Raw genomic sequence first — 56644 nt, forward strand, 5'->3', positions numbered from 1 at the left:
ACCGCCAAGGGCGAGTGCGGCCTGGACCAGTACCAGGTGCGGCACTACCGGGCCTGGTACCGGCACATCACCCTCGCCATGGCGGCCCTGGCCTATCTGACCGCCGTCCGCGCGACACAAGCCGCAAAAGGGGCAGCGGATGCGACGAACACGACCTCATACCCCTCAGCGTCCCCGAAATCCGCCGCCTGATCGGGCACATCGCCCGCACACCCCACCACCACACCAACGAACACCGTCTGCACTGGTCACACTTCCGCAGACACAGCCAAGCCCGAGCCCGCCACTGCCACTACCAACGCCGAGACCACACACACCACATGCGGTTGCAGTACTAGGGGGTCTCTTCCTCTCCCGCACGGCCCGCACCGGCCACCGGGTCCATCGTCCTGCCGGAAATCTGGAGGCGTTCCTCCGCGGTGGTCGGCATGTCGACCCGGTCGCGGTAGTACCAGGCGCTCAGCGCGGCACGCAGCCGCTTCCGTCGCGGTGCCCGCTCTCCCGGATGCTCCAGCGGCTCGGGAACGTCCCTCACCAGCAGGCGGTAACGCTGCTCGGTGTCCAGCGGGCGGTGGCTCTCGCCGATCCCGCCGTAGACGTTCTGGCTGACCTGACCGGTCTCCTCGCCCTCCTCCAGCAACTGGCGGTCATGGGCCTGCAGGGCCAGGCAGAAGCGTTTGGTGATCAGGAAAGCGAGGACCGGACCGACGATCACCGCGATCCTGAAGATCCAGGTCAAGGCCTCGACCGACACCTCGAAGACCGCGGCCACCACGTCATTGCCGCCGGCCACCAGCAACACGGCGTAGAAGACGATCGCCGCCACCCCCAGGCCCGTACGGGTGGGACGATCGCGCGGCCGGTCACAGAGGTGGTGCTCCATCAGATCGCCCGTCACCCACTTCTCGAAGTACGGGTAGAGGTAGAGCACGAGGAAGAGCAGACCGGGCAGCACCACCGCCGGGAGGAAGACGTTCCACATGATGGTGTGCCCCGCCACGTTGGTCTCCCACGGGGGCATCAGCCGCAGCGCCCCTTCGAGGAAGCCCACGTACCAGTCAGGCTGGGCATCGGTGGACGTCTGGTCCGCCACGTAGGGGCCGTAGTCCCACACCGGGTTGATCTGGGCGACCGCCCCCAGCCAGGCCACCACCCCGAAGACCATCAGGAACAGGCCGCTGGACTTCGCGGTGAACTGCGGGAACATCGGCTGCCCCACGGCGTTCCGATTGGTCTTTCCGCGGGCCGACCACTGCGTGTGCTTCAGATAGACGACCATCACCAGATGGGCACCGAGCAGGGCGATCAGAATCCCGGGTACGAACAGCACGTGCACCGTGTACAGCCGGGGGATCAGGATGTGGCCGGGGAACGAGCCGCCCCACAGGAAATAGCTCAGATACGTCCCGACGACGGGAAGGGACAGCACGATGGTGTTCGCGGTGCGCAGCCCCGTCCCGGACAGCAGGTCGTCGGGGAGGGAATAGCCGCAGAACCCCTCCAGCAGGGCGAGGAGGAAGAGCGTCACCCCGATCATCCAGTTGAATTCGCGGGGGCGGCGGAAGGCGCCGGTGAAGAACACCCGCAGCATGTGGACGCCCAGCGCGGCCACGAACACCAGGGCCGCCCAGTGGTGCATCTGCCGGATCAGCAGCCCGCCCCGGACATCGAAACTGATGTTGAGGGTCGACGCATAGGCGTCCGTCATCACGAGCCCGTCCAACGGGCGAAAAGCACCGTGGTACGTGCGCTGGCTCATGCTGGGTTCGAAATACAGCGTCAGATAGCTTCCGGTCAGCACCAGCACCACGAGGCTGTACAGCGCGATTTCCCCCAGGAGGAAGGACCAGTGGTCCGGAAAGGCCTTGCGCAGCAGCTCCTTCGCCAGTTCGGAGACCGGGGCCCGGCGGTCCAGCGCGCTGTAGCCGGTGACGGCCGCCTCGCGGGCCTGCGCCGCCATCCGGGCCTTCCGCTTCTGGAACAGCATGCTCCACTCCCTCTCAGCCCCTGGGGGTCCCTCCCTGGGCCCGGCGCCGCACGGACGAGCACGCACCGCGGGTACCCGTACCGCGCGCAGCCAACCGAGCTCGCCCGACGGCCGGCACCGGCGCCCTCCGCGTACGGACTCAGTCGGCCGTCCGGTCGGGGGTCATGTGCGCCAGCGCCCCGCGCGAGGCGTCGCGCGCCTTCCGCAGCCGCCAGCAGCCGAAGGAGGCGAGCGCCGCGGCACCCGAGGCGTAGCCGACCGCCATCGTGGCGGCGGCCCGCTGCGGCGGCGGCCAGCGTCGTTCCACCGCGCGCAGCACGGCCTCATGGGCCGAGAGCAGGCCCAGCAGGGCGCAGACCCCGCCGGCGGTCAGGGCCAGCGAACCCAGGCCCGTCTCCCGGGCCGTTTCGGTCAGCTCGATCCTCGCCCGGTCGAGCTCCGCACGGACCAGAGTGGCCACCTCCTGGGATAACCGTCCCGCAGCCTCGGAGAACCTGCCCGCGGGGTCCGGCGGATCGGGAACCCCACCGTCTTGGTCCGGATGCTGCTCGGTCATCACACGAGCCCTTTCTCGACGCGTACCACGAGCGCACCGCTTAGCCGTAACACCTCCACGGCGCCGCCAAACGGGACGGGCACCCCTGCCACCCGCCTGGCGCGCCGCTTTCCCGCCGCCGGCCGCCGCCCCGACGCAGGTCGCCGACCGGGCTCGTCCCGCGGCGCGGGGAGAAGCCGGGGCCACCACGCCGAAGCCGAGGACCAGCGGAACGGTCAGGAACGGCGGGCGCGGCCGCGCCGGGTGAGGAAGTCCCGAATGCCGTCCAGCAGGCCGAGGCCCGGGCTGACCGCACGGGTGGCCAGAACGGAGTCCGGGGCGTTGGGCCGGGGGCGGGTCGGGGCGCTGTTCCGCGCCCGCCGGATCTTCTCGCCGAGCTCCTGCCGGGTGTCCGCGGGGCAGGTGGCCTGCAGCCGCGGGAAGAGCCGTTGCTCCTCGTCGAGGATGTGGCGGGTCACCCGGGTCGACAGGGCCAGGACCAAGGCCGTGAAGTCCTCGTCCTGCGGCTCCCGCTGCTCCAGGTCGTGCAGCAGCTCCTCGATGCGCTCGTGGTCGGACAGCTCCTTCTCGGCCCACCGCCGCCCGTTCGCCACATGGTCCCGTACGGCGGGGTAAAGGTGCTCCTTCTCCGCGACGGAGTGCCGGACCAGGGCCGCGGACACCTGCTCGACGAGGGCCTTGCGGGCGGCACTGCCCGGTTCCGCGGCGCGGATGCGGTCGAACAGCCGCTGCACCGCGCGGTGATCGGCGGTGAGTTCCGCTATGACGTCCGGGGCGGCCGCCACCGGTCAGCGTTCCTTCGCAGAGGTGTGGGGCGGCTTCACCGGGGGTGCGGCCAGGACGCCGGCGTGCCGCAGGGAGAGATCGGCCACCAGGTCCCACTTGGTGTCGATCAGCGCGGCGGCCGCCCGCTCCTCGGCGATGTGCTGCTCCAGCAGTCTCGCGGTCTGTTCGTCGCCGTTGCGCACCGCGAGGTGGTGCAGCATCTCGTAACCCGCCAGCACCAGGTGGATGAGGGTGTAGGCGTCGCGGGCGTGCTTTCCGGCGTGGTCGCGCCGGGCCCGTGCGAGCAGCGCATAACCGGTCCCGATGAGCCGCAGCGTCATGTCCTTCACGGTCGACGGCTGTTGGTGGTACGCGTGCAGCCGACTGCCGAGTGCGGTGATGTGCCGGCGGGTCGCCTCACGGTGCGCCTCCAGCGGTTTTCTCAGTTCCGGGGCGCGGGTCGAGGCGATGAGGGAGGTCAGGGCGGTCTCGATCAGCCGCTCCAGCGAGCGGGTCTCCTTGAGGTGCCGCAGGTACTGGTCCTCCGCCGTCTTCTCGCTCATGACCCACCACTCCTCGGACGGTCTCTCACATCATTTCCATCTTGATGTAACGCACCGCGTCGGGCGCGCTGAAGGCCATGGCGGTCAGCGCGGCGGCGGCCAGTACACCGACGGTGATGCGCACCGCGATCGCGGGAATGAAGATGCCGTTTTTCATGGCGCATTCTCCTGACGGAAGTCGGGGGGAAGTGACGGAATTTCCGGGGGAAGTGGTGCGGAAAGTGGTCCGGCGCACAGGCTGCCGAGGAGTTCCGCCAGCAGCGGCACCGCCTCCTCGACCGCCGCGGACACGGGCCCGGTGAGCCGGGGCGCGTTCCCGTGCGCATGCCCGGCGCGTGGTGGGCCTGCGTGTTCCTGCTCCGGCCGGCCTGCCGAGCGACGCCGTACCCACCACGACCGCCGACCCGTAGCCGGTCAGGAGGCGGTGCGCCAGATCGGCGCCGCGGAGCCCGAAGTCGACGAGGTGCACCTCCTCGGGCAGCGGGAGCGTGCGCAGGGCGGTGAGGAGCGCGGAGCCGAAGGCGCCGTCGGTGGCGAAGGAGTCCCCGGTGGCGGCGACGAGGACGCGCGGACGGCCCGGGGACGGCGCGCCGACCGGTTCGACCTCGTCCGGGGCGAAGAAGAAACGGTGCCCCAGACCAGTGGGGAAGTCCCGGCCGTCATCGTCCACCAGGGTGACGACGATATGCGAATGCCCCTCGGAGTCCTCTTCGACGGCGTCGACCTCGGCCAGGCGGCCGGCCAGGGCCAGGTCGAAGATGTCGCCGCGGCGGCCGGGGCGCAGCCGTACCCGGCTCCCCGGCCGCGGGGACCCCGGGTGTCCGACCGGGCGGGGCGCGGTCATGCGTCTTCCTTGATCGTCCGGCGGCTGCGGATCGTGCCGCGCAGGGCGAGCAGGTCCTCGGGGGACATCGCGGCGCAGCGATCGAGGATCTCCCGCGCCCGGGGATCGGTCGCGCGGGCCTCCCGCTGTTCCTCGGGCGTCAGGCTCAGCACGTTGAGGATGAGCAGGTGGTCGATCTCCCCGCCGTCGAAGAGGTCGCCGGGGCTCTCCGGCGCGACCGCGGGAAAGTCGGAGAGGGTGACGGGCGACGAGAGCACCGTGGGGGACCGGTGCGGGTCGCGGCCCGTCCCGGGCGCGTCGCCGATCAGTACCGGCCAGGTGCCCTCGTTGCGGCAGACGGCGGCCGCGTGGGCCAGGGCAGCGGGCGGATCGGCGAGGGAGACGAAGCCGCCGTCGTGTGCGGTGAGCACGGTGTGGGTGGAGACGAACGCATACGGGGCGAGCTTGTCGCGGCCCTCGCGCGGATCACCGGTGTGCGGGGGACAGGGGGTGGTGTTGGTGAAGGTGACCGCGAGACGGAGGGTGTCCCCGGGCCCGTCCCCCGTGCCCGGCTGTGCGTCGACCTCCACGGTGCCGTGCAGCCGTTTCCAGCGGCGTACGAGCATGCCGACGGCCCGGCCGTGCCCGTCGCGCAGGGTTTCCTCGTGCGCCCCGTCCGGCAGGTCGACGATGTCGAGGGTGCGCCCGTCCGAAGGGGACCAGACGGGCAGCACCCATTCGCGTTCCGCGGCCTCGTGCCAGGTGAGGTGGGTCTCGCCGGCGACGGTGAGGGTGTCGACCGGGCGGTTCTCCCCGCCGTCCCTGCGGTAGACCTGCCGCTCGACGACCTGCAGGAACCGCAGGCGGATCGTGACGGAGGTGCCGGGCGTGGTCTCCAGCAGCGTCTCGGTGTGCATCCGGGCGGGCTCGCCCAGGGCTTCCGCCTCCCCTTTCGGGTAGACGCCGCCGAACGTCCAGCGCTTGGTGTTCTTGAGCGCCGAGCGCCGGTAGGGCCACAGCAGGTAGCCCTCGTACAGACAGGTACGCGCGATCTTCTCGACCGAGGCTAGGGGGTCCATGTCGCTTCCGTGGTCGGTACGGGCCGGGGCAGGGCGGCGTCCAGGAGGGCGCTGACGGCCTGTTCGGCATCGGGCAGGCCGTGTGAGGTCTGGTAGGCGCTGAGCCGGTCGTGGGTTCGGTGGGACAGCCGCAGCCAGGACGTGGCGCCGTAGTAGCGGCTCATCAGGTCGTGCCAGAGCTGCGCGGGCAGCCGGCAGGCGGCCTCCTTGTCCCAGGGGATCTGGGCGGTCGCCAGCCGCCCGCCGGGGCCCGTGTGGAAGACGGTGCCGCGGAAGAGGAGGCCCAGGGGGACCTCGCCGTCCCGCACGGCGCGCAGGTAGGTGACGGCGGCGAGCCCGGCGTCACCGCCGCACGGGATCGGGAGGTCGATCTCGGTCCGGTCGTCGAAGGGCGGCACGACGGACGTGACTTGCGCCCAGGCCAACGGCTGCATGCTGGTGGCCCATTGGTCCGGCTGCCCGAACAGCCGGGCCAGGGCGAGCGCTTCCGCGGGCCCGTAGCTGCGTCGTGCGGCATCGATCCGGACGGCGGTGGACAGGGTCAGGGACCGGATCGGGCCGCCGCCGGTGCGGGCGACGGCGAGTTTCAGGACGAGGGTGGGCACCGCGGCGTGCGGCAGGGCGCCCACGCCGGTCACCGCGAACGACAGGTCGGGCAGCCCGTGGTGCGCCTCCGCCGCACTCGCGCCCCTCATGCCGCTCACCGCGCTGCTGCCGGTCATGCCGGGGACAGGTTGGGCATGCCGGGCAGGATGGGGTTCTTGCTCTTCGGGCGGATCCCGGTGGACCGGCGCGAGGTCGACCTGCCGTAGGGGAGGTGGCCGGGCTGGCGCTTGTAGTGGCCCTCGTGGTTGCCCCGGCGCACTCCGGGGACGTGGGCGGTGAAGTCCGGTCGTACCTGTCGCTTTCCGACGGTGATGTCAGCCATGGCTCTCCTTCGGGTGCTGTCAGTCGTCCGGATCGACGGGGGTGAGGTGGTCGAAGAACTGCTGCACGTGCTGCCACACCTCGTCCCCGCCGGCAAGTCCGCGCCAGTGGGTGCGCAGCAGGGCGGCGAGCCGGTAGCAGTCGTCCAGCGGCACGATCCAGTGCTCCTGGCGGCCACCGGTCCGGTTGACCAGCAGCGCTTCGGTACGCGGAACGAGGGTGGCGAGGGCCGGCGCACCGGCCTCGACACCGGCCCACACCGCGCGGTCCACCGGGGCGCGGGTGACGCCCATCGGGCCCGGGTAGCCGGCGGTGATCGCGTCGTCGGGCGGGCCGCCGTGCAGGAAGAACGCCAGCCCGACCGGTACCCGCAGGGCGGCCCACTGCCGTGCGTCGAGCCGCATGCCGTCCAGCCGCAGCCGGCGTTCGGACAGCAGCAGGTAGGGCTGCCGGCCGCCGCTGTGCCGGTCGGTGTCGAAGAGCAGCGCGCACGCCCGGCAGGCGCACAGCAGGGAGTCCGCCGTGGTGTCCAGCAGATGACGGTGTTCGGCCGGCACGGGCTCGGCGCACAGCTCGCACCGGTCGTCGTCCCGCGTTTCCGGCAGCGGGCGGCGGGCCAGCTCCCGGAGTGCCGAGGCGGTGGGGACCACGATGCTCATGAGTGCGCCCCGCCCGCCCGCGCACCGCCACGGGACAGCGCTTCCACGGGAATCAACGGGGGCTCGACGGTCGCCGCCGCCTCCTCGATCTCCACCCGCTCGATCTCCGGCGCGGCCCGGGCCACCGCCTCCTGCACCGCCGTACGGAGCGCCTCGCCCGAGGACCCGCAGCCCCGGGACCGTACCCGGATGCGGGCGAACTGCCCGTCCAGCGCGACGAGTTCGGCGTCACCGAGGCCGCGCAGGCCGTCGAGGGCCGTGCGGATGCGGGTGTCGGCCGGGTCGGGGTGCAGTCCGTGCACGAGCAGCAGATGGCCGATGAGTTCGTCGTCCGCTGCGGCCCGGGTGAGGTCTGTGCCGGCCAGCGCCATGACCCGGGCCAGACATTCCCCGTAGAGCGCGACGAGCGCCTGGGCGGCCTCGATCGCCCGGTCCCGCGCGGCGGGATCGGGCAGTGCCGAGAGCGAGGTCAGCAGCGTCTCGGTGCGGACCACGTGGTCCCGTGCCTGCCGGTCGTTCCAGGTCATGGCACTCCTCACGCCCGGTGGCCGAAGGTCGGGGAGTGGCTCTGCGTCAGGGTCCGGCCGTCGCCGAGGTACATGTGGACGCCGCACGGCAGACAGGGGTCGAAGCTGCGGACCGTCCGCATGATGTCGATGCCCTTGAAGTCCTCCCGCCCGTTCTCCTCGAAGATCTGCAGGCCCTGCACCGCGTCCTCGTACGGGCCGGGGGTGCCGTAGGAGTCGCGGGGGCTGGCGTTCCACGGGGTCGGCGGGTACGGGTGGTAGTTGGCGATCTTCTTGTCCCGGATGACCAGGTGGTGCGAGAGCACGCCCCGTACGGCCTCGTGGAACCCGACCCCGATGGCCTCCTTGGGCACTTTGAAGTCCTCGAAGACCTTGGTGCGGCCGGCCCGGACCTCGTCCAGTGCCCGCTCGACGAAGTACAGCGCCATCCCGGCGGCGTACGCCACGAAGTACATCCGGGCCCGGTCGCGCTCGATGGTGTTGGGGAACGGCGGGGGCGTCCACTCCAGCCTGACCTCCGGGCTGTTGGGCGTCTGCGGGAGGTCGATCTGCACGCTGTGGCCGGTCGAGCGCACATAGGGCGTACGGACCTTGCCGGCCAGCGCTGTGGCCCACAGGCGGGCGATCGGTCCGCCGCCGGTGTCGAGCGCCAGGTGGTCGCCGGTCCGTTTGTCGAACCAACGGGGGCTCATCACCCAGCTGTAGTTGCCGCCGTCGAGGTCCCGCTTCTGCGGTTTCGGAACGGTGGTCTGGTTCCACGGATGGCGCTGGTCGACGGGGTTGCCGAGCGGGTCCCTGTCGACGTACGTCTCCTCGCCCGTCCAGTCCTGGTAGTAGGAGCTGCCGAGCAGGATGCGCATGCCGAGGTTGATGTCGACGAGGTCGGTGGTGACCAGTTCGTTGTCGACGATGATGCCGGGGGTCACGAACATCGCGTTCCCCCAGGTGTTCATGGTCCGGTAGTCGTAGTCGACGACCTCGGGGTCCTGGAAGCAGCCCCAGCAGGCCAGCAGCGTTCGGCGGCGGCCCACCTCCTCGTAACCGGGCAGCGCCTCGTACCAGAAGTCGAAGACGTCGTCGTTCATGGCCACCGCGCGTTTGACGAAGTCCAGACAGCGGGTCAGCCGCACCAGGTAGTCGGTGAAGACCTGCGGGGTCGCGACGGTACCCACGCCGCCCGGGTACAGCGTCGAGGGATGGACGTGCCGGCCCTCCATCAGGCAGCACATCTCCCGCGTCAGCCGGCTCATCTGCAGCGCCTCTTTGTACGTCTGCCCCTCGAACGGGTTGAAGGCGCGCATGATGTCTGTCGGCGACGGTCTTGTGGCCGTGTACGTCGGCGTGCGGGGCCGGGGTGCGTTCGGCCCGCTCCAGGACCCCGGGATTGGTCTCCTTCACCATGCGTTCGCAGAAATCGACGAACACCATGTTGTCCTGGAAAATCGTGTGGTCGAACATGAACTCGGCGGCTTCGCCCAGGTTGATGATCCAGTCCGCGAGCGGCGGCGGCTTGACGCCGTAGGCCATCTGCTGGGCGTAGAGCGAGCAGGTGGCGTGGTTGTCGCCGCAGATGCCGCAGATCCGGCTGGTGATGAAATGCGCGTCGCGCGGGTCCTTGCCCTTCATGAACACGCTGTAGCCGCGGAAGAGCGAGGACGTGCTCCGGCATTCCACGACTTCCCGTGCGGCGAAGTCGATTTTGGTGTAGATGCCGAGGTTTCCGATGATGCGGGTGATCGGGTCGAAGGCGACTTCGGTGAGTTCGCGTCGTCGCTCCGCATCGGTCTTCTGGGCGCTCGCCACGGGGAATTCCTCTCGCGGATGGCGTGCTGGGCGCTGGGCGCTGGGCGCTGGGCGTACTGGGCGTACCGGGCGTTCTGCTGGTCCTGAGTGGGTGTGAGTGGGGGTGAGTAGGTGTGAGTGGACGTGAGCGGGTGGAGGGGGCGTGAGCAGGTGTGGTGGGCGTCGCGGACGTGAAGTGCGGGAAGGGCGGGAAGGGCGTGAAGTTACGTGCGTCCGGTCCAGTGCGGGTCGTAACCGCTGGTCAGCGCATCCTCGTTATGGCGCCACTTGGGCTCTTTGTTGGCGGTGATATTGGTGAGGGACCGCAGGGTGCGGATGAACGGCCCGTACACGCCCATCAGGGCGGAGGACACCGTGCCGCCGGGCACGGTGTCCTCCATGAACGGCATGAATTTGTCCGGGAATCCCGGCATCGTGCAGCCGATGCAGATGCCGCCCACGTTGGGGCAGCCGCCCACCCCGTCCATCCAGCCGCGTTTGGTGACGTTGCAGTTGACCACCGGACCCCAACAGCCGACCTTCACCTGGCACTTGGGTGAGTTGTAGTCCTTCGCGAAATCCCCCTGCTCGTAATACGAGCCGCGGTCGCACCCCTCGTGCACGGTCTTGCCGAACAGCCAGGTGGGCCTGAGCTGCTCGTCCAGCGGAATGGGCGGAGCGAGTCCGGCGGCCTGGTGCAGGACCCACATCAGGGTCTCCATGAAATTGTCCGGCTGAACGGGGCAGCCCGGAACGTTCACAATGGGCAGCCCACCGGCCGACCGGAAATCCCGTCCCAGATAGTCGGCCAGCCCCATACACCCGGTCGGGTTACCCGCCATCGCATGGATGCCGCCGTACGCCGCGCAGGTCCCGATGGCCACGACGGCCCAGGCCTTGGGAGCCAACCGGTCGATCCACTTGTTCAGCGTGATGGGCTCGCCCGTCTCCGGATCGTTGCCCATCGCCGACCAATAACAGTCACCGTTGATGTTCTCGTTGGGAATGGACCCTTCGACGACGAAGATGAACGGTCCGAGTTCGTCGCGGGCCGCTTGGTGAAAGGCCGCCATGAAATCGTCACCGGTCTCGTAGGCCAGCACCTTGTTGTGCAAATGGACCTTCGGCAGACCGGGAATAGCGCCCAGAACCACGTCCTCCAGGCTGGGCAGCGTCGCCGCGGTGACCGAAACCGTGTCCCCGTCGCAGCTCATGCCCTCGGAGGTCCACAAAATGTGCACCTCGTCCAGGCCCGGCGTCATCGGTTCAAAGCCCATGGTTCGTCCCTTCGGCTGCCACCGGGCCGACCGGCGGACCTCAGAACCTCAACACCACCAAATCTCACATAGCTCATGGATCGCCACAAATGGGGTGATGTGTAGGGGTGGGGGTGGGGGAGTGGGAGTGAGGTGGGACTGGAGTGGGGTGGGGCCGGAATGGGGCTGGAGGTATGGCCGGAGTGGGAGTGGAGGTGGGGACGGAGCGGGGCCGGAGTGGGAGTGGAGGTGCGGGTAATCCCGTGGCCGCTGAAAGTCCCGTTGCTCGTCAGTAGTCCTATGGCCGTCTGTAGTCCCGTAGTCGTCACCAGTCCGTGGCCGTCACGGTCCCATTGCCGCCAGCAGTCGATGGGCTGCCGGCGGCAACGGATGATGCAAGGGATGGCAATCCGGGACGTTAATCCAGAGGCGTAGAACGCAGTTCCGCGATGACGTCCGCGCCCGATGGTGCATTCTCCGGGTCGACCAGCCACTGCAGCATCAGACCGCTCAGCAGGGCGAGCGGTACCGAGCCGCCGAGCCCCTCCCGTGCCATGCGCTGGCCCTCCGCGAGGTGCGCCCGTACCTCCGGTGATCGCTCGGCCTGCACCGCGGCTTCCAACTGGGCGACCCACAGGGCCCGATGTGTGGTGAAGCTGTCGATCAGTGCCTGCCAGCGCTGCTCTGCCGTTCCTTCGGGTGTGCGACCCGCGAGTTCGTCGCCGAGCTCATCCACGGCCTGTACGAGCGCCTGGGTGAGCAGCGCGTCCCGGGACCCGAAGTGGTAGCCGATGGCGGCATGGCTGACCCCGGCCGCTGCCGCGATGTCCCGGACGGTGGTCCGCGCCCAGCCGCGTTCGATCAGGCACTGCTTGGCGCCGGCGAGGAGGTCCTCTCGATTTCCCATGCCGGCAGCCTATCCAAGGGTTGTCCGCTTGGTTCACCCGCTTGGTTCATCCAGCTGGTTGACCCAAGCGGTTTGCCCAAGCGGTTCGCCCGGATGGCTTGTCCAAATGGTTTGTCCATATGGTCAAATCCCGGCTATGGTCGTCCCATGACTCCCACGAAGGTTCTGATCTCCGGTGCGAGCGTGGCCGGACCCGCTCTCGCCTACTTCCTGCACCGCGACGGGTACGACGTCACCGTGGTTGAGCGCGCCCCGGACCTACGGGACAGCGGATATGCGGTCGACTTCCGCGGCGCCGCGTTCGACGTGCTCGACGAACTGGGCATCCTCGCCGAGGTCCGCCGCCACGAGACCGAGATGCGCGGCACGGCCCTGGTGGACGGGAGCGGTACCGAGACCGGGACGCTGCCGGCCGAAGCCTTCGCCGGCGAACTGGAAGTGCCCAAGCGGGAGTTGACCCGGATCCTGCACCGCATCACCACCCCCGGCGTGGAGTACGTCTTCGACGACTCGATCACCGCGCTCACCCAGCGCGACTCCGGCGTCGCCGTCGAGTTCGAGCGCGGCGCGCCTTGTACCTTCGACCTCGTCATAGGGGCGGACGGGGTGTACTCGAAGGTCCGGCGGCTCGCGTTCGGCCCGCACGCCGACGCGGTGCGCCACCTCGGCCTCTCCGGCGCCGGCTTCAGCACCGCGAACTACCTCGGGCTCGACCACAGCGGTGTGCTGCAGCACGCACCGGACACGGCGATCTACGCGTTCAGCGCAGGCGACCCGGACCGGCTGACGGTCAGCCTCTCGTTCGCCACCCCGACGCCCGCGCTGGACCGTTGCGGCCGGGACGAACAGGAGCAGGCTCTGCGCACCGCGTTCGCGGGACTCGGCTGGGAAGCTCCGCGCCTGCTGGACGCCATGGCCGAGGCCGACGACTTCTACTTCTCCTCGGCCTGTCAGGTCCATCTGGACCGCTGGTCACACGGCCGGGTCGCGCTGCTCGGCGACGCCGGATACTGCGCCGCGCCGACCAGCGGCATGGGCACCTCCCAGGCCCTGATCGGCGCCCGGGCACTGGCCCGCCACCTGGCCGACACGAACGGCGACCACACGTCCGCCTTCACCGCCTACGAGGCGGAGCTGCGGCCGTACGTCGCGGCAAACCAGGCAACGGGCGTGGAGGGAGCGGCGATGTTCGGGGGCGGGGGTACGGGCAGGGGGACGGGCAGGGGTGGGGGCGAGGAAGGGGGCGATGAGCTGTGAGCTGTGGTGGGTGGTAGGTGGTGGGTGGTCGTTTGATCGGTGGCTGCTGGCTGCTGGCGGTGGCCGGTTGATCGGTGGGTGGTGAAGGGGGAACCGCGAGCTGACCGTTCCGGGTCACTTCCCGGGGGCTTCCCCGCGGGGGACGGCGAAGCCAGTGAGGGTGGCGGTGCCCGGCGCGAGATCCGCCCAGGCACCCGGCAGACCCAGGAGCGCAACACCGGACGTCGGGAACTTCGCACGCACCCGCGCCAACGCCTCCTCGTCCCCGCCCGTGGCCTCGCTACCGCCCCGCTCTCCTCCCTCTCCCCTTCCTCCCTCTCCCTCTCCCTCTCCCACCAGCGACAGCACCAGGTCCTGAACGCCCGGCTGATGACCGATCAACAGCACCGTGCCCCGCTGCTCCGGAACCTCGCGCAACACATCGAGCAGTTCGGCGGTGCTCGCTCCGTACACCCGCGGCTCGAAGACCACCTCCGGTCGGGCACCGAGCTCCGCTGCTACCAGTTCCCAGGTCTCGCGGGTGCGGCGGGCCGTGGAGCACAGGACGAGGTCGGGTACGCACCCGTCCGCCAACAGCCGGCGCCCGACCGCCGGTGCGTCCCTGCGGCCCCGCTTGCCCAGCGGGCGCTCATGGTCGGGCACGTCCGGCGGCCAGGCGGACTTGGCATGACGCAGAACCACCAGTCGGGCAGTGAAGGTCGATGTCATGGCTTCATTGTCCTTCGGGGACCCGGTGGTCGCGGGTCTTGGCGGCGGACCTTGGGCCTGGATTCGCGCTCGGCTCGGATCTGCTCGTGCTGACGGGTGATCCGTAGACGTGCGCTGCCGGACGGTTGAGTACCTTGCCCCACCTCACACCACCCCGCCTAAGTGGTCGGCTCCGTAAATCTTTCGAGGGTTGATCGTGGAGCCTGCGTCGTGTGTGGTGCGGGGGCAGATGCTCGGGTCGGTGCGGTAGAAGGCGAAGCCCCAGGTGCTGACGGGTCCGCCGTAGCGCAGACGCATCTGTTCGCCGTCATTCCATTGAGGCGTTTGCCGGCGAACCCGGTCCTTGAGGCTTTCTTGTCAGTGAACCTGGTCGCTCTTGGGCCCGATGCCTTTGACGCCTTTGATGCCTTTGATCCTGGTCGGAGTTCCGTCCGGGGTGAACGAGTCGTGGAAGGTGAAGGCGTGCGGCGTGGAGCCGTGGTCGTGGAGGTGTTCCAGCCTGGAAACCCCGTCCTGCCAGGTGGGTATCACGCCGTCGGAGACCCACCAGAACACGTAATTCGGGTGTGCTGTCCTCTCGAACCAGTCGTAACGCCTGTTCAGCGCCTCGCGGTGCAGACCGGTGTAGATGGCGTCGAAGGCGGGGCGCAGGTCGGTCCAGAGTGAGAGGGTCGCGTCCATGGCGATGGTTTCCGCCGTACGGCCCTTGTCGTACCAGGTCGGTACGGCGAACTCGCCCCATGCACCCCAGTCCAAGTCGAAGTGTGAGCCCCGGCCGCGGTCTGCCGCTTCAGCACGAGCGAGGTACCCGGGGTGCTGGCTGATCTTCCGGTAGACGGCCTCGCCGCTGTCGTGGAGTTCGCGTGTGAGAGGTGCGGGATCGGCGAGAGGTGACTTCAGGACGCCGAATGTGTACAGCGCAAGATGGGGCATGTGTCTCTCCCTGGTTGGGGTGCCTGGTGTGGACCCGATTCGGTGGCTTACGCCTGAGGCGAGGGTTCGTGGGGCGTGACCAGCTCATCCCGCCGCGGGTGCCTCAGCCTGAAGGAACTCCTCTGCGACCGTGGGCGATCGCCGAAGACCAGGTGAAGGTAGCTGCCTTTGCGGGCCATGTCGAAGTTGCGTTTTTCCTGTCCAAGTGGCTTCTCGCACCGGTGATTTCGGGGGCTGGGGGCAGGTGACCGGGCCGGGGCAGGCTGGCGGGGTGCCAGTGATCCGCTTCGGCCGATCGGTTCGCCCGCCATGCCGTGCGCACCCCTGTCCGTTAGCCCGCGTGCCGCCGAACGCGTGCGGTGGAAGAAGATGGCCTACGGCCACAAGACCGAGCACCGGCTGCGGGTGCGTGCACAGGTGGTGCTGCACGCCGCGCGTGGACGCTCCCACGCATGCACCGCCCGGGAGACGGGGCTGCATGTGGACATCGTGCGCCGCTGTCGTGGCCGGTTCGCCCAGGCGGGCCTGCCCGGGCTCAAGATGAGTGGAGCAGTCTGGGGCGGGACATCGTCGGCGCAAGACGCGGCTTTCGGTGGCCTGGGTCGGTACCGCGGCCTCCGCCTCGGTCGTGCCGTTGCTTCTCTTCGTCTCGTCATGGTCTGAGGTAGGCATCGCAGACCACCCCTCGATCCTCGGCATGACGGCATGACGGCATGACGGCATGACGGCATGACGGCATGACGGCGAGATGGAGGGAGGGCGGGATGGCTGTGTCAGCACACGTGACGGGCTCACCGCAGGTCGGGCCTCCATCCAGAGGTTGAGGAGCAGGGGTGGAGGGCGGCCACCGCCGGACCAACCCTGGGGTCGACGCTTCTCCACCCTCCCAGCTCCTAACGTCGAGGCATGTGGTCGATAGCGGCTGTGCCGCACGGCCGTACACCTCGTCATCTGTGCTTCGTTCGGACCGTTGGGGGCCTCGTGAAAACCGTGGAGGGTGGGAAAACCGTGGAGGGCGCGGAGAGTAGGAAAACCGTGTGGGGCTCGGAGGGTAGGAAGACCGTGGACAGCGCGAAGGGCAGGGGAAGCCCGGTAGCCATGAATACGGGCGGCACCCGCCGATGGCGCGCGTTCCTCCTCCCACTGATGACCACCATCCTCCTGCCCTTCGCGGTGTACTACGTGCTCCGTGCGCAGGACATCGCCCAGTGGCAGGCGCTGCTGCTGAGCGGTGCCATCCCGGCGGCGCACGCAGTGGGCACCGCCGTAGTGCGCCGGCGCATCGAATTCTTCGATCTGCTGGTGGTCGCCCTACTGGTGGTGTCGGCGGTCACCTCGCTGATCAGCGGTAGTCCGCGGGTCCTCCTGCTGAAGGACGCGGCCATCCCCGCCGTCCTGGGCGTATGGATGCTCAGCTCGCTGTTCGCGGCCCGCCGATGACGTACCAGTTCGGGCGTCGACTGCGCGGGCCGACCGCGGAGGCGGCGGCGGAACGCACCTGGTGCGAGCGGCCGGACTTCCGAGCCGCGCTCCGCGGACTCACGGTGCTGTGGGGCACCGCGCAGCTGCTCGATGCCGCATTGAGCACCGTCGAGGCACTGGCGCTGCCCGTCGACCTGGTGCCAGTGATCGGCCGCTTTCAGTCCCTCGGCATCCTGGCCGCCACGGTGGCATTCACCATCCGCCACAGCCGCGCCTTCCACAGCCGCCACGGCATACCCCTCTTCGGCCTCTCACCGGCGCCCACCACGCCCACGGCATGACGGCCGCGCCATGCCACCCATGCGCCTTCCAGCCGTGATGTGACCGGCGCCGCGGTGGGTGAGCCTCCGGTGCGGCTCACCGTCCGACGGCACGGTCGGGCTCCGCCCCGACGCATCTGCTACCGCCGTCTGAACACGTGAACGCGCACCTGGTACACCGTTGGTGGCAGCAAGATGGTGCAGGTGAGCAGATCATCCGAGCAGGTACAGACCGCAGCCCCTCTCTGGCACGAACACCGCCACGCCCCCTTCCCGGCTGGCCTACGAGGCGCCGAGTTCGGAGGTACGGACATGGTGTTGCTCGACGCGGACACCGCTGGCTGCGTTCTTACGTGGCTCAATAACGGTGGCACTCTCGACCCAGAGCGCAGCCGCATCCTGCAGAGCTGCATTGAGGACCTAGACCGAGTCATCCCCGAGATCACCGATTCCGCAGGAATCCAGTACTACCAACGCTTGCGCCAGCTTGCCCTACTTGCCGCCGCGAGCCTCACCGACGCCAAATGAGAAGTTCGCCAAGCGGGGCCCTCGCTGCGCCGGGTCGGGCCAGGGAGGAGGGGACGGACGAGGAGGGAAGGTAGGCGAGGCGAGGCGATGAGATGCGATGGGAGGCGAGGCGCGGCGACGTGAGGTGAGGCGGAGGAGGGAGGCGGGGGGAGGAGGGAGGCGGGAGGGGGAGGGAGGAGGACCGGGAAGGGCCAAGCCTCTCCGGATGGGACGTAAGTGGCGGGGCATCGTGGTCGGTGCCCCCAACTGGTGGCGTGCCGTGCTCCGCGCGTTGCGACTTGCTCTGCCACGGTGGCTGCGTGAGACCGATGGCCCAATGAATGAGGGGATCGCACGGTGGCGGCTGTGTTGTCTGCGCTGTTCGCGCTGCTGGCGGCCCTCGGCAACGCGACGGGTACCGTGCTTCAGCGCGTGGCGGCACGGACCGTTCCGGCGGGTGATGCCTTCAGCCCCAGGTTGGTCCGGCACCTGGTGCGTAATCCGGCATGGCTCGGCGGGATCGCCGTGGTGGTCGGCGCGGCGGCGTGCCAGGCGCTGGCCCTGGCGCTGGGTTCGCTCGTCCTGGTCCAGCCGATCCTGGTGACCGAACTGCCACTGGCGCTCGTGATCGCTTGCGCGCTGTCCCGCCGACGGCTTCCGGCGGCCGGCTGGGCCGCTTCCCTGAGTGTCGCCGCCGGCCTCGGCCTCGCGCTGGCCGCTGCCGCGCCCTCCGGTGCGGGCACTGAAGTCTCGTCGGCCACATGGGTGGTGACGCTGCTGGCCACCGTGGGCGCCATCACGCTGTGTGCGGCGGCCGCGGCACCCCGCCCGCGGGGGAAGGCCCGCGCGGCCCTCTTCGGTGCCGCCTCCGCGATCGGTTACGCCCTCACGGCGACGTTGATGAAGTCCGCGACCGACACCTTCAACCTCCACGGCCCGGGCGCCTTCTTCGCCTCCTGGCAGACCTACGGCTTTGTGGCGGCGGGCGCATGCGCACTGTTCCTGCTGGCCAATGCCCTGGAATCCGGCCCGCTCGTGGTCTCCCAGCCCGTCCTCACCCTGGGAGAGGGGCTTGTCAGCCTGGCCCTGGGCATCGTGGTCTACGGGGATCGCGTACGCACCGGATGGTGGCTGATTCCGGAGGCGATCGGGGCCGTGCTGGTCACTTGGGGCGTGCTCGTCCTGCCAAGGGTCCGGATGGAGGACGAGAGCGAGGCTGGAGGCGAGAGGGAGGGAGAGGGAGAGGGAGGGGGAGGGTGAGGGTGAGGGAGAGGGGACAGGGGAGGGCCGGGGCACGGGAGCAAGGGCCGCCCGGGGGAGGGACCGTCAGTTGATGGTCGGTGCATGCTCGTACAGACCCCAGACCTCAGACCCCAGACCTCAGACCTCAGACTTCCTGAGTTACGCGCGCGCGTTGGACAGAGACGCCATCCGCTTACCGTTCGGCTGGCTTGATCAGTCGAACAGGGTTCCTGTTCGGGTGATCTCTCGGTGGTCGGGGCATAGCGGCAGGGCCTCTTGGTAGCTCGGGGTTGCGATCCCAACCGAGCAGTACCAGGAGGCCCTGTTGTCGCAGTCTGTCGCGCTTGTGTCCGTGGAGTCCAACGCGCCGTCCCTGTCGTGTGACTGTCTCGCGCACAGGTTCGGCAACGCGGCGGACGGACCGGACCGGGTGCGGTGTTACGGCTCCGACCTGACGGAGGCCGAGTGGCAGGTCATCCGGCCGCTGCTGCCGGTCCCAGCGTGGCTGCAGGGGCGGGGCGGACGGCCGGAGGGCTATTGCCACCGCGTGATGCTGGACGCGGTCCGCTATGTCGTCGACAACGGCGTCAAGTGGGTGAACCTGCCCTGTGACTTCCCACCGTACCGGCGGGTGCACGCGTTCACCCGCCGCTGGCAGGTGACGGGCCTGCTCGCCGAGTTCCACGACCGACTGCGCGACGAAGTGCGCCAGAAGGAGGGCCGTGCGGTGGACCCGACGGCCGCCATCGTGGACTCGCAGTCAGTGCGAGCGGCGGCGAACATCCCGCGCTCCACGTCCGGCTGGGACGGCGGCAAGAGGGTGGGCGGGCGCAAGCGGCACCTGGTCGTGGACTGCCTCGGCCTGGTCCTGGCTGTCGCGGTGACCGCGGCGAGCGTGCAGGACCGGGACGCTGCAGTGCCTGTGCTGGAACGGTTGCGCAGGCTGTACTTCTCCGTCCGTCTCGTCTGGGCGGACGGCGGCTATGCGGGCCGCCTGGTCGACTGGGCGGCCGAGAACCTCCACCTCACGCTCGACATCGTCAAACGCTCTGACGACACCACGGGGTTCGTGGTGCTGCCGCGCAGGTGGGTGGTGGAAAGAACACTGAGCTGGCTGATGCGATCGCGTCGCCTGGTGCGCGACTACGAGACGCTGCCCGCCATGCACGAGGCCATGGTGCTGTGGTCCATGACCATGCTCATGAGCGGCCGCCTGGCCGGCCGCCGCCCTGGCGCCTTCAGCCGGCCGGCGTCGCGAGCGGGGTGAACAGCCCTGGTCGTGTCTGGAGGGCCCACCCTCGTTCCACCAGGCGTTTCGCCTTCGACCGCAGTCCCTCGACCTTCGCCGGCACCGCCTGAAGGCCCAGGGCCGCAGCCAGCTGCTGGCACCGCATTCCCTCCCGGCCCGCAGCTGACTCCAGCACGGACATGATCCGCTGGTAGTCCGCAGGCAGGACCGACGCCGTCATCCCCTCGGCCCATCGCGGCACCACCGCCCCCGTGCTCCCTACCGGCTCCACGACCGCACACGGCGGCTCGGCCAGCACCTCGGCCACCGTCACACGGGCATCCGCAAGACGCTGAAGTGCGCGTTCCGCCTCGCCGAGGGCGGCCTGCACCCGCTCGGCCTCCTGCCGCAACTGCGCAACCTCTTCCCGGACCTTCTTCTCCCGGGCCTCCAACAAACCGAGCACCGACGGCACCAGCCACCTCCACAAGCGAGACGAACGGACGAACCACGCCCATCTCTCCCGCCACCAGCCGGAGTTCATGCCCACCCAGCCCGAACCAAACGATCACGTTCGGAAAGCGGATGGCGTCAGAGTCCACACGCCTAGACACATGTCACCCCCCTGGCCCGCCCGCGCCCACCGTGCGCACTGTTCAATGTCTGGTGGACGGCTTCCTGGTCTGAGCACACCAGCGTCGTAGCCAGACTGGCACCCCAGTAGGGTTGTGGCCATGGGTAGGGGGATCGGGCGGTCGCCCGAAGGGGATCTGGACAGCGGTGTCGAGGAAGCGACGCTACTCATCCTGGAGTGGCTGGGTGAGCAGGGAATTGGTGCCATGATCCGGGTCGATGCGGAGCGCCTGCGCGAGGGCCGGCCGGCGTGGACCTTTGCCGCCGGCGGTGGGCCGTTGCCGCCGATGAGAGCTGACGGCGCCTCGGCCGCCGAGTGCATGGGCAGGGCCCTGAGCCGGATGCGAGAGGCTGGGGTGACCGTCCCCTTCTGAGCACGTCGGCCGAGGAAGCCAATGGCGCGCCTACTTGTGCGGTCAGCACAGAGTTTGGTGCCTTGTTACCTCGTTGTCAGGCGGCAAGGGGTTGGTTGCTACCCGCGGTTTGTCCGTCAGCCCGTCAGCCCGTAAACCAGCTGGTCGAGACGGCTGATGGTGCCTACCGTCTTCCTCGCTCGCCACAGTGTCGTTCTGCTCGGCGCCCTTCACCCCCGTGGGTACGCCATCTCGCACAGACCACGCACACAGAGCCTGGTCCGTTCTCCAGGGGTGGGAAGAGGCGCCAGCGGCGTCAGGAGGATTGGCGACGGTCTTGGACCGGCTGATGGTTGGCGCTTGGCGCTTGGCGCTTGGCGGTTGACGGTTGGCGGGCTGACGGCAGGTGGACAGGTCGTGGCAGTAAGAGGCCGTGCGTGGAGGGAGAGCTCTTCGCCGTCAGCAGGTGCGCCCGACGTAGTGCGCGCCCTGGATTCTGGAGGCGGAGCCCAGCCAGGTACGGCCGGGGCCCACGCAGCGCTCGTAGTCGGGGGCCCAGGCGACCTTTACCTTGATCACGACGTTCGAACCGTCGGTGGTGCAGTGGCGGTAGAACGCATCACTGCCCGTCTTGTAGAAGCCACATGGTTCTTTGGCCAGGGCGAGGGCCTGACCGGTCGCGGCGGTGACCGTTCCGCAGAATGCGGCAGCAACGAGCATGAGAGCAGTAAAACGGCGCATGGAACACCTTTCCCCAGGGCCTCACTTGGTCCATCTCGTCCTTCTCACGACCCAAGTCGGCCCTTCTCAAGACACCAGTTGGTCCGCCGCCCCGTCGGTCGACGTGTGCGGCTCCGCATGACTCCCCCTCGCGGAATCCTCCATGCGCAGGACCGCACGTGTGGGTGACGGCAATATGGGCCAGATTGGGGCTCGGAGCGTTGGGGGAAGGTCGTAGCGAGCGGCACGAGTGACGGAGGCGGGTGGGGAAGGGGGTGGGGAAGAGGGGGTTTCTCCTGGGGTGCCAGGTGTGTGCCGCGTCGCGTGCGGCAGGATGTCTGATCGCGTCAGGGCAGCTACGTCGGTGGGAGGCTCTACCTCTGCGGAACGTCTACGCCTGCGGAACGTCTACGCCATCGGGGCGTCTACCTCCGTGGGGCGTCTACTTCCGTGGGGCGTCTACCTCCGCGGGGCGGGGCTAAATTCTACGGGTGCGTCTACATCTACGGGGGCGTCCACGTCGGCGAACGGTCCTCGGCGCATTCGAAGTCCTAGAGACAAGCAGGTAAAGACCGAATGATGGAGCATCACATGCGAGGCGTGGCAGTGGCCGGGCCGGAATTCCCGGGAACGGGGGTCGACCGGTGAACCGTGCTGTCACCCTGCATGACCTGATCTTTGCCGGTGCCGCGCTGATCGCCGGCATCGTCGCCGGACTGTTGTGCAAAGCGGTTCTGCGGTGGCTGGGCAAACACGCGAGCAGGACGCGATGGAGCGGCGACGATGTCATTGTCGATGCGCTGCGGTCCGTGGTCCCCTGGGCGGCGATATGTGGTGGCTTGGCGGCTGCGGCCGCTGCGCTGCCTCTGACGCCTTCGGTCGGACGGACCGTCAACCAAACGCTGACCGTGCTGCTCATCCTGGTCGTCACGCTGACCGCGGCCCGGATGATCACTCGTCTCGTGAAGTCCCTTGCCCAGTCGCGTTCCGGCGTGGCCGGATCAGCCACCATTTTCGCCAACATCACCCGCATCGTGGTGCTGGCAATGGGCGTTCTCGTCATTCTGCAGACCCTCGGCATTTCCATAGCTCCGCTGCTCACCGCGCTCGGTGTGGGTGGCCTCGCGGTCGCCCTGGCATTGCAGGACACGCTCGCCAACCTCTTTGCCGGCGTGCACGTATTGGCTTCGAAGACTGTGCAGCCCGGTGACTACATTCGGCTCAGCAGCGGGGAGGAGGGGTACGTCGTCGACATCAACTGGCGTAACACCGTGGTGCGTCAGCTCTCCAACAACCTCGTCATCATCCCCAATGCGCAGCTGGCCGGCACCAACATGACCAACTTCACCCGGCCGGAACAGCAGTTGTCGATCCTCGTCCAGGTGGGAGTCGGCTACGAGAGTGACCTGGAACACGTCGAACGGGTCACCCTGGAGGTCGTCAAGAGCGTCATGACCGACGTCAGCGGCGCCATCCCGGAACATGAACCGGCCGTCCGTTTCCACACCTTCGGAGATTCCCGGATCGGCTGCACGGTGATTCTGGGTGTTGGCGAATTCAGCGATCAGTATCGGATCAAGCACGAATTCATCAAGCGGCTACATCACCGGTACCGGGTCGAGGGCATCAGAATTCCCGCGCCGACACGGACGGTGGCGCTGCAGCACCCCGAGGGCGTCGCCATACCGCAGCAGCGAGGGACTGCGGATCCGGTGGCGTAGGGCATATGTACCTGCGCGGATCCGCTGAGGCTGGCCGGAATTCTGCGACTGAGTGATGAGAGCGTGAGTCGATGACAGCCAGGGCGCCGGCACGGTGACCGGTGCCCTGGCGGCCGCAAGTGTTCGACTTCGCACCGGCGGCCCCGGCTTGGACGCCATTCCTCTCGGGCCCGCCCCTCTCGGGCCCGCCCCTCTCGGGCCCGCCCCTTCCGGGTCCTGGCCCGGCTCCGTTCCAGATCTGATCGGGCTCCGTACCGGTCCCTGCCCCGGCCCCGGTCCCGGCCCCTGTCCATCGATCGGCTGCCCATGCCGACCTCGGGGGCCGGCGCCACGGAGCGCACCTACGCGGAGGGCCATTGGTGCGCGTCGCCTACGGGCTGGGGCCGAGCGCCCGCCTGACTGGCGATGAGAGTCCCGACGCCGACCAAAGCCGTGTGACGGTATCCGTCGTCATGGGATCCTTTACGCCGGTATCCGCCAAGTCTCCCGTCCTGGTGGCTGCACTCGCCGCCTTGTCGCTCACTGTGGGCGGCGGTAAGTGAGACAGCCACCGGCTGAAGAGGGAGTAACACCATGCACAGGGCTACGGCAATGGACGCGAGTACCGCGACGGACAGGCACACGGCGCCGGACAGGAACACACCACCGGACAGGAATGCCGCGCCGGACAGGAAGGCCGCGCCGCACAGGGACACGGCGGTGAACCGGGCGAAGGAGGGCACGGTGGCGGAGCACGCGGCGGTGCAGGGGGCGGCGGTGGAAGGTGCGGCGGAGCATACCGTTCTGGTCACCGGCGCGACGGGCAATGTAGGCCGTCAGGTCGTCCGCCAGTTGGTGCCGACCGGGGTGCGTGTACGGGCCCTGACCCGGAACCCGGACTCGGTCGGCCTGTCGGACGGCGGAGTTGAGGTGTGGGCCGGCGACCTGTCCGACCCCGGCGGCCTCGAAGAGGCCCTGAGGGGCGTCGACCAAGTCTTCCTGATGTGGCCCTTTCACACGGCCGACCCCGCGCCCGCTCTCGTGGATGCGTTGCGGCGTCACGTGGACCGCGTCGTCCTGCTCTCCTCGGGAGCCGTCCAGGACGGACTCGCCCCCGAGCGACAGCCGCACCCGGTGGGACGTTCCCACGCCGCGCTGGAGCACGTCATCGAAGGTTCAGGACTTGGCTGGACGCATCTGCGCCCCAGCACCTTCGCCAGCAACACCCTCTGGTGGGCCGGTCAGATCCGCGCGGGTGACGTGGTGCGCGGTGCCTTCGGAGCGGCGCCCATGGCCCTGCTGCACGAGGCCGACATCGCCGCTGTCGCCGTACGCGCCTTGACCGAGGACGGCCACGACAAGGCGACCTACACGCTGACCGGGCCCGAGGTCCTGACCCAGGTCGATCAGGTGCGCGTCATCGGTGAGGCCATCGGGCGGCCGCTCCGGTGGGAGGAACTGTCGTGGGAGGGTGCCAGAGAGCAGCTGCTCGCGGATGACAGCTTCCCCGACGTGTTCGTGGACACGCTGCTGGACGGGTACGCCGAGATGCTTGACGCCCCGTGTCCGGTCACGACCACCACGGTCGAGGACGTCACCGGAAGACCGGCACGGACGTTGCACCAGTGGGCTGTTGACCACGTCGCCGACTTCCGTTGACCCACCGTCCCCTGGCGGCGTTCTTCGCTCTCACTCGCAGGGGGAGTTGGGTGATGACGCGGCGCTGGCACGGGGTTGCCAGCGCTGTGACTGCCTAGGTTCGCCGGGTGGGTGGTCGTGGAGGTTGGGCGGGCGGTGACGTCCGTGCCAACTGTTGGAGGTGTGTGGCTGAGCCTGTGTGAGTGCGCAGGCTGACCGATCAGGAAGGGTAGGGGCAAGCCCAACCGGTTTCCGGCGAGTACCTACCGCCGCGCCCACGGTGTCACGGTGGCGCCTCCTTCCACGGCTGCTGCTCCGTCGGCGACGATCGGCTGTCGGGCGTCAACCGTCGCCGCAAGGGCACCGCCAACAGCGTGGCGGCGCGGAAGTCGATCCGCGCCGCCCGGCCCGACGACACACCGATCTACCTCGTCCTGGACAACAACCTCTCTGCCCACACCGGTGCGGACATCCGCCGCTGGGCGCAACGGCCGTCCGCCGCCAGTAGATGAAGAAGAACGAGGTCAGGGCGCAGAGCGGCAGACGGACCTGTACTCGTCCAAGAGGCGGAAGAACAGCCTCAGCGGGTCCTCTCCGTCGGCATGCCGCTCGATGGCATCAGCCCAGCCGCACGACATTGACCAGCCTCGACGAGCGCGCAACCACTCGGCGAACGGACCACCGGGCGACAGCGCGAAAGGCTCGTCGATCCCGTGAACGGACAGAGCCGTGGCATAGCCGATCAAGATGTTCTGCACGTCCCGCAGGCCCCCGGGCCCACCCACATGGACGGCCGCAGCCGGATCTGGTCCAAGACGTCTTGGACGTTCCGGCACTGATCGATCGGTCGCGGAACTTGTCCCCGATCAACTGACACGGACCGGAGTCTACGACCAGACCCGGTGGACCTCCCCGGTCACCGCACTAGAGCGCGCGGAGTGCGTTTCCCAGGTCCGGGCCGTAGGAGGCCCAGCACTGGATGTCCCCGGCGTCGGAGACCAGATCGCCGAGATACCAGGTGCCTTCGCCGTTGCCCTCGCCCTGGCCGTCGCCAGCACCGCCGTTGGCCCGGACCGCGCAGATGCCGTCGAGGTTGATCGCGTAATCGGCTTGGAGGGGCGTGCCGTTGTGGGTGACGGTTCCGACGGTGGTGAGGAGACGGGCTTGCGGGCAGCCGGTGAGGCGCTGGACGTCCGTCAACGTCCAGGGCGCGGGCAGGCGCACGCCGTGCGGTTCGTCGGGCCCGTCCTCCGGCTCGACGTCCGATGTGACGGCGGGGTTCGTTGAAGGGGCCATCAACTCAACTACCGCGTGGCCGAGGTGGGGGCGGACCCACTCTCCCTCGCGCTCCATGCCGAGGACGCCTCCGAGGAAGGCCATGTCCAAGGTTCCCGTTGGGGTCTCCCAGCGGAACGGGACCCGGGAGACGTGCGCGGGGAAGTCCTCCTCGGCGGTTGTGCCGGGCCCGAACGACCGCTTCGGGCGCGGCCCGTCGTCGGTGTACCGGTGGGCGAAGAACGCGGTGATCCACCCCGTGACCCGGTCGCCCCCCGAGGCCGACTCCCACTTGTAGAGGGAACGCCAGAAGTCCTGGTCGACACCCCATCCCGAGGCGGTCGCCCAGATCGCGTCCAGCACCGGCTGCAGCGCGGTGAACCACGGCCGCAGCCCTTCGAACCACTCCGCCAGTTCCTGTACCCGGGCCGCTAGCAGACGCCAGTCGCGGTCCGTACCCTCCAGCCGGATCCGCGGAATACCGCAGAGGGTCTGCCACCGGAAGCGGTAGTACGGGCTGACCACGTCCATCAGCGCCACCAGCATCGCCGTGGCTTCTGAGTCCGTGGTGGTGGAGAAGGTGGGCTGGAACAGGTCGGCGACCTCGTCACCGATCCGGGCGCGCAGTGGCTGTTGGACCAGGTTGATCGACCGCTCCCAGTCCAGGGGGGCGAGGTCGTCCCGTACGACGATGGTCTGACGGTGCCCGGGCGTCTCCGTGAAGATCCCCTCGTACGTCTCGGGGTTCAGCCGGACGTGTACGGCCACCTCGTGCACGACGGCGTACCAGAGGAGGTCGGGCGAGAGGCTCAGGGGGAGGTGAGCGGTGAAGCACGTGTGGAGGGCGCGGAGGAGGAGGCTGGAGGTGGGTTCGGGGGCGGTGAGGTCTGGGGTGGCGGTGTCTGGAGTGGGGATGGTTGGGGTGGCGGTGTCTGGGGTGGGGGTGTCTGGGGTGGGGATGTTTGGGGTGTCAGTGGACCGGCCTATGAGGCGGTCGGTGCTGCGGTGGTGAAAGCGTGCAGGTGGGTGGTCGCGGAGCACCGCCCGCAGGAAGCCCTCGTTGTCGATTTCGGCGAGTTCCGAGGCCAGCTCGGCGGCCTTTTGGTCTGCTTCGCTCTCTTCGTCCGCTTCATCCGCTTCGCTCAACGGCAGGTCGATCTCGAATGCCATCAGTCCCCCTTCCCATCCGCTCTCTGAACGGCGATCCGAATGGCCATCCACCCCCGGTGATCCAATCGGTGATCCGAACGGGATCCAAAGGGGAACCGAGCGGGATCCGAACGGTGATCTGAACACGGTGATCTGAACGGCGATCGTCCGTGATCCTAAAACGCCGACGGGCGAACACCGAACGCCCGGCAGGGCGCTGAACTCGGCATGTGTGCTCGGAGTCGACCAGCGCCCACTCCCCGTAGTGCCGGTCCCCGTAGTACTGGACTGGTCCCCGCAGTGCCGGGCCCCGTGTACCGGGTCCCGAAGTGCCGCGTCCGCGAGTCGACGTGCCGCACCGGATGCGACCCCGGTCCGTGGAGCAGAGCATGGCAGCAGGGAAGCCGGACCGGACGGAGCCGACCGGAGGTTTCGTATGAGTGCCCCCGACACGACACCCAGGCCTGACGACGTGCCGTCATCGAGCGATGCGCAACGTCCCGGCAGCAGACGCGATGTCAACCTCTTCCTGGGGTTCGCCCCCTGGATCGTTTTCGGCGTGGTGGCCAGCCCCAGCTCGTGGGGATTTGCCGCGCTCGCCGCGCTCATCACGGCGATCGGGACCAGCCTCCCCGACATCAGGCGCCGCAGCCTGAAGATCCTGGACATCGCCGGCCTGCTCTTCTTCGGCGTCCTCTGCATCCTGTCGCTGGTCCTCGACCGTCACGACCTGATCTGGCTGGAGACTTACGCCCAGACCCTGTCCGGCGCCGTCCTGGCCGCGGTGGCCTTTGCCTCGCTCGCCTTCATGCCGTTCACGGAGCAATACGCGCGGGAGTCCGTGCCCCGCGAGTACTGGGGGACCCCGCTGTTCCGGCATGTCAACCGGGTGCTGACGGCGGTGTGGGGTGCGGTGTTCCTGGCGACGGCTCTGCTCGGCGTCCTCGCGCTGCGCAGTACGTCGGGGGCAGACTGGCTCAACTGGGTCATTCCGATCGCCTTGCTTGTGGGTGCGGTCCGCTTCACGAGGTGGTATCCGGATCGGGCCCGGGCGCGAGCTCGGCAGTCGTCCGTCACATAGGCGTCTGCCACGTAGGGGCCCCCAATGCGTTCCGCCACGTAGGCGTCAGCGCGAGCCCCTCGTGGCTCCTCCCGTGGCTCTCCTCCTCCCGCGGCGCAGAGGCTCATCCATCGCCGAAACGTTCTCTCAAGGAGAGAGGCGGCGAGATTCACTCTCCCGTGTGCTGCGCCTCAATTCGAACACGTGATGCAATCTTCGTGTGACTCCTTCCTGCGCCTTCCCTGAAGATCTCGTGCAGGCTCAGCGTGCCTGGTACGCCGCGTACCGGGAGCTATCGCGCGAGAGAAACCCGTCCCAGACCACGGTGCTGCGTCGCAGGCTGCAGCAGCTGTCCGTGCGGATCGCCACGCACCCGTACTGGGCGAGCATCCCCGGTCGGGCCCCAGCTGCACGAATGGCCCTCAAGCAGCAAACCTGGGAGTGCGAGCCCGAGCCCGAGCCCGAGGAGGTCAGCTCGTGAGCGAGGGTCGGGTACGGGGGCGGCGTACGTGGGTGGGTAGTGCGGGTAGCAGGTAGGCAAGTTCTTCTTGACAATTCTCAAGTGTCAAGGCGTACTTGCCTTATGCCTCTTCCCGATCTGGATGACCTCATTGCGGAAGTAGACCGGACCTGCGATGCCGCGCACCGAGCTGGTGGGCAGGAACAGCCGGACTGGCTCGCACTGCTCACCGTGGCGGCGAATGTGGCCGGCCAACTCCAAGCACTGGCAGACGACTTGGTCGAGGACTATGTCGAGCACTGCCGGATGCACGGCAGCTCGTGGACGGACATCGGAACGGCGCTCGGCGTGACCAGGCAGGCGGTGCAGCAGCGCTTTCACGCGCCCCACAAGCGCTACGGTCCCGAGGCGATGACTGACGACCTCCGTCAGGCGATGGTGCATGTGAAGCAGGCCGCGGTGCATCACCGCAACAACTACATCGGGACCGAGCACCTGCTCTGGGGCCTCACCGCGGAGGACAACACGGCTACGCGTCTCCTGCGGACCGTCGACGCATCGCCCGAGGATCTGCACAAGGCCGTCGGGGCGCGACTGAGTATGGGGGCGTCGCAAGCGGCGGAGCGGATTGCCTGGACGCCCTACTCCCGTAAGGCCATGGCGATCGCGGAAGAGCGGGCCGAGGCTGCCGGTTCGGCGCGTATTGGCTGTGACCACCTGCTTCTGGGGCTCGCCCAGATCGATCGTGGGGTGGCCGCCGCGGTGCTCGGTGACGCGGGTGTGGATCTCGCGACTCTCGACGGGGCTATGCGTCTTTCTGGTTGACCTGGTTGACGTGGTTTACCTGGTTGACCTCGATGACTTGGCTGACCTGTTTGGTGACTTGGCCGACTGGGCTGATCCGGCCTCGGGGTGGCCTGGTTGACCAGAGGCCGAAGAAGCGGGTGATCCAGTAGCTGGAGCAGATGGAGTCGATGAAGTGCGCGGTTCCGGTCCGGCCGCATTGTTGGGGGCCCGCGCCCGGGTCGACCGGTGTGCCGTGGCCGATGCCCGGCACCCTGTTGACCTGGACGGCTACCGTGCCGTCCGTCGCCACATACTCCTGACTGCGGGTGGCGTTCGGGCCGATGGTGGAGGTGCGGTCCGGGGTCTGGCCGAGGCCGTGGACGGCCGTCCATTGGTCGCGCAGTTCGTCGGCGTTCCTCGGGGCGACGGTGGTGTCGTTGTCACCGTGCCAGATCGCCACGCGGGGCCAGGGGCCGGCATACGACGGGTAGGCGTCACGGACGCGTTGTGCCCAAGTGGCGGGCGTACGGTCGACGCCGGGGTTCATGCACGTGAACGGCCCGGTGTCCTTGGTGCAGTTGTAGGGGAGGCCGGCGATCACCGCTCCGGCCGCGAAGACGTCGGGGTAGGTGGCCAGCATCACCGACGTCATGGCGCCGCCCGCCGACAGTCCGGTGACGTAGGTGCGGGAGGGGTCCGTGCCGTAGGCGGTACGGGCGTACGCGACCATCTGCCGGATGGAGGCGGCTTCTCCCTGGCCGCGCTGGTTGTCGAGGGGCTGGAACCAGTTGAAGCACCGGCTGGGGTTGTTCGAGGAGGTCGTCTCGGCGAAGACCAGGAGGAAGCCGTACCGGTCCGCGAAGGTCGTCAGCCCCGAATTGTCGGCGTAGAGCTGGGCGCTCTGGGTGCAGCCGTGCAGGGCGACAACTACGGCTGGGTAGCTGGGTAGTTGGGGCGGCCGGTAGACGTACATGGAGAGGTTGCCGGGGTTGGTGCCGAAGTTGGGCACCTTTTCCAGGCTGATGGTCGGTCCTTCTTTCTCGGCGGCGCTGTGGCTGGTGCTGTGACTGTGGTTTTGGCTGGGGCTTTGGCTTTGGCTTTGGCTGGGGATGGGGCTGTGGTTGTGACGGTGACTGTGGTTGTGGGTGCTGTTGCTGCGTGTGGCCGTCGGGTGGGGGTGCTTGCTGCCTGCGGCCGGTGTGGCGGCGAGTAAGGCTCCGGCTGCAGCGGTGGCCAGGCAGGTGGCGGCCAGCCGGGGCGGGGGCGGGCGTCGGCCGCGGTGCCCTATCGGAGGGAACGGGTTCGAAGGAGCCTGCTGGTGGGGTGATGGCGGTGTGTGCGGTGGGGGAAGCGTCACCGTGACCTCCTGTGGCGACGACGGTGCGGGCCGGTGGCACGGAGCTCGGTGGGTGCGGGCGCGCCGCTGGGTTGCTGCTCACCGTACGAAAGGGCCACTACGGCGCGTCATGGTGCGAGTCGCCACAGTCCCCCGTTCCTCCGGTGCCGTGTGACGGTTGCGCCGGGATGGGGGCCGTGCTACCCGGGCGGAGGGGGAGGTGGAGGGGGAGGGGGAGGGGGTACGGGCCGAACCGCCGGATCCGGGTGAGGCGGTGATGCGTACCTGGCGGCGCGTACCCGGCGGCGTCGAGCGTGCGCGTCATGCGTGGGGGTCATGCGTGCGCGCGGGGGGAGAGGGATCAGTCAGCGCGGAGGAACGTGAGGATGGAGTCGGTCTGGTTGAGGAGGGCGTGGCCGGCCTCGGGCAGGACCTTCACGGTCGCGTGGGGGAGGCACTGACGTACACGCCGGGCGGTGTCCTCGGAGTCGAAGAAGGCGTCGCGGCTGCCGACCGTCACCAGCATGGGCATGGTCAGGCGGCGCAGCGCACTGTCGGGGAAGAGGGGGAGCCGCTCGGTGCGTGGCTTGAAGTGAGTGAAGGTCAGCATGACGTGGTCGAGGAGGTGCTGGACCTCGGGTGCTTCCAGGCCCGTGCCGGTCGCTACTGACCGGCGCACTCCCCGGCGTCCGAACGCGCGCAGGAGTACGGCCTTGAAGAGCCAGGCCGTCTTCTGCTTGCCCAGGCCGCCGGGGCAGAGCAGGGCCAGACGGGTCACCCGGTCCGGCCGGCGGGTGGCGTAGTCCAGCGCCACCCATCCCCCCAGAGAAATGGCGACGATCGCCGTGCGGGTGATGCCCAGATGTTCCAACACCTCGTCCAGCCACAGCGCATGGGCGTCGGAGGACAAGGGTGGGCGGGAGGTGGCGCTCAGGCCCGGTTCGCCTATGAGGTCGAGGGCGTACGTCCGGAAGTGCCGGGACCAGGAGGCGATGTCGTCCTGCCACATCGTGGTGTTCGCTCCCGAGCCGTGCAGCAGGAGTACGGGCGGCGCGTCCTTCGGACCGGAGACGAGGACGAAGGTCTCGCCTTCGCGGGTCGGTATCCGTATCTCCTCGGCGGGTACCGGCCAGGCTTGGAGCATCTCCCGATAGCGCTGCTGGATCTCCCTCGCGCCGGCTTCGGTCTTGTAGATCGAGCTCGCGTTAGCGCTAGCGCGAGCGTCCGTGCCGGTGCCGGTGCCGGTACTGGTGCGGGTGCTGGCGCTGGTGGTGTTGGGGCTCGGGTTTGTGCTCGTGTTCATGAGGTGAGCACTCCTTCCATGTAGTCGAACAGCCGGGCAGTGTCAGCCAGACCGCCCAGGACGATGACCTTCAGACGGGCCCTTTCCTCGTCGTAGGCCGTCTCGATCCGGAGTGGCGCATGGCCCGGGCCGCGGTTGGTGGCCAGGCTCATCAGCAAGCTGGTCAGTCGGCCGGCCGTCTCGAAGCTGATCGCGTCGATCTCGACGATGCTTGAGACCTCGGTGTGCTGTTGCTGTCGTTGGCGTTGTTGCTGCGGTCGCCGCCCGTCCGCTTCGCCCAGGGGCGCAGGTGCGGGACGGCCGGTGAAGGCTTCCAGGTCTTCGTGGGCGATGCGGTACTGCTTGCCGATGCGGACTGCGTGGAGACGTCCGTCCCGCACGTAGTTCCGGATGGTGCGGACATGCAGGCCCAAGTGCTCCGCCACTTGTTCCACGGAGTAGAAACGATCAGGCATGAACGTACCTTAACTTCCCCTATCTGTAAGCGCAATGAGGAAGTTTGAGGAATGTGAGGAAGGGTGGGGAGGGGATGGGGGAGGGGCGCGGAGAGGAGCGGAGGGCAGAGGAGGGAGGGGAGTTGGAGGGGAGAGAAACGGAGGGAAAGGGAGGGAAAGGGAGGGAAAGGGAGGGAAGCGGAGGGGGAGCGCTAGGGGCTGGTCCCAGTGGCTGTGAGCCATCTCGGTGGCCGTGCGGGGAAGTCGGGTGGCTGTGCAGCCGGTTGGGGGCGAGGTGGCGCCACGATGGGGCGATGGAGGAGAGAAACTCTCGGGATGCCACGCCGGGCAGGGCGCTGCGCACACCGCGGGCGGCCGGGGCGGCGGGAGTGCTGGCGGCGCTGCTGCTGGCGGCCGTACTCACGATCGTCCGCATCAGCCTGCCCGCCGCGATTCCGGCCCACCCGAAGGACTGGCCGTCCCGATGCTCCCACCGTCAGATCCTGGAGACCGCCCTGGGCCTGTTGCCGTTCGCCGGAATCTTCTTCCTGTGGTTCATGGGCGCCGTACGGGACTACATCGGGCGCACGGAGGGGGGGCGTGGGCCATACGGTGAACGCCGTGCCCGGAAACGGCGACGGGCGGGCGGAGAACAGGTTCTTCGCGACCCTCTTCTTGTGCAGCGGGCTGATGTTCACCGCGTTGGTGCTCGTGGCGGGGGCCGCCGCCGGCGGCCTGCTCGCCATCACCGGCAACGTCCCGGCGGGCGCGCAGAACCTTTGGACCTACGGGCGGACGACGCTCACCCTGCTGGCGAGCTACGCCATGCGGATGGCCGCGGTGTTCGCGCTGTCCACCACGACCATCGGACTCGGTCTGCGGGTCTTCCCGCGGTGGCTGGCGTGGCTCGGCTATGCGGTCGCGCTCGTGCTGCTGTTCGTCGTGGGTGCCGTTCCCTGGACCGAACTGACCTTTCCCGTCTGGATGCTGGCCACCAGCACGTACGTCCTGGTGGTCTCCTCCCGTGCCCGGAGGTGAGGGGGTCGGCCAGGAGTGGGCAGGGGAGGCCGGGGAGGTGGGGAGTGGGCCGCCGGTGCGGGGAGGAGGGGGTGGCCGGTGCGGAGGCGGTCGTCAGGTCGACGGCGTCGCTGAGTACGAGGACGCCGCCCGGGGCGAGCAGTGAGCTCAGCTTATGGATCATGCGTCGCCACGGGCGGAGATGCATCAGTACGAAGCGGGCGTGGACGAGGTGGAAGCGGCCGGGGTCGAAGTCGAGTGCGGTGACATCGGTGGCCTGGGCCACGAGCCCCGGAGGGGGATCGGCGGTGAGGAAGCGGGTGTCACGGTCGACGGCCAGTACGGAGGTGACATCCGCCGACTCCAGGAGCCACCGGGCGACGGTGCCGGTCCCGGCGCCTACGTCGAGGCAGTGCCAGCCGGGGCCGGGGCCCAGCGCCGTCAGCCGTGCGGTGCTCACCGCGTCGTAGGCGAGCGCTCCCAGGTCGATGCGATCGGCCTCGCCGGCGTCCTCCGGGCGGAAGGTGTCCTCACCGCAGTGGCCGGCAACAGCTCCGTAGTGCCCGGCAATAGGCCTGGCCGGCCCATCCGATGGCCGGGCCCCTTGCCGTTCCCCTTTAGTGCGGGCCCCTCCCGTACGGGCCCCTTCAGTAGGGGCCCCTCGGTATGCGCCCTCTCCGCACGCGTCCTTTCCGTTCGCGCCCTTTCCGTACGCACCTCTCCAGTATGGCGGCGGGGGTCAGGGCTTTCCTGCTGTGGTGACCGGGCGGAGCTCGTCGGTACGGCCCGTTTCCGACCGGCCGCCGTGCGTGGGTGCCCTGCCGCCCTGCCCAGGTGCCCGGCCGCCTTCTGCGCGTGCCTCACCCTCCTTCCCCGTACGCGTCCGGTGATCGGGTTCGCGTGGGGCGCTGCCGTTCTCTTCGCCGGCGTGCTGACCGGTTCTGGCCGGGGAACTGCCGTGACGTCGTAGGAACAGGTGGAGGAGGGCCAGCAGGACGGCGGTGGCCAGCGCGCTGTGCCAGAGCAGGGCGTCCAGGCGGTGCGCCGAGAGGTACGCGCCTGCGGCGACGGCCGCCAGGGCGCACACCGCGCGGTCGACGAGGCTCTCGACGGACAGCAGGGTGGCGCGGGGCGCGCCCGCGGGGACCGCGTCGTTGACCAGCTTGCGCTGGAGGGGAGACGCCAGACCGGTGACGGCGGCGAACACGCACAGCAGCGCGACGGCCGTCCAGGGACCGCCGAGCGTACTGCCCGCCAGAGCCGCCGCCATCGCGAGGCTGAGCAGCGACACCCACGCCACCGGGGAGAGCCGCGAGCTGAGCCATTGCGGACGGGCCGAGGCCACCGCCTCGGCGACGGTCATGGCGGCCAGTACGGTGCCGTGCGAGCTTTCGCCGATGCCGTGGTCGAGCAGGACCGGCTGGAAGAGATTGACCTGGCAGATGCGGGAGAGCGTGAACAGGGCCACCCCCTGCACCATGACCAGGGCGAGCCAGGGCGTGCCGCGGACGGCGCGGAGGGCGGCGGCCGCCTCATGGCGCGTGGTGCGCTTCCGGCCCGCGGCGGGGGCGGCCGCGGCCTGGCGGGGCAGCAGTACGGCGCAGACGAGGGAGCCGCCGGCGCTGGCCGCGCTCAGGACGTACGGCGCGGAGTGCGCCAGGGCCATCAGCGGTCCGAGCAGCGGCCAGCACAGCACCTTCGCGGCGAGGCCGAGCGCCCGGGCCTGGCCCTCGGCCTTCAGGTAGTGGGCGCCCGCGCCCTCGGCCCGCAGGCCCTCGTAGAGATAGGCACTGGCCGCACCGGAGGTCAGGGAGCGGCCGGCGGCGATGAGCAGGAAGTGGACGAGGAAGCCGGTGTAGCTGGGGGCCCAGACCGGGGCGAGATTGGCCGCGGTCATGACGACCGCGCCGGCCCGCAGGCAGTTGCGGGTACCGATGCGGTCGGCGACCAGTCCGGTGGGGATCTCGAAGAGGCAGAACGCGGTGTAGTAGATGCTCTGGATGCCGAAGATCTGGCCGTCGGTGAGTCCCGCCTGCCGTTGGTAGGCGTAGAACACCGGCATCCACCAGAGCAGGTTGAACAGGAGCTGGAAGCCGTTGTTCAGGCGGATGATGCGGCGGGCCCGGGGCGGCAGGGGCGGCGGCGCGGCGTCCGTCGTGGTCTTCGCGCGCTCGCCGGCACGACTGCGGTCCCGGGGGCCGGGGAGGTGGCGGCTCACCTTGCGTAGGGGCGGATCTGGACCAGGTGGAAGGAGCCCTGATCGGTCATCAGCCATTCGATGTCCAGCGGCCGGTCCACGTCCGCGCCGCCGTCAACGTCCCTGTGCACGTTTCCGTGCACGTTTCCGTCCACGCCGCCGTCCACGCCGCCGTCAACGTCCCTGTGCACGTTTACGTCCGCGTTTACGTCAACGTCCCCGTCCCCGTCCCCGTCCGAGCCCGGGGCTGCGGAGTCGGTGCCGCTGAAGTGGGACTGCAGCAGCCGGCCGGTCAGGGCGAGGTGCGCCAGTCGTTCCCGGGTGGCGGCCGGCAGGTCCTCGGTGGACGAGCCCAGCGCGACGGTACGGCCGCCGCCTTCGACCGTGTTGTACAGGTACTGCAGCGGCAGCGCGGTGCCGTCGACGACGTTCTCCGGGGAACCGGCCGAGCAGTTGAGGTAGACGTTGCGGAAGTCCGCGCGCCGGGTCGGGTTGCAGGTCACCAGCACGCCGCCGAGGTCCGCGGGCTGATAGCGCTGAATGATCACGCCCATGTAGGTGTCGTCGGGAGAGATGCCCGCCTGGTGGCGCAGCCGGACGCTGCGCGGCGACAGCAGGGAGGCCCACACCCGGCGTACCGCGGCGAGGAGTTCGTCCGCGCCGTACACCGCCGTGACCGAGTCGTACACCCCCGCCGCCGAGAACCCGGGCAGGTCCTCGGCGTTGGAGGACGAGCGGACCACGAGCCGGCCGGTGCCGGACGGATCGGAGGGCAGAGCCTGGGGGACGGACGTGATGGCGCGGGCCACGTCGTCGGGCATCGGGGCGGTGTGCTGGATGAGGTCCTGCAGCCGCCGACAGAGCGGGTCGATCCCGTCGTTCCCCTCGATCCCGTCGTTCCCCTCGATCCCGTCGTTCCCTTCGATCGCGTCGATGCCGTCGCTCCCATGGATCCGCTCGATCGCGCCGATCACGTCGACCGTTGTGCGTTCCAGGGCGGCCTTCAGCTCGCTGATGCCCTGCTGTATGGCGGGGGAGGACATGAGGAAGCGGTGCTGCAGGGCGAACGGGAGGGCGATGCCGTCCGGAGCGGTGACCGTGGCGCGGACGAAGTCCCGTGCGGCAGCGCGGAGTTCCGCGCTGAGCGCGGCGTCTCGCGTGCCCTGCGGAAGGCGGGAAGGGTGGGAAAGGCCCAGGCGGGCGGTGAGGTGGGCGTAGAGGTTCGCCCGGGGTGGCCTGGGGCGGCCGTAGTAGGCGGTCAGGTCGACGGTGTGGTCGGACGGCTCACCGGCCTGACCGGAGTGACCTGCCTGACCAGCGTGCATGCCTTCACCATTGGCCAGGACGTGATGCAGCTCCCCGAGGTTGGCCGCCTTGGTGCCGTAGCGGTTCTGGTCGGTGCGGCGAAGCCGGTGCAGGGGCAGCGCCGGTATGTCGGCGTGCAGAAGCGGGGGTTCCAGGCGGATCCGGTGCGCCGGACGCCGGTCCGACGCGTTCGGCGCCGGTGTCCGGGCGGGCGCAGCGGACGCCGGGGAGAGCGCCGGTGCCGGCGCCTGGGGGAGGCGTTCGAGGGTGATGTCGTCGTCCTGCACCTCGTAGCGGACCCATGCGTCCGCGAGCCCCTCCGCCGCGATGAGCTGGTCCAGGTCGCGGATGACGGCGTTGGGGATGCCCCAGCCGGAGGCGAGGACGTTGGTGTGCGAGAGCGGGGTGGTGGGCGCGGTGTTGATGAAGCCGGCGACCCGCGGTACGTCGTCGGGCAGGCACGGCATGGCGACGATGTCGGACCCGCCGAGCGCGCCGGCACCGGCCGCGTACTGCGCGTACTCCTGGGCGGTACGGAAGTGGCGCAGCCGGCCGACGGCCTCGCCGGAGTTGAGCGGGGTGCGGGTGCGGCTGCCGAACAGCTGGTGACTGAGGATCCGCGGCACCCGGACGTCACTGATCGCGCCGAGGGCGTGCTCCTGCCCGTGGTTCGCCGGCTTCAGCAGCAGCGGCAGCCGGCTGTCGAGCCGGTGGCGGACGAACGTGTAGAACTCCTCCAGCATCGGGCCCGTCATGGTGTCCGCCTCGGTCGTCTCCAGCACGAGGAAGGAGCGCCCTCGGCGGGCGTCGGGCACCCGGGTGCCCGTCGTCGCACGCGTCGCACCCGCCGGCCCCGCACCCGTGTCGCTGTGGAGGGAGAGCACGCCCAGCAGGAACCTGCGCTCCGGGTCGGCGTAGACCGAGGCGTTGAACGCGTCCAGGCAGGAGTCGAGTTCCGCCAGCTCCATGCCCAGGATGCGGGTGGCGATGTAGTCGACGTGGAAGGGGTGGACGGCGGCGTCCAGCAGGTGCCAGGTGCCCTCGGCGCGGTCGACCACGACCTTGACGTAGGGGTGGCCGGCCAGGGTGCCGCAGAGGGTGCGGAAGAGCGGGAGGGCCAGGTGCGCGCCGACGGTCGTGCGGTCGACGGCTGCCGTGTGGTCGTGGGCGGTGGTGGCGGGGGCGGCAGTGAGGGTGGTGATGGTCATGAGCGTGCCTCCGCGGTCTTCGTCGTGAACGGCCTCTCGTGCTGGTCCTCGTGCGGCTCCTCCTGGGGGAGCACGGTCGGCAACGCGTCCACCAGGGTCCGGAAGTCGCGGAGCACGGTTTCGGGGTCGGTGGCGGACAACAGGCACAGTGCCGCCATCGTGTTGGCGCCGGCGGCGGGGTCGTACACCGGGACGGGGGCCCCGTCCGGGAGCGAGTTCTCGGCCACTACGGACAGTTGGCTGCCGGCGCTGAGCGGTACCGCGTCCCGCACGGTCGGGAAGTCCCACCGCCGCCGGTCCGGCCAGGCCGCACCGGCGCCGTCCACGGCCAGCACGACGAAGGAGCCGGCCGCGCCGCGCGCCTCCTGCGGGGTGAGCGCCCGGGCGGGCCAGGACACCGGGCGGCCCAGCAGGTGGTCGACGAGCATGCCGATGAGGTCCAGGCCGAAGACCTCCTCGATCTGCGGAACGGTCATCGCCCCGCCGAACCGGGCGGCGGTCTCGATGACCCACATCCGGCCGTCCGCACCGAGCTTGATCTCGGTGTGCGTACCGCAGTTCTCCAGCCCCAGCGCGTCGACTGCCTCGCGTGCGAGGGCCACGACGCGCTGCTGGGCGTCGGCCGGCAGCGCGGCCGGGGTGATGCCGGCGCGTTCGGTGAACGGTTCCACCGTCGGCATCCGGCCACTGAGGCAGACCGGTCGGAACACGCCGTCGACGACGACGCCCTCGACGCTGACGTAGTCGCCCCAGCCCGGCTGGTCGAACCAGCCGTCCGCGGTGCCCGGCACGATCTCCTCGACCAGGAAGTCGGCCCCGGCGTCGGCCACGTGCAGCTCGGCGTAGCCCAGTTCGGCGGATTCCGCCATCACCTCACGGGCCCGCTGCCAGGCGGCCGGTACCTCGTCGGCGGAACGGATGATCCGGTGGGCGGTGGAGCCGGCGCTCCAGGCGGCCTTCAGCAGTACGGGGAGGCGGAGGGCGGCGGCCGCGTCCTGCAGCTCCCGCTCGTCGGCCACCGGGCGGAACCGCGGCTGGGAGATGCCCCGCCGGCTCCAGGTCCGGCGCATCAGCCGCTTGTCACGGGCGAGCGCACAGGAGGCGCCGGCGCCGGCCAGGCCGAGCTTCTCGCAGGCCTCGGCGACCGCGACGACCGCGTACTCGGAGAGGGTGACGACGGCGTCCGCGCCCACGGCCTGGGCACGGGAGACGATCAGGGACACCAGGTCGCCGCGCTCGGGCCCGGTGGCGGTCCGCACGGACGCGCACCGGCGCTCGGCGGCGGCGGCGGTGGGCGGCAGCGTGCTGAGCGCCAGCAGGTGCACTGCCGACCGAGCGGCGACCCGTGACAGGGCATACCCCAAGGGCGGACCGCCCTTGGCATACACGAACAGCACCGTGCTCACTGAAATCCGACTCCTTCACAGGCGGGGGAGGGGCCGTGTAACGGCCGTTGACGACGCGGCGGCTGACGCTCGGACGCGGTACCTCCAGAGAACCAGCCGGAGGGTGCCGGATCCGCCGCCACGGGCGCCGAACGCTTAGGCAAATGCCAGAGTTGTGGAGTTCGCCGGGCGGCTGTGAAGGTCCTGTGATGCCGTATGGGGTCCTGCACCGTACGGCCGTCCGCCCCTCAGATCGGCCGAGACCGGCCCGCCCCGCACCCAGCAGATCGGCCGAGAAGCGGGCATACGGCGTGACGGCGGGGGATACGCATGCTCGGGGGGCCAGCGTCTCGGCGTACGGGGCACGTCGGCGCGCGAAGCCGGCCCGGCGTGAGCCGGTCCGGCACGTGAGGTGGCCCACCCGCGCCCCGCCCAGCTCTTCGTCGCTTCGTCACAGAGAGGCCGTCGTGGACGAGACCGGTCTGAAGTCGCTGCTCCAACACCTCCCGGTGTCCTGGTGGGAGGCCGACCGCGAGCTACGGGTGATCGACAGCGGAGGAGGGGCCTTCGACGACGCCCGCACCGCCCAGCGCTTCCTCGACACCGTCACCGACCCGTCGCAGGCCACCGGCCACGGACGGGCAGCCGACCGCGCGCGGGCCGGCAACCACTGGCGGGCACGGTTCGACGGCCGGCTCTTCGACGTGAACTGGCCCCTCGGCCCACTCCGGCAGGACCGCCTCCGCGGCATCGCCGTCGAGATTTCCGGCGCGGACCGGGACCCGGCCCCGCCCTCCGCCGCCCCCGCACCCCTTCCCTCCCCTCCGGCCGCCCTCCGCCGCTACGACGCCTTCGCCGACCTCGCCCCCGCCGCGGCCTTCATCCGTGACCCCGACGGGCGCTACCTGTGGGCCAACCACGCCTACGCGCACCTCTACGGCACCACCCCCGAGCAGGTCATCGGCAAGGACGTACGTGAGGTCGACGCCCCGGCCGACGCCGACCGGGTGCTCGCCCTGGACCAGGAGGTGCTGGCCCGCGGCAAACCGGTGCGGCACACCCTCACCTACCACCGTGCGGACGGCACCACCGGCCACGCGGCCGGCCACCGCTTCCCCGTACGCGAGGGAACCCAGACCTGTGTGGCCGGTATCTACATCGACATCAGCGACCACACCCGAGCCCTCCACCAGCGCCAGCAGGCCGAGGAGAACCTGTACGCGCTGCGCGACCACAGCGGACTGCCGTGCGCCCTGATCTCCGCCGGCGGACGGATCCTCCAGGCCAGCGCGGCGGCCGCCGAACTCCTGCAGACCCGGCTCTCCGACCTCGTGGGCCGCCGGGCCCACACGCTGCTCGCACCGGCCCCGGAGTTACCCGCACTCCGGCGGAGTTGGCACGCCCTGATAGCCCGCCGCAGCCGGCGCATCCAGACCTCCACCGTCCTCCTCGACGACCGCGGCCGCCAGCGCCGTGCCCAACTGCACCTCACCACCGTGGGCCGGGGGCCGTCCCGCGCCGCCAGCGTCTGGGCAGTGATCACCCACCAGAGCCTCGCCCACGAACCCCATCCGCCGCTGACGGCGAGTCAGGTGCGTATCCTCTCCCTCCTCGCCGCAGGCCGCAGCAACGCCGAGATCGCCACCTCCCTCCGGCTCTCCCGCCAGACCGTCGACTACCACCTCAGCCGCCTGCGCGACCTGCTCGACGCCCCGACCCGGTGCGCCCTGGTCGCCCGCGCCTACGTCCTCGGCATCCTCGCCCCCCAGTCCTGGCCACCCCGCTCGGCAACGGCCGGCCATCCACAGAGCGCCACGTGAGGGACGGCGGCGCGACCTCACGGCAGACAACCGCGCTGCCGTGACCCACACCATGGTCGTGATCCTCACCACTGGGGTGGTCCTCGATGCTGCGCTCCCGCCACGGGACCGGCATCCTGATCCAACTCCCAAGGCACACCGTGGCACTTGACCAGGACAGGATGGGCCCCATGGCAACCGATGACCACCCGACCGGCTTCGACCGCGACACCTTCACCCACGACGGAGTCACCCGCGAGATCCTGCGGCGCGGTACCGGTCCGGCGGTGATCGTGATGGCGGAAATACCGGGGATCACGCCCAAGGTGCTGCACTTCGCAGAACGGGTGGCCGCGATCGGCTGCACCGCCGTGCTCCCGGTGCTCTTCGGCACGCCCGGCCGGCCTGCCGACTTCGCGGCCGGCCGTCGGCTCAAGTCCGTTACGTACGTGGCCTCGTCCATGGGAAAGGTCTGTGTGAGCCGCGAATTCACCACGCTGGCCACCGGGAAGTCCTCCCCCGTGGTGACCTGGCTACGGGCGCTGGCCGCCCATGAGCACCAGCGCTGCGGCGGTCCCGGCGTCGGGGCCGTCGGCATGTGCCTCACCGGCGGCTTCGCCCTGGCCATGGCCGTCGACGACCGCCTCGTGGCCCCCGTGCTGTCCCAGCCCTCCCTGCCCTTGCCCCTCACCAGGAGCCGGTCCGCCGGGATCGACATCTCCCGCGAAGACCTCGCCGCCGTCCGCACCCGCTGCGAACGCGACGGCCTTCAGGTCATGGGGCTGCGCTTCCGCACGGACCGGCTGGTGCCGGGGGACCGGTTCGCCTTCCTGCGCCGGGAACTCGGCGAGGCGTTCGTCGCCGTGGAACTCGACGACGACGCCGCGAACCCCGATGCCGTGCTGCGGCCGCACTCCGTGCTCACCGAGCACCTCATCGACGAACCGGGCCAGCCGACCCGCGCAGCCCTGGACGGCGTACTCGACCTGTTCCGCAACCGCTTGCTGGAGGGGAGGGGCACCACCCCCACCGCCGCGACGGAGACGCCGGCCACTTAGGGAGGCTGGCCCCGTGGGGGGCCGCCGTGCCGGCCCGGTGCAATCCGGGCCGGCAGTGGACGAGTTGCCTACGGGCGGGCGTACGGCCGGGTCATGATCTCCATGTTGTGGCCGTCGGGGTCGGTGAAATACGCGCCGCGGCCGCCGAAGAGGCGGTTGATCCGGCCGGGTTCGGTGTGGTGGGGGTCGGCGAAGTAGGTGACACCGACCGTTTCCAGACGGGCGATCATGGCGTCGAACTGCGCGTCCGGTACGAGGAAGGCGTAGTGCTGCGACTGGATCGGTTCGTCGCGCTTCTCGTAGTAGTCGAGGGTGACGCCGTTGCCGAGATCGACGGGAAGGAAGGGGCCGAACGGTGCGCCGACCTTGACGCCCAGGATCGCGGCGAGGAACTCGGCCGACAGGTGGCGGTCACTGGCGTAGACGGCGGTGTGGTTGAGCTGGGCGATGGTCGTCGGCAGCTCGGACGTGGCGGAATGCGGCTGCTGGTCGTACGGCATGGATGAATGTCTCCAGGTCTTGGGAAGTGCTGGTTCTGGGCGCCGCGTGGGGGCGCCGGGAGCGAGGTAAGACGAGGAGAAAGGGGGGCGGGGCTCGTGCCCGCCTCGGGCTCACGCCGAGGCCGGGAGCCTCACTGATGAATGGCCCATGGCCGACCCGGCAGTCACCCGGCAGACATTAATGATCATCGGCCGCCGATGCAACGTCGTTTCCCGCAAAGGTCATGCACTTCCTTCGCAAAGTAGGACATTTGATCCCTCGGTCGGTCATGGGGTCGATGGCGGGATCCCGTTCAGGCGGGACCGCTTGAATGATCAAAAAGACGAGGGGTTAGCATATGAGCACCGCCTAGCTCGAAAGATAAACCTGTGACTGTCAACGACGACTCGTTCACCAACTGGAAGAACCGCGAGGAGATCGCGGAGTCGATGATCCCGATCATCGGGAAGCTGCAGAGGGAGCGGGACGTCACGGTCCTGCTTCACAGCCGCTCCTTGGTGAACAAGTCGGTGGTCAGCATCCTCAAGACGCACCGGTTCGCCCGGCAGATCGCCGGTGAGGAGCTCTCGGTCACCGAGACGATGCCGTTCCTGCAGGCCCTCACCACGCTCGACCTCGGTCCGTCCCAGATCGACCTCGGCATGCTCGCCGCGATGTACAAGACCGACGACCGCGGTCTCTCGGTGGCGGAGTTCACCGCCGAGGCCGTCGCCGGTGCCACGGGTGCCGACAAGATCGAGCGCAGCGCACCGCGCGACGTCGTCCTCTACGGCTTCGGCCGCATCGGCCGTCTCGTCGCCCGCCTGCTCATCGAGAAGGCCGGCTCGGGCAACGGCCTGCGGCTGCGTGCCATCGTCGTGCGTGGGGGAGGTGAGCAGGACCTCGTCAAGCGGGCCTCGCTGCTGCGCCGTGACTCCATCCACGGCCAGTTCCAGGGCACGATCACCGTCGACGAGGCGAACAGCACGATCATCGCCAACGGCAACGCGATCAAGGTGATCTACGCCAACGACCCCTCGGAGGTCGACTACACGGCGTACGGCATCAAGGACGCCATCCTCATCGACAACACCGGCAAGTGGCGGGACCGCGAGGGCCTGTCGAAGCACCTGCGCCCCGGTGTCGAGAAGGTCGTCCTGACCGCCCCGGGCAAGGGTGACGTCCCGAACATCGTGCACGGCGTCAACCACGACATGATCAAGCCGGACGAGCAGATCCTGTCCTGCGCGTCCTGCACCACCAACGCCATCGTCCCGCCGCTGAAGGCGATGGACGACGAGTACGGCGTGCTGCGCGGTCACGTGGAGACCGTCCACTCGTTCACCAACGACCAGAACCTGCTGGACAACTACCACAAGGCCGACCGCCGCGGCCGCTCCGCGCCGCTCAACATGGTCATCACCGAGACCGGCGCGGCCTCCGCCGTCGCCAAGGCGCTGCCCGACCTCAAGGCGCCGATCACCGGTAGCTCGATCCGCGTGCCGGTGCCGGACGTCTCGATCGCGATCCTGAGCCTGCGGCTCGGCCGCGAGACCAGCCGCGAGGAGGTCCTCGACTACCTCCGCAACGTATCGCTGGCCTCGCCGCTCAAGCGCCAGATCGACTTCACCAGCGCCCCCGACGCGGTGTCGAGCGACTTCATCGGATCGCGCCACGCCTCGATCGTGGACGCCGGCGCCACCAAGGTCGACGGCGACAACGCGATCCTCTACCTCTGGTACGACAACGAGTTCGGCTACTCGTGCCAGGTCATCCGCGTCGTCCAGCACGTCTCCGGGGTGGAGTACCCGACCTACCCGGTGCCGCCGGCGGTCTGACCCCCGCGGACCGGATCTCTCCGGTCGCCCTGATCCGGCCTGTCTTCCGGTCTCCCGGAAGGCAGGCCGGCGGTGTTTCCGCGGAGCGGTGGACCGGCATGGGCGATCATGGCAGCGGTACAACGGAGAAGCGGCACAACGGACTTCGAGGGGTGGACGGGCGTGACGGAATCGGGGCGGGGCGCGACGGCGCGTGGCGAGAGCGGGGGCGGGGCAGCGGAGGCCGCAGGACAACGGCGGATTCTCCTCCTCCTGACGGTGGCGTGCCTGGCCTATGCGGTCGACCTGGTCAGCAAGCTGGCCGTGGTGGCGAAGCTGGAGCACCAGGCACCGGTGAACGTGATCGGTACCTGGCTGCAGCTGGACGTGACACGCAACTCCGGTGCGGCGTTCGGTATGGGCGGCGCGAGCACCATCGTCTTCACGGTGATCGCGGTGGCCGTTTCCCTGGCGATCGTTCGCCTGGCGCGCCGGCTCTACAGCGTCCCGTGGGCGATCGCCCTGGGCCTCCTGCTGGGCGGGTCCCTGGGCAACCTGACGGACCGTCTCTTCCGCGCGCCCGGCCGGTTCCGCGGCGCGGTGGTCGACTTCATCTCCGTCCGCGGCTTCAGCGTGATGAACCTCGCCGACTGGGCGATCGTCTGCGGGGGCGTCCTGATCGTGTTCTTCTCGTTCCGAGGGTGGGAGCTGAACAACGTCCGCGAAGGGGCGCATGACGAGGACGCGGCCGCACCCGCCCGGCCCTGACCGCACCCTCGGTGACGGGGGCGGCGCACGGGGTCACCACCTGGGCCGCCGGGCCCGCCTCTGCGCACACTGGAGGTATGGGCCGGTCGACCGTGCGCGAGGAGACGGCGGAGCGTGACGACCTGCTGGCGGCAGCCGTCGTCAAGGCCGTTCAGGGGCCGGGTGCCTACGCCGGGAGCGTCTTCCTGCGCTCCCGCGACCGGCGCTCCCTCGTGCTCGCCGCGACCTGCGGGGTGCCGCCGTCCCTGCTGGGCGGCTGGAGCCTGATTCCGGTGAGCAGCCCGATACCGGTCGCCGTGGCGTACGGCTCCGGGCGCACCATCCATCTGACCGACGCCGACGAGACCATGCGCCGCTTCCCCCAGCTCGCGGTGGCCCTGCCGTACGCCTTCGGCTCCTGCTCCGTACCGGTCGGGGCGGGCGGGGAGACCTTCGGGGCACTCGCGGTCGTCTGGGCCGCGCCGCCCGGCAGCGGCGGGCTGACCAAGACCCAGCGCCGCCACCTGCGGGCCCTCGCCAACCGCCTCGGGGCCTCCCTGGCAGCCTTCCGCGCCCGTACCGGCGACCCCCTGGAGTGCGATCCGGACACGGCCCCGGTCGAGTCCCCCGCCCCGTCCGCCCCCGCGGTCCGGGCCGGCCTGTTCGACTGGGACCTGGCCACCGGTGCCCTGACCGCGGACGACGAGTTCTGCGCGATCTTCGGCCTCGACCCGGAAACCTTCGACGACCGGGTGGGCACCCTGGCCGCCCGTCTCCACCCCGGCGACCGTGCCGCGTTCCGTGCCGCCTTCCGCGCGGCGTCCGACGAGGGGCGGATCACGTCCCGGCCGCTGCGCGTACGCGAGGCCGCGGGCGCCGGGCCGGGCGGCGGCACGGACGGCGGCGGTGAGGGGCACGGCAGCGGCGAGGGATACCACAGCGTGGCGCTCTGGGGCCGGGTGCCCGATCTGCCGGACGACCGGGCGCGCGCCCACCTCGTCGGTGTGGTCATCGACGCACGGGCCGGCCGCGCGGCGGCCGCGGCGGTCGAGCGCCTCCGGGACGGACTGTTCTCCCTGACCCCCGACGGCCGGGTCAGCTACGCCAACCGCAGCCTGGAGCAACTGCTGGACGTCAAGGGCGAGGAGGTGATCGGGCAGTGCCTGTGGGACGCCCTGCCGTGGCTGTCCGATCCGGCGATCGAGTACCAGCACCGGTCCGCGATGATCTCGCAGACGCCGACGTCCTTCCTCGTCCGCCGCCCGCCCGACCAGTGGCTCGCCTTCTCCCTCCATCCCGACCCGAACGGCGTCACCGGCCGGGTCGTCCCCACCGGCCGCCCGGCCGCCTCCCCCGAGCCCGCCGCGCCACCCGCCGCAACCGCACCACCCCGGCCCGCCCCGCCGGCCGGAGCGTCATCGACTCCGCCGGCCCACGCGACGGCTGTGTCGGCGGCCGCCGCACCGGCCCGCCTGGGCGTCATGTACCACGTCCTGCAACTGGGCAGCGCACTGACCGAGGCGGTCACCACCCACCAGGTCTGCGAAGTCGTCGCCGAGCAGCTCCTCCCGGCGTTCGGCGGTCAGCAGCTCGCCCTCTACTCGGTCCGTGACGGCACGATGCACCTGATCTTCCACACCGGCCACCACGAACACTTCCTCGACTGGCTGGAGGGCATGCCGCTGCACGCGCCGCTGCCCGGCACCGAAACCCTGACCTCCGGCATCCCGCTCTTCATCGAGTCACAGCAGAGCCTCTCCCAGGGCTACCCCGGCATCCCGATCGGCGGCGTGAACTCCTGGGCGTACCTCCCGCTGATCGCCTCCGGCCGCCCCGTCGGCACCTGCGTCCTCGGCTTCGACGAGGTCCATCGCTTCACGCCCAAGGACCGCAGCGTCCTGACCGCGCTCGCCGGACTGATCGCCCAGGCACTGGAACGCGCACGGCTCTACGACTCCGAGTTCGCCCTCGCCCGCGGCCTCCAACAGGCCCTGCTGCCCCACCGGCTGCCCGTACTCCCCGACCTGCGGACGACGGCCCGCTACCTCCCCTGCACCAGCGGCATGGACATCGGCGGTGACTGGTACGACGTCATCCCGACCACCCGGGGCGTGTCCCTGGTCATCGGCGACGTCGAGGGACACAGCATCGCCGCAGCCGCCACCATGGCCCAACTCCGCAGCGCGGTACGGGCGTTCGTCGCGGTGGGGCACGCCCCCGGCGACGTCCTGGCGGGCGCCAACCGCACCCTGATCGACCTCGGCACCGGCCTCCTCGCCAGCTGCTGCTACCTCCACCTCGACCCCGCCCGGCACCGTGCCCTGGCGGTCCGCGCCGGCCACCCGCCGCCCCTGCTCCGCCACCCCGACGGACACACCGAAGTACTGGACCTGGAAACCGGTCCCCTCCTCGGCGTGGACCACGCCAGCGACTACCCCGAGACCTCCCTGGACCTCCCACCCGGCTCCGCGCTCGCCCTCTACACCGACGGCCTGGTCGAAGAACGCGGCATCCCCATCGACGTGGGCATCGACCACCTCCGCAGCTCCATGGCGCACGCCCCGGCCGACTCCCTCGACGAACTCGCCGACCGCCTCCTCCACCACGCCCAGCGCTCCTCCTACCGCGCCGACGACATCGCCCTCCTGCTGGCCGAATACCGACCGGCAGCCACCGCCCGATAGCCCCGAGGGCGCGCTAGGCTGGTCGGGCAGCTGGTTCGCCCTGTCCGCCAGGCAGGCGCGTCGCAAGAGGGAACCCGGTGGGAATCCGGGACTGCCCCGCAGCGGTGAGCGGGAACGACCGCCGTCATACGCACTGGGCCCGGACGGGTCTGGGAAGCGACGGCCAGTAGGTGTCCTCACGTCGTGAGGACGCGCCCGCGAGTCCGAAGACCTGCCACCTGCCCGCGTGCGGGACCGCCCGTGCGCGGACATCCCGGTGACCTTCGAGGGCGGGTCGGCGTACAGACCGAACGGACGGCCGCGGGCCGTGCCCTCCGGTCCGTCACCCCTTCGCGCGCTCGTCCCGTCCCCGGGACCTCAGGGACTCATCTCGCGAAGGAGATCTCCGTGACCAGCAGGACCCCAGCCGCAGCAGCACGGGCTACCGTGTACGGCTACCCCCGTCAGGGACAGAACCGGGAACTGAAGAAGGCCGTCGAGGGCTACTGGAAGGGCCGCGTCGGCGCGGACGCCCTGCGCGCCACCGCCGCCGAACTGCGCCGCACCCACTGGCGGCAACTGGCGGACGCCGGCATCGACGAGGTCCCGACCGGCGACTTCTCGTACTACGACCACGTGCTGGACACCACCGTCATGGTCGGCGCGATCCCCGACCGCCACCGCGCCGCCGTCGAGACGGACGCCCTGGACGGCTACTTCGCCATGGCCCGCGGCACGCAGGACGTCGCACCGCTGGAGATGACCAAGTGGTTCGACACCAACTACCACTATCTGGTGCCGGAGTTGGGCCCCGGCACGGTCTTCGCCGCCGACTCCGCCCAGCAGGTCGCCGAGGTGCGCGAGGCCCTCGCGCTCGGCCACCGCCCCCGCCCGGTGCTGGTCGGTCCGGTCACCTATCTGCTCCTGGCCAAGCCCGCGCCCGGCGTGGCCGCGGACTTCGACCCCCTGACGCTGCTCGACCGGCTGCTGCCCGTGTACGCCGAGGTGCTCGCGGACCTGCGGGCCGCCGGTGCGGAGTGGGTGCAGCTGGACGAGCCCGCGCTCGTGCAGGACCGCGCCCCCGCCGAGCTCAGTGCCGCCGCCCGCGCCTACCGCGCTCTCGGCAGTCTCACCGACCGGCCCCGACTGCTCGTCGCCTCCTACTTCGACCGGCTCGGCGACGCGCTGCTCGTACTGGCCAGGACCCCGGTGGACGGGCTCGCGCTGGACTTCACCGAGGCCGCGGCCGCGAACCTCGACGATCTCGCCGCCGTCGGCGGACTGCCCGGCAAGCGGCTGGTCGCCGGCGTGGTCAACGGCCGGAACGTCTGGATCAACGACCTCGGGAAGTCGCTGTCCACCCTCGGCACCCTCCTCGGACTCGCCGGCCACGTCGACGTCGCCGCGTCCTGCTCCCTCCTGCACGTCCCCCTCGACACCGCCGCCGAACACGACATCGACCCGCAGATCCTGCGCTGGCTCGCCTTCGCCCGGCAGAAGACCACCGAGGTCGTCACCCTGGCCCGTGGTCTGCGCCGCGGTACGCAGGCCATCGCCGCCGAACTCGCCGCCAACCGGGCCGACCTGGCATCCCGTGCCGCTTCGCCGATCACCCGCGTTGCTGCCGTACGTGCCCGGGCCGCGGCCGTCACCGACCGGGACACCCGTCGCTCACAGCCGTACCACCGGCGGGCCGCCGCGCAGCGGGCCCACCTCTCGCTGCCGCTGCTCCCGACGACCACCATCGGATCCTTCCCACAGACCGGGGAACTGCGCACCGCGCGCGCCGACCTGCGGGCCGGCCGCATCGACGCCGCCGCCTACGAGGAGCGCATCCGGGCCGAGATCCAGGAAGTGATCTCCTTCCAGGAGGAGACCGGGATCGACGTCCTGGTGCACGGCGAGCCCGAACGCAACGACATGGTCCAGTACTTCGCCGAGCAGCTCACCGGCTACCTCGCCACCCAGCACGGCTGGGTCCAGTCGTACGGCACCCGTTACGTCCGCCCGCCGATCCTCGCGGGTGACATCGCCCGGCCCGAGCCCATGACCGTGCGCTGGACCCGGTACGCCCAGTCGCTCACCGGCCGTCCCGTCAAGGGCATGCTCACCGGCCCGGTCACGATGCTCGCCTGGTCCTTCGTCCGCGACGACCAGCCGCTCGCCGACACCGCCCGCCAGGTGGCACTCGCCCTGCGCGACGAGGTCAACGACCTTGAGGCGGCCGGCACCTCGGTCATCCAGGTCGACGAGCCCGCACTGCGCGAGACCCTGCCGCTGCGCCCCGGCCCTCGCGCCGCGTACCTGGCCTGGGCCACCGAGGCGTTCCGGCTCACCACCGGCGGCGTACGCCCGGACACCCAGATCCACACCCACATGTGCTACGCCGAGTTCGGCGACATCCTCGCCGCCATCGAGGACCTCGACGCCGACGTCATCAGCCTGGAGGCCGCCCGCTCCCATATGCAGATCGCCGGCGAACTCGCCGGGACCGGCTACTCCCGTGAGGCCGGACCGGGCGTCTACGACATCCACTCTCCCCGCGTCCCCGGCGTCGACGAGGTGGAGGCCCTGCTGCGCAAGGGACTTGCGGCCCTCCCGCCGGAGCGGCTGTGGGTCAATCCGGACTGTGGCCTGAAGACCCGCGGCTGGGCCGAAGTACGTGCTTCCCTGGAGAACCTCGTCACCACGGCCCGCAACATCCGCGCCATGCTGGTCGCAGACTCCTCCTGAGCATCCGATGAGCGAGCCCCACGTCCGGCCTCCCCGGCGGGAGTGCCGGACGTGGGGCTCTTCCCTAGGAGCGCTTGGGGAATCCGGCCCGCAGTCGGGATCCGTTGCTGAGGAACGCGGCTGCGGCCAGGGGGAGGGCGGAGGCGGCCTGGGCCAGGGCGAACCAGAGCGGACAGATGCCGGGGATCATGTCGACGCCGACGATCACGACCGGCATGAGGACCGAGAGGATGCGTACGCGGAGATAGGCCCACCGTGTTCCCCGTGCGGCGAGGACGGTCATCCAGTAGATCACTGCGGCGCTCGCGAGCACTCCGCCCGAGCGGCCCCACATGAACGAGGTCACCGGGTGGCCGGTGAGCGCGAGGACGGCGACCGTGAGGAGGACGGCGGCGCTGAGCGCACCGTAGGCCGCGACGAGGTTCCGCGCCGTGCGGAAGGTCCGCCGGGTGCGGGGGTGGTTGAGGTGGGCCGCAGCGGCCGTGGGCCGGCCGGTGGTTCCCGGGCCGTGGGCGCTGCTGTCGTTCGTGGGGCGAGCGTTCGTGCTTCGGGTCGTCGTCATGGTGTCGACGCTAGGGAGCGCACGGACGGCGCGGTATGAGCCTGGACGTACGGGTGAGTGGGGCCAGACCCACTACCGGGCCGAACTGGCAGGGACCAGGCTTTTCTCAGCGCACAGTGGAAGCACTGATGACGAAGCGAGAAGGACGAGTGGGAATGGTCATGCGAAAACTGGGGTCGTGGTCGGCGAGTGCCGGGGTGGGCTTCGTCCGGGCGTGTGTGGTGGCGGTCGTCAGCATGCTGGTCCCGGCCGCGTGGGCCGCCGCCGTGGCACTGGGGATCTGGTGGGGGGCGGGGAACCCGTGGTCGTGGGTGGCGCCGTTCGTGCTGGTGTGCGTGGGCACGCTCACCCTGACCCGCCCGGTCTGCCGGATGTTCCGCTTCCTCGTCGGGCGGTGGACGGGCGCCGTCATTCCCGCCGGGTACCGGCAGGCGGGGGCGGTGACGCAACTGTCCACCGGGTTCTGGTGGAACGGTTTCTCCTACGAGCGCACCAGCCGCGATGCCCTCCTGGACCAGCGGTGGCGGCTTAGGTGGAGCGACCCGGCAAACCGGCGCGACCTGCGGTTCACGGGGATCGTGCCGTTCACCGCGGGCCTGGTCGCTGCGCTTCCGCCGGCCGGGGTGGCCGCCGCGGTCCTCGGGTTGGGCCAATCGACGTTCCCCGCGCGCCTGGCCGGAGTGCTCGCTCTGGTCGCGGCCGTCGCCGGCGCCCCGTACGCCTGGCGGCCCGTCGTGCCGGTGGCCGTCCGCTTCCTGGGTCCGTCGCCCGCGATGGCGCTGGCGGACCGGGTGGACGTGCTGACGGCCCAGCGCGCGGACACGACCATCGCCCAGGCCGCCGAGATCCGCCGGATCGAGCGGGACCTGCACGACGGGGCGCAGGCCCGCCTGGTCTCGCTCGGGCTCTCCCTGGCGACCGCGGAGAAGCTCATGGAGACCGACCCTGACCGGGCCAGGAAACTGATGCGGGAGGCACGGGCCGGCGCCGCCACGTCACTGACCGAGCTGCGCGAACTGGTCCGCGGCATCAACCCGCCGGTGCTCAACGAGCGGGGGCTCATCGATGCTGTGCGCGCCCTCGCCCTGGACAGCCCGCTGGAGGCGGAGGTCAGCGCCGACCTCCAGCTCCGCCTGGACCCGCCGATCGAGTCCGCCGTGTACTTCGGCATCGCCGAACTGCTGACCAACGCGGTCAAGCACGCCCGTGCGACCCGGGCACGGATCTCCCTCGCCCTGGACGGCACCGGTCTCGTCGTCGAGGTGGCGGACGACGGCCGCGGCGGAGCCGGCGAGCGCGCCGGCGGTGGGATCGCGGGGCTGCGCCGCCGTCTCGCGGTCTTCGACGGCACCCTGGAGATCAGCAGTCCGGCGGGCGGCCCGACCTGCGCAACAATGGTGGTGCCATGCGAATCGTTGTAGCCGAAGACCTCTACCTCCTGCGTGACGGGATGGTCCGCCTCATCGAGGCGTACGGCCACCAGGTGGTGGCGACCGCGTCCACCGGACCCGAGACGCTCGATGCGCTGCTGACCCGGCGGCCGGATGTTGCCGTCGTCGATGTCCGTATGCCGCCGACACAGTCGGACGAGGGACTGCGGGCGGCCCTCGCCGCCCGCCGCGAACTGCCCGGGCTGCCGGTGCTGATCCTCTCCCAGCACGTGGAACAGCTCTATGCGCGCGAGCTCTTGGCCGACGGTGCCGGCGGCATCGGCTATTTCCTCAAGGAGAGCGTCTTCGACGCCGATCAGTTCATCGACGCCCTGGAACGCGTTGCCGGGGGCGGGACCGCGATGGACCCGGCCGTGATCGCCAAGTTGCTCTCCAACGGCTCCTCGAACCGACGCCTGGAGCGGCTCACCGAACGCGAACATTCCGTGCTCGCCCTGATGGCCGAAGGGCTGTCCAACCAGGCCATCGGCCAGCGGCTCTTCCTCAGCGAGAGCGCCATCAGCAAGTACACCACCTCGATGTTCGGCAAACTCGGCATCACCGATGACGACAACAGCAACCGCCGCGTCCTCGCGGTCCTCGCCTATCTGAACACGTCCCAGGCGGTCTGAGGGGGAAGGGGGAGCCTGGACGTACGGACATCAGCGCACCGAGGAATTCCACGGCCGGCCGGTGGTGGCGCGACGAGGCCTGCAACCCGGTCGCGGACGGACGGGACTTCTGAGCGGCGCAGCCGGTGCCGTCATGAGCGAGCGTCCGTCATGAGGGATCGTCCGTCATGAGGGATCGGCGGGAACGGCGGTCAGCAGGTCGCGGATGACGGGACCGGCGGAGCCGCCGCCGGTCACCCCCTGTTCGACCACGCAGGCGACGGCGATATTGCCGCGATGGGCCGCGAGCCAGCCGTTGTTGGGTGCGTCCTCGGACACCTCGGCGGTGCCGGTCTTCGCGCCGATGGCGCCGGGCAGACCGGACAGGACCCGCGCCGTACCGTCCGTGACGGTGGCGCGCAGCATCGAGCGGAGTTGGGTGACGACCTTCGGCGGAAGCGGTGTGGTGGTCGTCGTGTCCCGGTTCCCGCGGGTGATCGAGGGCTGGTGGAAGGTGCCGGAGACCGCGGTGGCGGTGACCGACGCCATGATCAGCGGATTGGCCTGGCTCCTGCCCTGCCCGATCATCGAGGCGGCCTTCTCGGTCTGGTCGCGCGGCGCCGGCACCGACCCGTCGTACGAGGCGATGCCGAGGTGCCACTTCTGGCCGACACCGAAGTACTTCCCGGCGACGTCGCCCGGTTCCCGGTCGCCGAGCTTGCCGCGCAGGCTGATGAAGGCGGTGTTGCAGGACTCGGCGAAGTCCTTCAGGAAGGTCGCGTTGCGGTGCTCGGAGGTCTCCACGTTGTGGAACTCCTTGCCCACCATGAGGTACTTGGGACAGTCGACGACGTCGGAGGGTGCGACCGCGCCCTTGAGCAGCAGGGCGCTGCTGGTGACGATCTTCCAGGTGGAGCCGGGCGCGTAGGTGCCGGAGACGGCACGGTTGAAGCCGGACGACGGGGAGTTGGCCATCGCGAGGATCTCGCCGTTGTCGATCCGGAGGGCGACGAGCGAGGCGTTCTTGCCGTGCGCCCCGGAGGCGAGGGCGTTCTCCGCGGCGGCTGCCAGGTGGCGTCGAGCGTCGTACGGACGGGCCGGCGGGCGGGTTGGCCGGGCTTCTTCCCGAAGGTGGCTTCGGTACGCTCGGCCTTCCCGGTGACCCGGTCGACGAGCTGGATCGCCCCGCGCGGAGCGCCGCCGCCCGTGCCGGCGTCGAGCTGGTCGAGGACGGGGCTCAGCGACGGGAACCCGGCGCCCGACAGGGTTGCGCCCCTGCGGTCGGTGACCTCCGGGGCGGCGCCCGTGTCCTCCCGTGCGAGGTGGAACTTCCTGGTCCCGCTGAGCCGCGGGTGGACGACCGACAGCGTCCAGTCCACCTTCCAGCTGCCGTCGTGCTGCTGACGCAGCGGAAGCTTCGAGGTGTACGTCCAGGTGCCGAGGTCGGCTATCGGCATCGTGGCGGTGAAGGGGACGACGACGGTGTCGTCCTCGGCCCGGGTGGGCGCCGCAGAGGCCGTGAGCGTCGGATGGCGGATGTCGAGCCCGGCGGTGAAGTTGCGCAGCACTTCCCCGGCCGTGGCGGGTCTGGTGGTGCGGGGTCGGCCGGCCCGCCGGGGGGAGCGGGCCGGCCGGACCGTCGTTGCTCAGAGGCGGAAGAAGTCGAGGATCGTGCGGGTCGCGTTCAGGGCGGTGCTGGTGCGTCCGAAGCCCGCCGGTGGCTTGATGCGCGAGCCGGGCCAGCTGTGTCCGGCGTGGTGCATGACGAGGAGTTGGACGGTCGCTCCGGGGGCCTTGAGGCGCCACACGGTGCGGTCGTAGCCCGCTTCGGCCTTCGTGGTCGAGCGGTCCGCCGCCCCGCCCGCTGCTGCGAACGCCGCGGCGCTGTCCCGGGCCGACATGGTCGGGGTGACCGGTTCCTCGCCGGCGGGGGCGGGGGAGGGGCTGGGCATTCCGGCGAGCGGGCGCACGGGGTCGTCGGCGCCGTAAATGATCATGAGGGGGACCGATCCGGTGGGCTTGACGACGGCGTTCCCCGTGGGGAGTTCGCCGGACACCGCGGCCGCCCCCGCCAGCAGTCCGGGGTGCTCGGCCGCCACGCGCAGGGCCATCGAGCCGCCGTTGGAGAACCCGACGACGTAGACCCGCTTCGGATCGGCCCGCTCCGTGCGGACCAGTTCGTCGATGAGTGCTGTGGTGAACCGTACGTCGAGATCCGGGTCCGGTCGCCGTGCGGTGCGCCCGGTCCCGGCGCCCCACAGCTTGCCCAGGCCCTCGGGATAGGCGATCAGCATGCCGCGGGCCCTGGGGTCCGCGTCCAGGCGACTCTGCTCACGCAGGTACGAGGCGGTGGAGCCGCGGCCGTGGAAGGCGATGATCAGGGGGCGGGGCCGGGCGTCGTGCGTGGTGGGGCGGTGCAGCAGGTAGGTCCGCGCACGGCCGTCCACCCGCAGCTGTTCGTGGGTGCCGGCCTGATGAGGGGCCGGCGAGCCGGCGGCCTTGGCCGGTGAATCCGGCTGCCCGGTCGTGCCGCAACCGGCGACGGCGACTCCGAGCAGCAGGGCGAGTGCGAGGTACCAGGCGCGCAGGAGGCGGCCGCGGCGGCATGTGGGGAGGGCGTCCATGCCCCGAGGAGAGCAATGCCCACCCCATCCTGTCCAAGACCGATATCGATCTTGAATTCATCAATTACCGATATGGTTACTGGTCATGGACCTGGTTCGGCATCTGGAGTGCTTCGTGGCTGTTGCAGAACAGTCACACTTCGGTCGTGCAGCGGCCCTTCTCGGCATCGCCCAGCCGCCGCTGTCGCAGCGGATCCAGCGGCTGGAGCGGGAGTTGGGGGTCCGGCTGTTCGAGCGCACCAGCCGGCAGGTGACGATCACCGAGGCTGGGACGCTGCTGCTGGCCGAGGCACGGGAACTCCTCGCCCGCTCCGAGGCGTTCATGGCCACCGCCCGCCGCATCCGGGACGGCGAGACCGGCCTGCTGCGCGCCGCCCTGCTGCCCGACCTCGCCGGTGAGACCGTCGCCGCGGTGCTGGCGGACTTCCCGCGGCGCCAAGCCGGTCTCGAACTGGAGCTGCACGAGCTGTCCACGACCCAGCAACTCGCCCGGTTCGCCGCGCAGGACCTGGACGTCGGCGTCATCCACCACCCCTGCGATGTCACCGGTCTGGAACTGGGCCCGGTCCTGCGCCGCGAGCTGGGCGTGCTGCTGCCGCGCAGCGCCGCCGCGGCCGCCCTCGACGAGGTGCCGCTCGCCTCGCTCACCGGGTACGACCTGATCCTCTTCCCCCGCGGCAGTGCCCCCGCGCTGTACGACGACCTGCTGACCA

The 56644-nt window shown here is 70.1% G+C and carries 48 protein-coding genes, 6 pseudogenes and 1 riboswitch (1 of these 55 cut by a window edge); of the genes and pseudogenes, 25 read left to right on the forward strand and 29 right to left on the reverse strand.

The genetic code is table 11. The features are described 5' to 3' along the window. Positions 1 to 192, forward strand: a pseudogene (locus tag AB0G35_RS12345) (IS701 family transposase); the annotation flags it as partial. 142 nt (positions 193 to 334) lie between these two features. Here the strand turns inward: AB0G35_RS12345 and AB0G35_RS12350 are convergent. The 13 genes and pseudogenes from AB0G35_RS12350 to AB0G35_RS12410 form a co-directional block, all read right to left on the reverse strand. Further along, positions 335 to 1987 carry a cytochrome bc complex cytochrome b subunit gene (locus tag AB0G35_RS12350; RefSeq protein ID WP_360947581.1) on the reverse strand — a complete coding sequence of 551 codons (1653 nt, stop codon included), beginning with the start codon at positions 1985 to 1987 and terminating at the stop codon, positions 335 to 337. Between the two features lie 139 nt (positions 1988 to 2126). Further along, positions 2127 to 2543, reverse strand: coding sequence for a phage holin family protein (locus tag AB0G35_RS12355; protein ID WP_360947583.1), 417 nt, complete (start codon positions 2541 to 2543; stop codon positions 2127 to 2129). A 215-nt stretch (positions 2544 to 2758) separates the two neighbouring features. Next, positions 2759 to 3328: a hemerythrin domain-containing protein gene (locus AB0G35_RS12360; RefSeq protein ID WP_360947585.1), complete on the reverse strand. Its 570-nt coding sequence runs from the start codon at positions 3326 to 3328 to the stop codon at positions 2759 to 2761. A 3-nt stretch (positions 3329 to 3331) separates the two neighbouring features. After that, complete coding sequence (locus tag AB0G35_RS12365; RefSeq protein ID WP_360947587.1) at positions 3332 to 3871, reverse strand: DUF892 family protein; 540 nt, start codon at positions 3869 to 3871, stop codon at positions 3332 to 3334. A 25-nt stretch (positions 3872 to 3896) separates the two neighbouring features. After that, positions 3897 to 4715, reverse strand: a complete 819-nt coding sequence (locus tag AB0G35_RS12370; RefSeq protein ID WP_360947589.1) for a hypothetical protein — start codon at positions 4713 to 4715, stop codon at positions 3897 to 3899. Next, the gene (locus tag AB0G35_RS12375; RefSeq protein WP_360947591.1) at positions 4712 to 5773 is read right to left on the reverse strand and encodes a hypothetical protein; all 1062 of its coding nucleotides are present in this window, start codon (positions 5771 to 5773) and stop codon (positions 4712 to 4714) included. The genes AB0G35_RS12370 and AB0G35_RS12375 overlap by 4 nt, the downstream gene beginning before the upstream one ends. After that, positions 5761 to 6495, reverse strand: a complete 735-nt coding sequence (locus AB0G35_RS12380) for a DUF6084 family protein (RefSeq protein WP_360947593.1) — start codon at positions 6493 to 6495, stop codon at positions 5761 to 5763. Before AB0G35_RS12380 ends, AB0G35_RS12375 begins: the two co-directional genes overlap by 13 nt. Beyond that, entirely contained in the window at positions 6492 to 6701 is a 210-nt protein-coding gene (locus tag AB0G35_RS12385; protein ID WP_360947595.1) for a hypothetical protein, read from the reverse strand. Before AB0G35_RS12385 ends, AB0G35_RS12380 begins: the two co-directional genes overlap by 4 nt. Positions 6702 to 6720: 19 nt before the next feature. Then, positions 6721 to 7359: a DUF5947 family protein gene (locus AB0G35_RS12390; protein ID WP_360947597.1), complete on the reverse strand. Its 639-nt coding sequence runs from the start codon at positions 7357 to 7359 to the stop codon at positions 6721 to 6723. Beyond that, entirely contained in the window at positions 7356 to 7886 is a 531-nt protein-coding gene (locus AB0G35_RS12395) for a NifU family protein (RefSeq protein ID WP_360947599.1), read from the reverse strand. The genes AB0G35_RS12390 and AB0G35_RS12395 overlap by 4 nt, the downstream gene beginning before the upstream one ends. Before the next feature lie 8 nt (positions 7887 to 7894). Next, positions 7895 to 9689: pseudogene (locus tag AB0G35_RS12400) on the reverse strand (nickel-dependent hydrogenase large subunit). Between the two features lie 203 nt (positions 9690 to 9892). Then, complete coding sequence (locus AB0G35_RS12405; protein WP_360947601.1) at positions 9893 to 10945, reverse strand: hydrogenase expression protein HypE; 1053 nt, start codon at positions 10943 to 10945, stop codon at positions 9893 to 9895. Positions 10946 to 11342: 397 nt separating this feature from the next. Then, the gene (locus AB0G35_RS12410) at positions 11343 to 11831 is read right to left on the reverse strand and encodes a TetR family transcriptional regulator (RefSeq protein ID WP_360947603.1); all 489 of its coding nucleotides are present in this window, start codon (positions 11829 to 11831) and stop codon (positions 11343 to 11345) included. A gap of 147 nt (positions 11832 to 11978) precedes the next feature. On the opposite strand from AB0G35_RS12410, the gene AB0G35_RS12415 reads away from it, so the two are divergent. Beyond that, the gene (locus AB0G35_RS12415; RefSeq protein WP_360947605.1) at positions 11979 to 13088 is read left to right on the forward strand and encodes an FAD-dependent monooxygenase; all 1110 of its coding nucleotides are present in this window, start codon (positions 11979 to 11981) and stop codon (positions 13086 to 13088) included. A 114-nt stretch (positions 13089 to 13202) separates the two neighbouring features. On the opposite strand, the gene AB0G35_RS12420 is transcribed toward AB0G35_RS12415, so the two are convergent. After that, entirely contained in the window at positions 13203 to 13796 is a 594-nt protein-coding gene (locus AB0G35_RS12420) for a histidine phosphatase family protein (RefSeq protein WP_360947607.1), read from the reverse strand. Positions 13797 to 14153: 357 nt separating this feature from the next. Further along, on the reverse strand, positions 14154 to 14729 hold the full coding sequence (locus tag AB0G35_RS12425; RefSeq protein WP_360947609.1) for a DUF3291 domain-containing protein: 576 nt from the start codon (positions 14727 to 14729) through the stop codon (positions 14154 to 14156). Positions 14730 to 15098: 369 nt separating this feature from the next. On the opposite strand from AB0G35_RS12425, the gene AB0G35_RS12430 reads away from it, so the two are divergent. From AB0G35_RS12430 to AB0G35_RS12455, 6 genes are all read left to right on the forward strand, one after another. Beyond that, positions 15099 to 15392, forward strand: coding sequence for a helix-turn-helix domain-containing protein (locus AB0G35_RS12430; protein ID WP_360947611.1), 294 nt, complete (start codon positions 15099 to 15101; stop codon positions 15390 to 15392). Positions 15393 to 15875: 483 nt separating this feature from the next. Next, positions 15876 to 16169 (forward strand): VC0807 family protein, encoded by a 294-nt coding sequence (locus AB0G35_RS12435; RefSeq protein ID WP_360947613.1) that lies wholly within the window; start codon positions 15876 to 15878, stop codon positions 16167 to 16169. Then, the gene (locus AB0G35_RS12440; RefSeq protein ID WP_360947615.1) at positions 16166 to 16492 is read left to right on the forward strand and encodes a hypothetical protein; all 327 of its coding nucleotides are present in this window, start codon (positions 16166 to 16168) and stop codon (positions 16490 to 16492) included. Before AB0G35_RS12435 ends, AB0G35_RS12440 begins: the two co-directional genes overlap by 4 nt. Before the next feature lie 291 nt (positions 16493 to 16783). After that, complete coding sequence (locus AB0G35_RS12445; RefSeq protein WP_360947618.1) at positions 16784 to 16999, forward strand: hypothetical protein; 216 nt, start codon at positions 16784 to 16786, stop codon at positions 16997 to 16999. Between the two features lie 345 nt (positions 17000 to 17344). Then, positions 17345 to 18238, forward strand: a complete 894-nt coding sequence (locus tag AB0G35_RS12450) for a DMT family transporter (RefSeq protein WP_360947620.1) — start codon at positions 17345 to 17347, stop codon at positions 18236 to 18238. Positions 18239 to 18545: 307 nt separating this feature from the next. Next, a complete protein-coding gene (locus tag AB0G35_RS12455) occupies positions 18546 to 19487 on the forward strand; it encodes an IS5 family transposase (RefSeq protein WP_360947622.1) in 942 nt (313 codons plus the stop codon). Here AB0G35_RS12455 and AB0G35_RS12460 read toward each other — a convergent pair. Beyond that, positions 19459 to 19923: a hypothetical protein gene (locus tag AB0G35_RS12460; protein WP_360947624.1), complete on the reverse strand. Its 465-nt coding sequence runs from the start codon at positions 19921 to 19923 to the stop codon at positions 19459 to 19461. The genes AB0G35_RS12455 and AB0G35_RS12460 overlap by 29 nt on opposite strands. 259 nt (positions 19924 to 20182) lie before the next feature. Here AB0G35_RS12460 and AB0G35_RS12465 point away from each other — a divergent pair, with 259 nt between their 5' ends. Further along, positions 20183 to 20455, forward strand: a complete 273-nt coding sequence (locus AB0G35_RS12465) for a hypothetical protein (protein WP_360947626.1) — start codon at positions 20183 to 20185, stop codon at positions 20453 to 20455. 438 nt (positions 20456 to 20893) lie between these two features. Here AB0G35_RS12465 and AB0G35_RS12470 read toward each other — a convergent pair whose 3' ends face one another. Continuing rightward, on the reverse strand, positions 20894 to 21154 hold the full coding sequence (locus AB0G35_RS12470) for a DUF6355 family natural product biosynthesis protein (protein ID WP_360947628.1): 261 nt from the start codon (positions 21152 to 21154) through the stop codon (positions 20894 to 20896). A gap of 644 nt (positions 21155 to 21798) precedes the next feature. Between AB0G35_RS12470 and AB0G35_RS12475 the strand changes: the two genes are divergently transcribed. The 3 genes and pseudogenes from AB0G35_RS12475 to AB0G35_RS12485 all read left to right on the forward strand — a co-directional run. Then, a complete protein-coding gene (locus AB0G35_RS12475; RefSeq protein ID WP_360947630.1) occupies positions 21799 to 22875 on the forward strand; it encodes a mechanosensitive ion channel family protein in 1077 nt (358 codons plus the stop codon). A gap of 723 nt (positions 22876 to 23598) precedes the next feature. Beyond that, a complete protein-coding gene (locus tag AB0G35_RS12480) occupies positions 23599 to 24513 on the forward strand; it encodes an NAD(P)H-binding protein (RefSeq protein WP_360947632.1) in 915 nt (304 codons plus the stop codon). A gap of 210 nt (positions 24514 to 24723) precedes the next feature. Then, positions 24724 to 24983, forward strand: a pseudogene (locus AB0G35_RS12485) (IS630 family transposase); the annotation flags it as partial. 433 nt (positions 24984 to 25416) lie between these two features. Here the strand turns inward: AB0G35_RS12485 and AB0G35_RS12490 are convergent. Further along, positions 25417 to 26937: a DUF4419 domain-containing protein gene (locus tag AB0G35_RS12490; RefSeq protein ID WP_360947634.1), complete on the reverse strand. Its 1521-nt coding sequence runs from the start codon at positions 26935 to 26937 to the stop codon at positions 25417 to 25419. A gap of 415 nt (positions 26938 to 27352) precedes the next feature. Between AB0G35_RS12490 and AB0G35_RS12495 the strand changes: the two genes are divergently transcribed. The 3 genes from AB0G35_RS12495 (at position 27353) to AB0G35_RS12505 (ending at position 29261) form a co-directional block, all read left to right on the forward strand. Next, complete coding sequence (locus AB0G35_RS12495; RefSeq protein WP_360947636.1) at positions 27353 to 27997, forward strand: hypothetical protein; 645 nt, start codon at positions 27353 to 27355, stop codon at positions 27995 to 27997. A 232-nt stretch (positions 27998 to 28229) separates the two neighbouring features. Next, the gene (locus AB0G35_RS12500) at positions 28230 to 28457 is read left to right on the forward strand and encodes a hypothetical protein (RefSeq protein ID WP_360947638.1); all 228 of its coding nucleotides are present in this window, start codon (positions 28230 to 28232) and stop codon (positions 28455 to 28457) included. Positions 28458 to 28559: 102 nt separating this feature from the next. Beyond that, positions 28560 to 29261, forward strand: a complete 702-nt coding sequence (locus AB0G35_RS12505) for a Clp protease N-terminal domain-containing protein (protein ID WP_360947640.1) — start codon at positions 28560 to 28562, stop codon at positions 29259 to 29261. Between the two features lie 103 nt (positions 29262 to 29364). On the opposite strand, the pseudogene AB0G35_RS12510 reads toward AB0G35_RS12505, so the two are convergent. The 3 genes and pseudogenes from AB0G35_RS12510 to AB0G35_RS12520 all read right to left on the reverse strand — a co-directional run. After that, positions 29365 to 30243: pseudogene (locus AB0G35_RS12510) on the reverse strand (PHB depolymerase family esterase); the annotation flags it as partial. 676 nt (positions 30244 to 30919) lie between these two features. Further along, a complete protein-coding gene (locus AB0G35_RS12515) occupies positions 30920 to 31861 on the reverse strand; it encodes an alpha/beta fold hydrolase (protein ID WP_360947642.1) in 942 nt (313 codons plus the stop codon). Further along, the gene (locus tag AB0G35_RS12520; protein WP_360947644.1) at positions 31858 to 32316 is read right to left on the reverse strand and encodes a helix-turn-helix domain-containing protein; all 459 of its coding nucleotides are present in this window, start codon (positions 32314 to 32316) and stop codon (positions 31858 to 31860) included. The genes AB0G35_RS12515 and AB0G35_RS12520 overlap by 4 nt, the downstream gene beginning before the upstream one ends. Positions 32317 to 32916: 600 nt before the next feature. On the opposite strand from AB0G35_RS12520, the gene AB0G35_RS12525 reads away from it, so the two are divergent. Next, a complete protein-coding gene (locus AB0G35_RS12525) occupies positions 32917 to 33333 on the forward strand; it encodes a hypothetical protein (protein WP_360947645.1) in 417 nt (138 codons plus the stop codon). A gap of 76 nt (positions 33334 to 33409) precedes the next feature. Here AB0G35_RS12525 and AB0G35_RS12530 read toward each other — a convergent pair. From AB0G35_RS12530 to AB0G35_RS12545, 4 genes and pseudogenes are all read right to left on the reverse strand, one after another. Further along, positions 33410 to 33883 (reverse strand): annotated as a pseudogene (locus tag AB0G35_RS12530) (class I SAM-dependent methyltransferase); the annotation flags it as partial. Positions 33884 to 34051: 168 nt separating this feature from the next. Continuing rightward, entirely contained in the window at positions 34052 to 35530 is a 1479-nt protein-coding gene (locus AB0G35_RS12535) for an MFS transporter (RefSeq protein ID WP_360947646.1), read from the reverse strand. Next, positions 35527 to 38022 (reverse strand): PEP/pyruvate-binding domain-containing protein, encoded by a 2496-nt coding sequence (locus AB0G35_RS12540; RefSeq protein WP_360947647.1) that lies wholly within the window; start codon positions 38020 to 38022, stop codon positions 35527 to 35529. The genes AB0G35_RS12535 and AB0G35_RS12540 overlap by 4 nt, the downstream gene beginning before the upstream one ends. Further along, positions 38019 to 39428: an ATP-grasp domain-containing protein gene (locus AB0G35_RS12545; protein WP_360947648.1), complete on the reverse strand. Its 1410-nt coding sequence runs from the start codon at positions 39426 to 39428 to the stop codon at positions 38019 to 38021. The genes AB0G35_RS12540 and AB0G35_RS12545 overlap by 4 nt, the downstream gene beginning before the upstream one ends. Positions 39429 to 39874: 446 nt before the next feature. On the opposite strand from AB0G35_RS12545, the gene AB0G35_RS12550 reads away from it, so the two are divergent. Continuing rightward, positions 39875 to 41227 carry a PAS domain S-box protein gene (locus tag AB0G35_RS12550; RefSeq protein ID WP_360947649.1) on the forward strand — a complete coding sequence of 451 codons (1353 nt, stop codon included), beginning with the start codon at positions 39875 to 39877 and terminating at the stop codon, positions 41225 to 41227. Positions 41228 to 41397: 170 nt separating this feature from the next. Next, positions 41398 to 42264, forward strand: coding sequence for a dienelactone hydrolase family protein (locus AB0G35_RS12555; RefSeq protein ID WP_360947650.1), 867 nt, complete (start codon positions 41398 to 41400; stop codon positions 42262 to 42264). A gap of 68 nt (positions 42265 to 42332) precedes the next feature. Here the strand turns inward: AB0G35_RS12555 and AB0G35_RS12560 are convergent, their stop codons facing one another. Beyond that, entirely contained in the window at positions 42333 to 42764 is a 432-nt protein-coding gene (locus AB0G35_RS12560; RefSeq protein WP_360947652.1) for a VOC family protein, read from the reverse strand. Positions 42765 to 43133: 369 nt separating this feature from the next. Here AB0G35_RS12560 and AB0G35_RS12565 point away from each other — a divergent pair, with 369 nt between their 5' ends. The 4 genes from AB0G35_RS12565 to metE all read left to right on the forward strand — a co-directional run bounded on the left by AB0G35_RS12565 (position 43134) and on the right by metE (position 50704). Beyond that, entirely contained in the window at positions 43134 to 44582 is a 1449-nt protein-coding gene (locus AB0G35_RS12565) for a glyceraldehyde-3-phosphate dehydrogenase (protein ID WP_360947653.1), read from the forward strand. Between the two features lie 108 nt (positions 44583 to 44690). After that, the gene (gene lspA, locus AB0G35_RS12570; protein WP_360947654.1) at positions 44691 to 45329 is read left to right on the forward strand and encodes a signal peptidase II; all 639 of its coding nucleotides are present in this window, start codon (positions 44691 to 44693) and stop codon (positions 45327 to 45329) included. A gap of 77 nt (positions 45330 to 45406) precedes the next feature. Continuing rightward, a complete protein-coding gene (locus AB0G35_RS12575) occupies positions 45407 to 47992 on the forward strand; it encodes a SpoIIE family protein phosphatase (RefSeq protein ID WP_360947655.1) in 2586 nt (861 codons plus the stop codon). Positions 47993 to 48006: 14 nt separating this feature from the next. Then, a riboswitch (cobalamin riboswitch) is annotated at positions 48007 to 48226 on the forward strand. Positions 48227 to 48379: 153 nt separating this feature from the next. Then, positions 48380 to 50704, forward strand: a complete 2325-nt coding sequence (gene metE, locus AB0G35_RS12580; RefSeq protein ID WP_360947656.1) for a 5-methyltetrahydropteroyltriglutamate--homocysteine S-methyltransferase — start codon at positions 48380 to 48382, stop codon at positions 50702 to 50704. A 64-nt stretch (positions 50705 to 50768) separates the two neighbouring features. Here the strand turns inward: metE and AB0G35_RS12585 are convergent, their stop codons facing one another. After that, positions 50769 to 51266, reverse strand: coding sequence for a hypothetical protein (locus AB0G35_RS12585; RefSeq protein WP_360947657.1), 498 nt, complete (start codon positions 51264 to 51266; stop codon positions 50769 to 50771). 161 nt (positions 51267 to 51427) lie between these two features. On the opposite strand from AB0G35_RS12585, the gene AB0G35_RS12590 reads away from it, so the two are divergent. Continuing rightward, the gene (locus AB0G35_RS12590) at positions 51428 to 52687 is read left to right on the forward strand and encodes a histidine kinase (protein WP_360947897.1); all 1260 of its coding nucleotides are present in this window, start codon (positions 51428 to 51430) and stop codon (positions 52685 to 52687) included. Beyond that, complete coding sequence (locus AB0G35_RS12595) at positions 52672 to 53328, forward strand: response regulator transcription factor (RefSeq protein ID WP_360947659.1); 657 nt, start codon at positions 52672 to 52674, stop codon at positions 53326 to 53328. The genes AB0G35_RS12590 and AB0G35_RS12595 overlap by 16 nt, the downstream gene beginning before the upstream one ends. A 165-nt stretch (positions 53329 to 53493) precedes the next feature. Here the strand turns inward: AB0G35_RS12595 and AB0G35_RS12600 are convergent. Both AB0G35_RS12600 and AB0G35_RS12605 read right to left on the reverse strand, forming a co-directional pair. Then, positions 53494 to 54905, reverse strand: a pseudogene (locus tag AB0G35_RS12600) (penicillin-binding transpeptidase domain-containing protein); the annotation flags it as partial. 48 nt (positions 54906 to 54953) lie between these two features. Then, positions 54954 to 55931: a PHB depolymerase family esterase gene (locus AB0G35_RS12605; RefSeq protein WP_360947661.1), complete on the reverse strand. Its 978-nt coding sequence runs from the start codon at positions 55929 to 55931 to the stop codon at positions 54954 to 54956. An 85-nt stretch (positions 55932 to 56016) separates the two neighbouring features. Here AB0G35_RS12605 and AB0G35_RS12610 point away from each other — a divergent pair, with 85 nt between their 5' ends. Beyond that, positions 56017 to 56644 carry the 5' portion of a LysR family transcriptional regulator gene (locus AB0G35_RS12610; protein ID WP_360947663.1) on the forward strand. 353 nt of this gene lie beyond the right edge of the window, so 628 of the gene's 981 nt are visible here — the first part of the coding sequence; the start codon lies at positions 56017 to 56019; its stop codon lies off the right edge, out of view.

The sequence above is a fragment of the Streptomyces sp. NPDC021749 genome (genome assembly GCF_040640655.1).
Classification (GTDB): Bacteria; Actinomycetota; Actinomycetes; order Streptomycetales; family Streptomycetaceae; genus Streptomyces.

What these genes read in the sequence shown, in the direction of transcription:
- AB0G35_RS12440 (WP_360947615.1), top strand. Translation starts at nt 16,166, where the DNA reads ATGACGTACCAGTTCGGGCGTCGACTGCGCGGGCCGACCGCGGAGGCG.
- AB0G35_RS12405 (WP_360947601.1), bottom strand. Translation starts at nt 10,945, where the DNA reads ATGGGCTTTGAACCGATGACGCCGGGCCTGGACGAGGTGCACATTTTG.
- lspA (WP_360947654.1), top strand. Translation starts at nt 44,691, where the DNA reads ATGGCAGCGGTACAACGGAGAAGCGGCACAACGGACTTCGAGGGGTGG.
- AB0G35_RS12385 (WP_360947595.1), bottom strand. Translation starts at nt 6,701, where the DNA reads ATGGCTGACATCACCGTCGGAAAGCGACAGGTACGACCGGACTTCACC.
- AB0G35_RS12555 (WP_360947650.1), top strand. Translation starts at nt 41,398, where the DNA reads ATGGCAACCGATGACCACCCGACCGGCTTCGACCGCGACACCTTCACC.
- AB0G35_RS12445 (WP_360947618.1), top strand. Translation starts at nt 16,784, where the DNA reads ATGGTGTTGCTCGACGCGGACACCGCTGGCTGCGTTCTTACGTGGCTC.
- AB0G35_RS12495 (WP_360947636.1), top strand. Translation starts at nt 27,353, where the DNA reads ATGAGTGCCCCCGACACGACACCCAGGCCTGACGACGTGCCGTCATCG.
- AB0G35_RS12370 (WP_360947589.1), bottom strand. Translation starts at nt 4,715, where the DNA reads ATGACCGCGCCCCGCCCGGTCGGACACCCGGGGTCCCCGCGGCCGGGG.
- AB0G35_RS12515 (WP_360947642.1), bottom strand. Translation starts at nt 31,861, where the DNA reads ATGAACACGAGCACAAACCCGAGCCCCAACACCACCAGCGCCAGCACC.
- AB0G35_RS12430 (WP_360947611.1), top strand. Translation starts at nt 15,099, where the DNA reads ATGGCCTACGGCCACAAGACCGAGCACCGGCTGCGGGTGCGTGCACAG.
- AB0G35_RS12590 (WP_360947897.1), top strand. Translation starts at nt 51,428, where the DNA reads ATGCGAAAACTGGGGTCGTGGTCGGCGAGTGCCGGGGTGGGCTTCGTC.
- AB0G35_RS12420 (WP_360947607.1), bottom strand. Translation starts at nt 13,796, where the DNA reads ATGACATCGACCTTCACTGCCCGACTGGTGGTTCTGCGTCATGCCAAG.
- AB0G35_RS12585 (WP_360947657.1), bottom strand. Translation starts at nt 51,266, where the DNA reads ATGACGACGACCCGAAGCACGAACGCTCGCCCCACGAACGACAGCAGC.
- AB0G35_RS12595 (WP_360947659.1), top strand. Translation starts at nt 52,672, where the DNA reads ATGCGAATCGTTGTAGCCGAAGACCTCTACCTCCTGCGTGACGGGATG.
- AB0G35_RS12575 (WP_360947655.1), top strand. Translation starts at nt 45,407, where the DNA reads ATGGGCCGGTCGACCGTGCGCGAGGAGACGGCGGAGCGTGACGACCTG.
- AB0G35_RS12355 (WP_360947583.1), bottom strand. Translation starts at nt 2,543, where the DNA reads ATGACCGAGCAGCATCCGGACCAAGACGGTGGGGTTCCCGATCCGCCG.
- AB0G35_RS12505 (WP_360947640.1), top strand. Translation starts at nt 28,560, where the DNA reads ATGCCTCTTCCCGATCTGGATGACCTCATTGCGGAAGTAGACCGGACC.
- AB0G35_RS12490 (WP_360947634.1), bottom strand. Translation starts at nt 26,937, where the DNA reads ATGGCATTCGAGATCGACCTGCCGTTGAGCGAAGCGGATGAAGCGGAC.
- AB0G35_RS12395 (WP_360947599.1), bottom strand. Translation starts at nt 7,886, where the DNA reads ATGACCTGGAACGACCGGCAGGCACGGGACCACGTGGTCCGCACCGAG.
- AB0G35_RS12465 (WP_360947626.1), top strand. Translation starts at nt 20,183, where the DNA reads ATGGGTAGGGGGATCGGGCGGTCGCCCGAAGGGGATCTGGACAGCGGT.
- AB0G35_RS12380 (WP_360947593.1), bottom strand. Translation starts at nt 6,495, where the DNA reads ATGACCGGCAGCAGCGCGGTGAGCGGCATGAGGGGCGCGAGTGCGGCG.
- AB0G35_RS12520 (WP_360947644.1), bottom strand. Translation starts at nt 32,316, where the DNA reads ATGCCTGATCGTTTCTACTCCGTGGAACAAGTGGCGGAGCACTTGGGC.
- AB0G35_RS12470 (WP_360947628.1), bottom strand. Translation starts at nt 21,154, where the DNA reads ATGCTCGTTGCTGCCGCATTCTGCGGAACGGTCACCGCCGCGACCGGT.
- AB0G35_RS12560 (WP_360947652.1), bottom strand. Translation starts at nt 42,764, where the DNA reads ATGCCGTACGACCAGCAGCCGCATTCCGCCACGTCCGAGCTGCCGACG.
- AB0G35_RS12350 (WP_360947581.1), bottom strand. Translation starts at nt 1,987, where the DNA reads ATGCTGTTCCAGAAGCGGAAGGCCCGGATGGCGGCGCAGGCCCGCGAG.
- AB0G35_RS12540 (WP_360947647.1), bottom strand. Translation starts at nt 38,022, where the DNA reads ATGACCATCACCACCCTCACTGCCGCCCCCGCCACCACCGCCCACGAC.
- AB0G35_RS12435 (WP_360947613.1), top strand. Translation starts at nt 15,876, where the DNA reads ATGACCACCATCCTCCTGCCCTTCGCGGTGTACTACGTGCTCCGTGCG.
- AB0G35_RS12605 (WP_360947661.1), bottom strand. Translation starts at nt 55,931, where the DNA reads ATGGACGCCCTCCCCACATGCCGCCGCGGCCGCCTCCTGCGCGCCTGG.
- AB0G35_RS12375 (WP_360947591.1), bottom strand. Translation starts at nt 5,773, where the DNA reads ATGGACCCCCTAGCCTCGGTCGAGAAGATCGCGCGTACCTGTCTGTAC.
- AB0G35_RS12410 (WP_360947603.1), bottom strand. Translation starts at nt 11,831, where the DNA reads ATGGGAAATCGAGAGGACCTCCTCGCCGGCGCCAAGCAGTGCCTGATC.
- AB0G35_RS12390 (WP_360947597.1), bottom strand. Translation starts at nt 7,359, where the DNA reads ATGAGCATCGTGGTCCCCACCGCCTCGGCACTCCGGGAGCTGGCCCGC.
- AB0G35_RS12425 (WP_360947609.1), bottom strand. Translation starts at nt 14,729, where the DNA reads ATGCCCCATCTTGCGCTGTACACATTCGGCGTCCTGAAGTCACCTCTC.
- AB0G35_RS12365 (WP_360947587.1), bottom strand. Translation starts at nt 3,871, where the DNA reads ATGAGCGAGAAGACGGCGGAGGACCAGTACCTGCGGCACCTCAAGGAG.
- AB0G35_RS12415 (WP_360947605.1), top strand. Translation starts at nt 11,979, where the DNA reads ATGACTCCCACGAAGGTTCTGATCTCCGGTGCGAGCGTGGCCGGACCC.